Below are 57,671 nucleotides of genomic sequence, written 5' to 3' on the forward strand. Positions count from 1 at the left end.
AAACAAGACCGCTGCCTCTTTTAACTCAAATAATGCTAAAATAGGCGGCGACTCAAATTATTGCCGCTCGGAGGAACACGTATGGATTGCCATCATAAAGCAACTGAGGAGGATCTTTGAGCTTATGAGGCGCTTCTTTCGCTCGTTTTGGAACAGTCTGATGGGACGCCAGACAGCCCGAGGCGCGGCTCTCGTTTCTATAACTTTTACTGGCCTAGGGAAGGTCCTAGGGTACGGCAGAACGCTGCTCATCGCGTGGCTGTTTGGCGCGTCCGGCGGCGTCGATGCGTTTTATGTCGCGCTGGGTATCCTCTCGTTACTCGTGACGACTGCATCGACGGTTCTGACGTCGACATTGCTTCCTGTGATGGCCAACGCCTCACCTGAGGTCGGTCGGGCATTTTTTGTCCGAATTTGGCGGATCTTCATGGGGGGGACGATCGTCCTACTTCTGGGAATTTCCCTCTTTCCGGGATCGGTTGTCGAATTTTTTGCGCGCAATTTTGACCCTCAGCGGATGCACCAAGCGGCAATCATGCTCCTATGGATGATTCCTTGGACAGTCGGAATGATTCACCAGAGCTTTCTAACAGTCTGGAGCAACCTTCAGGGGAGGTATAGCGTCGTCAGTTCCATTCTGAACATTTGGAACGTTGTTGCCATTGCATTCATGTGGGGGGCTGGAAAATATTGGGGTGAAGTGGCGATTGCCCAAGCGTACAGCCTCTCAATCGTTTTGGTGACGATTTTAATGTGGTTTGTTTTGGCCGACATGCCGATGTCAGCTCAACAAGGCAGTATTCCAAAGGGACTTCGAAGGCAATTTTGGACTGAAGTTCTCATTTGTCTTGGGATTGTGGGCTCAAGCGGACTTTTTCAAGTGGTGGACAGGTATTTTGGGTCTGCGTTGCCTGAAGGCAATATTGCCGCGTTGGGGTATGCGTCAGTAGTCTACACGTTACCGATTCAAGTGCTGGGACCTATTTTTTATGTTTTTCTTGTTAAGTCCAGCAAAGCAAAAACGCTGACAGAGAGTCAAGGTCAGCTTCAGTCGGCTCTGTTGCTTATTTGGGGGTATTTGTTCCCTTGTGGCTGCGTTCTCGCTGTGGCGTCAAAGCCAGTAGTCAGCATATTGTTTGGGCATGGAGCCTTTGGAGCGGACGCAATTGCCCTCACTGCAAAATGTATATCCATGGCTTCCCCGATCATCCCGTTTGCAGCCTGGCAAGGCTTATTATTTCGATATGCACAAGCGCAACACCGTCTGATGTTGATTATGGTTATCAGCTACGTTGGAGTTGTTTTGAACGGCTTTCTCGACTGGCTGTTTCTCCCGTTTTGGGGGGCCCCGGGACTTTGCTTGGCGACATCTCTTGTATGGGGCGCTGTCAGTCTGTCGTATTTACTTATCTTATCGCGGGAGCTTCTAGTTCCAGTAATAAAGCAAGTTTCTTTTTCATCGTGCATTGTACTTGCCATTGCAACGGGATTTTCTCTGATTGGAACTCTTGCTAGCCCATTTCCCTATCTGCTTTTTGCGGGCACTGTAACAGTGGCATACTTTTTCCTTGGTGATTGTTTGGGAATGTTTCCATTTTTGCCAAGTCAGTGGCGTCCTCTTGCACTCATAAAATTTGGGCTTTTGCGTGGGAAGCAGTGATTTAGTTTTCGAGTGATGTATATTGTTTGTAGTATGTCTAAGGTATTTGACAAACTGTTGTGTTATTGCCTAGGAGGTCTAGGATGAAAAAGTTTCTACGGAGGTTTTTTTTTGCATTAGGAATATCGCTAGTACTGTCCATATGCTTGATGGGTAAATTTGTGGAACAATTCCCTAACTTTACAACTCACCTGATGAATGTAATTAGAACGGGAAATATAAAGAATTACAGCGGGTTTTGTTTTGACAAAAATGGTGTTCCGATGATGCTTTTTCGTCGAGGAAATAAAGGTGGAACTTACGTATACAACCCGGTATATATTACAATGCATGCCTTTCGATATTATGACATATGGAAAAATAAAGAAGATTATTCATATTTTTTAAAATATTATGACATCCCGTTGACAGAGGGAATATCACGGGGTGAAGCTGAAAAAAGGTTTATGAACGCCACAAAATGGCTTTTAGATAATATAGTTGAACGTCAAGGTCCTGATGGCAGAATATTTGGTGTTTGGTTGTATAACTTTGGTCTTGACGCTGATGACATTTCTGTGCCGTGGATATCAGCTATGGCTCAAGGAATAGGCATGGAAGCTCTTCTGTTACGCTGGCAGATAACAGGTGAGGAAAAATATTTTGCTGCGGCTCAAAAAATTCTGCGATCATTTCGCATAGCTCATGATGAAGGGGGAGCGACGTATAAAGAAAGTGACTCTTCTTGGTGGTATGCGGAGTATCCTAGAACTCCTTCAGAGCTTCCATCTAGGTACACGCTCAACGGGATGGAACATGTGTTAATTTCCCTCTTCAAATATAAGGAACTTACAGGGTCAAAAACCGCAGGATTTCTGATAAACAAAGGAATTGAGTCTCTTAAAAAACACATAAGCGAGTTTCATGCTCCTTGGGGTTCATATTATGACCTTGTAGGACATATAGCAAATTATAAGTATCAAAATATTAATGCTGAGTTGACTAATCGCTTGGCTACGTTGCTTTCTGATAAGGAACTATCAGGACACTACAGGATGTTTTTGTCAGAACAGTCTCCATATTTTATTCGTCAATTTATTCTGCAAAGACCGAGTTTTTATGACGTTGGAGTTTTACTTATTTTGGCTTTTAGTATGACGGCAATGATCGCAGGAATACTTTACGTTTGTGATTTTAGAAAAAAATATGGAAAGTTATTTTATGAAGTTTGCGGGCATGTTTTCTTTCTGGTGTTCTTTAACATTTTATTAAAAAGGGCCCTATCGGGAGAGCTAAAAGTATACGTGTTATCGCCGCGTACCCCAGGTGTAGCGATGCTCTTGTTCACTAATATAGCGGCTTTCTGTATGTTGCTATTTTCTCTGCCTAAGTATCTGAAGCGCCCGTCCGATGCTGTTAGAACAGGATTGGTTTACTTTTGTTTATTACCTTCAATGCTGCTGTGTCCATATGTCGTTTCTAAGGACGTAGCTACATACATGTTAGCGGTTTTCATAATAGCTGGATTTATATTAACTGGTGTGGCGGGACATGCCGACGATACCACTCACATGGAGAGTCGAGAGAGTCTGGATATGGAAGGGGAGAAGACTGTAATAGTTTATAAAATAATTTCTATAGCGTTGGGGCTTTATATTTTAATTTTCGCGCCAGACTATTTGTTTCGATATATCTCTTTTACGAAAATGTATTCTATACGGCATGAATTAAAAATATTGTCTTCGAGAGCGCCATTTTGGGGATATGCTGTATCTTGGTTAACAGTTTTTTCAATGGGACTTTTTGCATACGCATTGGCATATAGAAGACGAGTGTGGCTTTTTTTAGCTCTCGTTTTGGGGTACGCATCGTTTTCGGTCCAAGCTACAAAGAGCTCTCTTGCGGGGTTTTTATTAATTGCATTTATATTTTTTGTTTATTCAATGCGGTTAAAGGTAGCGGTTTTCTCGTGGAGTTTTGGTGCTCTTTTAGCTTTAGCTCAGTTTAAGTTGCAGGGGTTTGTGAAGTTATATTTTTTAGTATTACGCGTTTTTGCAACACCAGGAATTATTTCAAGCTATTATTTTGACTTTTCTATGCAAAGTCGACCGATCTTCTTCACTGGAAATCTTTTAAAGTTTTTGGGATGTTATCCCTACGAAAGAGAACTGTCTTTTGTACTGGCCAAAAAATATCTGTCCCGCCCGGATACGAATTTAGTTGGAAATTTTATTGCCAATGCGCAAGTGGACTTGCGGTTTCTCGGCATTCTCTGTATGCTCGGCGTAGTGTGCGCTATTTTGAAGCTATTTGATAGGATAGCTGCTGAAAGAGGAGAGAAGTGGAAGTTCTTTGTTCTTTTGTCAATTGCACCCAGCTCATATTTTATGTCAAATACAAGCTTGCCTACGGCTCTATTGACTTTTGGAGTAGGCGTGCAGTTGTTTTTACTCTATATGATGACAAAATACAGAGGGGGTTCTAATATTTTTAAGATGCTCTCAGGGGAAAAGCGTTAGTTTTTGCACCTTTTTGAAAAGAGTTTTCTTCCAGTGTTTTCTTGCCCCTGATGGAGAGAAAAGATAAATTGTACATACACATAACTGGGTAGAAGGAAAATGGTTTAAAAGATGTACATACGATGGATGGACCTGGGCCTTTCTAGCGGCTGGTAATAAATTAATAAATAGCACACGGGCATTCCTGATTGTAGGAATGCCCGTGTATTTTTTTAAGTGGATGAAAAGTTATTTAGGTTCTCTTTTCAAGAGTTGGCGGTAAAGCTCTATAAGCTTTCGTGACTCAATGTCCCAGTTGTATTTCATTTTCGCTGCTTGACAGCCATTATGCCCCATGCTTCTAGCTTCCTGCGGGTGATCCACTATCCAGTGCAGCGCTTTGGCTATAGCACGTGGGTCTGTGGGATCGACGAGAAGACCGCAGGAATTTTCATCAATAATAGCTCGGTAACACGGAAAATTGGAGGCAATAACGGGGATTCCACATGCCATATACTCAAAGAGCTTATTGGGGTTTGATCTTAAATGATTAGGTAATGGTAAAATTACTTGAAGTCCTGCCAGTGCGTGGGGCACAAGTCGAGCAATCTTTTCTTGGGGGACTTGTCCAATGTAGTTAACTTTCGTTTCCCATGTTGATGTTGAGGTTATTTCTTTTTTTAAAGATTCGTGTTCAAATGTGCCAGCCAGTAAAAATGAAGGGAATTTAGGCGGTGTCAGTTTAAATGCAGCAATAATCTCGCGAATAGCCCTGATCTCAGTTATGGCACCAGTATAAATGAAATAGGATCCTTTTTCTTTTACTGCGTCAAGAGAAGGGGCTGGCTTAAAGAGCTGTAGTATGGGGTAATTTTGTACTAAAGTACAGCGTTGTTCAGGAAAACGAAGCGTTTGGCTTGGTAAAACAATAACGTAACGGAAACCAAAGAAACGAGTGAGCCACTCAATAGCAGTTGCACACAACGATAACGGTCGTCTAAGCCAAACGGGAAGCCAATGTTTTGTCAATATTTGCTCGGGTACGTTTTCGTGGACATCGTATATGATTCTATATCCGAATAAGGCTAAAAGACAACCAAGAGGAATGAGCTCGGGGTCATGAAAGTGAACGATTACAGGATGAATTTTTCGTATGATCTTAAAAGCGGGGAAGAAAGTAACAAAAGGGTTAAGAAAACGTCGAACTCTTGGAAAATTTAAATCTCTAATGATAACGCCGTTTTTAGATTCGTCACCTTTCCCATCGTTGACGATTAACGTAACAGGAGCCATTTCGTTAGCTAAGGAAGAGCACTCTTTTGTGAATACTCTTACGTCGTACCGAGAATGAACAATGGTCAAGTGGACTATAGGTGTGTGTTGGTTATCCATTACGTACTCCGGTTAAAGTCTTAATGATGATTTGTGCGGCATTTCCTGTACCATAAATATCAGGCACATAAGAAACCGACTGGGAAAAAGCTTCCGCATATTGTTCTGAGCTTGAGGTCGAAAAATCAAGCAGAATATTCCATCCTATATCGGTCAATTCCTTCCAGCTTGTGTTTTCCATCATGACGCCGCAGCGTTTCCCTAAGTAATATGCTTCTTTCTGTAATCCGCCGCTGTCTGAAATTACGCAGAAGCAATTTTGAATAAGTCCCATCAATTCAAGGTACCCTAGCGGTTGAGTCAGTTGCCAATGATCAATAAGATCCTTTAAGTTGAATTCATCAATTCGCTTTAGTGTCCTAGGATGGATCGGCAAAACAGGAGTTATGGAAAGCCTAGCGCACAAAGAGTCAATTCCTTTCAGAATAGAACGAAGTTTATGGGGCGAATCAACGTTAAAATCCCGATGAAGGGTAATAACAGCATACCTGTTATCAGCAAGTCCAAGAGAATGCTGTTCTGTTGAACGGAAGCGCGGTTTCATTTTAACGAAAAGATCGTACATGATATCACCGGCTAGGACAACGCCGGAGGACTGCCCTTCATGAAGAAGATTCTCAACGCCAAGCTGGGAGCAGCAAAATAACCAAGAAGAGATTCTATCGCAGAGTTGTCGATTGATCTCTTCCGGCATTCCTGTAATATCTTGACGTAGACCTGCTTCAATATGTGCAATCGGTATTTTGAGTTTCGCTGCAACAAGAGCGCCGGCAAGTGTCGTATTTGTGTCCCCGTAAATTAGCACGATGTCAGGTTTTTCTTTGAGAACGACTTTTTCAAATGCGATCATTGCCGCAGCGGTCATTGCTGCATGACTGCCTGAGCCGACATGCAGGAAGTACTGTGGTTGAATAATACCTAACTCTTGAAAGAAAACATCCGACATGTCAGCGTCATAGTGCTGACCGGAGTGAACGACAATATGCTCCCATGGAGTTGCCTGCCGCACAGCGTTGCTGAGGGCTGCTTCTTTGATGAATTGGGGACGAGCGCCAATGAGCGATACAACTTTCATATTTTCACCACCGTGAGAGAAAATGCTCAGGGAATCTATAGAGACGTCAGTAATTGACACCTGAAGAAAAATCCCTGAGATGCAATGTAATTACTTCAACATAAACTGCGCGTATTGATGCACGCAGTAGAACGGAATTATAATGTTTTTTGTAAAATATCGATGAACCGTTGAGCTAAAATTGGATAGGCATGATGATTCAAAACATATGTTTTCCCGCGTTCTCCCATTATTTGTCGCATTTCTGGCGGAGTATCCCAGAGTTTTAATATTGCATTTGATATTGATTCAGGCTCCTCGTATTGAGCAGAATAGCCGCATCTGGAATTTTTTACGATGTTTGGAATATCTCCAAAAGCAAGGATAATTGGTTTGCTTGCCATCATATAATCAAATAATTTATTCAGAGCTAGTCCGGAAGAATATAAAGGAGCACACCTACGATCACCCCCAGCAAACAGAACATCCATTTGTTTTAAAAAGCAAGGAACGTTAAGCTTGGGGAGTGGCGGTAAAAAAGTAGTGTTGTTTAAATTAAAGTCTTTTGCCATATGCTGAAGATGTGCTTTTTCTGTTCCGTCTCCGAGGAGAATGAAATGAACGGCTTTGTTTTTTTGTTGTAAAATCTGTGCAGCTGCAAGAAGAGACTCAAGAGCATTGGACTTTGCATGTCCTCCTGCATAGCCCACGCAAAATTTATTGGCACTGTGTAGCGTATCTAAAACTTTTTGATATTCATTTGGTAATATGTTATCAGTATTAGCCCACTCTTCAGGCATAATTCCGTTGGGAACACAGAAGAACTTGGTCGGATCTAGGCCGTGTTGTTGAAGATGAGGTGACGCTTCGGACAGAAGTGAAATCACTTTGTCCGCATTGCGGCACCAGTAATTTTCAGCTCGCTGCATAATGCGGATAAACGGGTGAGTCGGTTTGTAATTTCCGAGAAGCATGGGACTCATGGGCCACAAGTCGTGAAGCTCGAAAACGAACTGCGCTCCCGTTTTTTTGGCAATCCAATGAGCAGGATAGGCGTCCAAGGGGTATGTCGATGAAGCAATAACAGCATTGAGATGACGTTCTTTTGCGATTCTCGGCAAAAAACGGTATAACTGCAAAATGAAAGACAGCATATTAGCGATTCGTCTCACCCCGTTGCCTGTATATGCAGGGGTTTTGAGCCAAACAATACGGATCCCTTCTTCTGTGGAAGTCGTACAGGCACGAGTAACTTTAGGTTGGCACATTCTTAGATGGGAAAATGATGCTGCTACAATGGTTACGCTGTGCCCTTGTTTTACCCATTCCTTTGCCAAGTACCACGGTCTATATTCCATGCCGAGTTGGGGCGAACCTGCGTAGTGGTTAATCAACAAAATATTCAACGGGATTCTCCTCGCTAATAGATATTTTGTTTTTTGTGGATGAGATAATAAAAAATTAAGAAAACACCCAGTATAACTCCGCTGAGGAACACAGTATAAGAAAGGACGGATGCAAATGCAAAAAGAAAGGAATCTGCAAGGCATGAACGTCATTATCGAAGACGGGGCTGTAATTGATCCTTCCGTCTATATTGGGTATAACGTTATTATCCACTCAGGCGTTGTTATTGGAGCTAATTGTAAAATACTTGATGGAGCGATCCTTGGAAAAGAGCCAGCAAAAGCGATAATGAGCGCGACAACTAGCAGTTCGGTAGAATTGCCGCCCTTGGTCGTTGGCCAAGGAGTAACAGTTGGTGCTTCCTGCGTATTATACCGTGGAGCAGACATAGGCGATAGTGTTTTTTTAGGCGATTTGGCGACAGTAAGGGAGAATGTAACTGTTGGTGAAGGAACCATTATCGGACGCGGCGCTACGATTGAGAACAAAGTGGCTATTGGGAGACGTTGCAAGATTGAAAGTAACGCCTATATTACGGCTTTTAGTGCTATCGAGGACTTCTGCTTTGTCGCGCCCTGCGTCATTTTCAGCAACGATAATTTCTTAGGAAGAACAGAGGAAAGGAAAAAACACTTTCGTGGGCCACGTCTTCGGCTGGGGGCAAGGGTAGGCGCAGGAGCTGTGTTGCTCCCCTGGGTCGAGCTTGGCGAAGATGCGCTGGTCGCTGCAGGGAGCGTGGTGACCCGTGATGTTCCTGCCCGTAAGATTGTTATGGGGTGCCCTGCGCGCGTGTGTCGTGATGTTCCGACCGAACAGCTAATTGAAAATCAGATTTTTTATGATCATGACGATTTAAACAAGAAAGGGTAGACTTTTTGCACCGTTCAGTACGTGTCAAAATGATCTTGCTTTAACGTTAATACAGCGGGATTCGATAGCCTGCTTTGGTTATAGGGCGATGTCTTGACCTGTCGCCGACTGGCTGTTAAAATATTCGCGCATTTTGTCATGTATCTAGCAGAGAATAAGAAAGGGGGAGAGCGGCGTCATGAGGCAAAATAGACGTTTTGGGATTATTATAGATGGCGTGTCTCGCTCTCTCTCGTGGTAGCTCTGACGACGAGCTGACGTTTCATGCCGTGAAAGAGAGCGGGAGAGTCCCGCTCTCTTTTTTGTTTCATGCTCTCGATAATCTCGTGAAGAAAGGTGACTTGGATGGCGCAGGATTATAAGTCAACGCTGCATTTGCCTCAGACGGACTTCCCGATGCGGGCCGGGCTGGCACAAAAGGAGCCCCAGATTCTGGAGTTTTGGAAGCGTAAAGGCGTGTACGACAAACTTCAGAAGAAGAACTTTAACGGGCCGAAGTTCTCTTTTCATGACGGTCCGCCGTACGCCAACGGCGAAATGCACTTGGGGCACGCGCTGAACAAGAGCCTGAAGGATTTTGTCGTCAAGTACCGTTCAATGAACGGGTACGCGTGTCCTTATGTGCCCGGCTGGGATACTCACGGTTTGCCGATTGAATTGAAGGTGTTGAAAGACGGCGGGCTGGACAAGGATTCCATCTCTCCGGTGGAGTTGCGCCAAAAATGCGCCGAGACGGCCCGATATTGGATTGGCCGTCAGAAAGAGGGGATGATTCGTCTCGGCTGTTTCGCCGACTGGGAACATCCCTACATGACCCTTCAGCCCGAGTACGAGGCCGCCGAGCTGGACGCACTGGCTGGGATGGTTGAAAAGGGGTACGTGTATCGAGGGCAGAAGCCGGTGTACTGGTGCATTGACTGCCAGACCGCTTTAGCCGCTGCAGAAATTGAGTACGGCGACGAGACGTCTCCTTCAATCTTTGTGGCCTATTCGATGGAAGATTTATCTTCCAAGTTCCCTGAACTCGCTGGTGAGCCGGTGAGCGTGGTCGTTTGGACGACGACGCCGTGGACTCTTCCGGCCAGTATGGCTGTCGCTGTGGGGCTCCAGTACGATTATGGCTTTTACCGAGTTGAGAAGCGACTGTACCTTTTGGCCTGCGGCATGGTTGACTCGGTGGCTCAGGCGACGGGGCTGACGTTTGGCGAGCCCGTCCTGACTGTTAAAGGTCAGGCTCTTGAAGGCTGCGTCGCGTTTCACCCGTTCTTGGACAGAAAGACGCCGATTGTTCTGGCAGATTATGTGACGCTCGACGCGGGGACCGGCTGCGTTCACACGGCGCCCGGGCACGGCGTGGAGGACTATGAGACGGGCTGCCGGTACGGGATTGAGATTTACAACCCGGTGGACGGCCACGGGCGCTTCACCCCTGACACCCCCTTGGTCGGTGGTATGGACATTGAGAAGGGCGCGCAGACTGTGATGCAGACGCTTCGCGACAGCGGGCGTCTTCTAGGCGTGAAGAAGATCGTTCACTCGTATCCGCATTGCTGGCGGTGCCATAAGCCGGTGGTTTTTCGTTCGACGGATCAGTGGTTTATCAACGTGGAGGCGTTCCGCGAAGAGGCTTTGAAGGCTATCGACGAGGACGTCAAGTGGATGCCCACTTGGGGGCACGACCGGATTTATAACATGGTGCGCGAGCGGTCCGACTGGTGCATTTCCAGACAGAGAATCTGGGGAGTTCCAATTCCTGCCTTCACCTGTAGCCAGTGCGGCGAGACGATCCTGACGGCCGATCGGATTCGGGTGGTGAGCGCGCAGGTCGCGCGATTTGGAAGCGACTATTGGTGGTCCAAGGACGCGGAGGAACTGCTCGGTCACGAGTTAGCTCGTTGTCCTCACTGCGGCGGAGCGCTGAGTAAGGGAACAGATATTTTGGACGTGTGGTTTGATTCCGGCGTGAGCCATTTTGCGGTGCTCAAAGGGCGTCCAGAACTTTCGTGGCCTGCCGACTTATACCTTGAAGGGGCCGACCAGCACAGGGGCTGGTTCCAGACGTCACTTTTGGCGTCCGTAGCGGTGACAGGAAAATCGCCGTATAAGGCCGTCCTGACGCACGGGTTCTTCATGGACGGCGAGGGCCGGAAAATGTCCAAGTCCTTGGGCAACGTCGTTTCGGCTCAGAAGATTGTCGAGAAGTACGGCGCTGACATTCTCCGCCTGTGGGTTGCCTCAACCGATTACCGTTCAGATATGAGAATTTCGTACAAGATCGTCGATTCCCTCGTCGAGTCGTACCGGCGGATTCGCAACACGGCTCGGTACTTGCTCGGCAACCTTCACGGCTTTAACCCGTCAACAGATCGGGTGCCGTACGAGAAGATGGGCGAGTTCGACCGTTGGGTTCTCGCGCTGCTGAATCGGACGATCCGTCGGGTGACTGAGAGCTATGAGAATTACGAGTTCCATATCCCGACGATGACGATTCATCAGCTGTGCGTCAACGAGCTCAGCTCGGTCTATTTGGACGTCAACAAGGACCGGCTCTACGCAGATCCTGAAAACGACACGGCTCGGCGGGCGACTCAGACGGTCATGTGGGAGCTTCTGACGACTTTGACGCGCATGTTGGCTCCGGTACTGAGCTTTACGTCCGAGGAGATCTGGCAGGCGGCGAAAGAGATTGATCCCTCCCTTGAAGAAAGCGTCTTCCTCGCCGAGTGGCCCAAGCCGAACGAGTCGCTGATCGACGAGGAACTGCTGGCCCGGTGGGATAAAATTCTGGCGGTCAGAGGAGCGGTCAGCAAGGCGCTGGAGGAGGCGCGGGCCAGCGGTCAGATCGGCCAGTCCCTCGAGGCAGCGGTGACGGCTTCGCTGCCGGAGGAGTACCGGTCCTTGCTAAGCGAAAGGGAATGGAACGACCTGTGCATCACTTCCAGCTTCAAGCTAGGAGAGCTGCCCGGGGTTCCTGCCGATGAAATGGGCGTGGCCCTGAGCGTCAGCCGCGTTGAAGGGCAGAAGTGCCCGCGCTGCTGGAAGTACGTGACGCACTGGGACGAAAACGGGCTGTGCGATCGCTGCCACAGCATTATTTAGCAGACGGGCTCGGAGTCTTCCGAGCCCGTTTTTCAGCGGTCTTTCAGGAGGCGTTTCATGGATTCCCGACGAATCGTCGTTGAGCCTTCGGACGCAGGCAACAGGCTGGACCTGTACCTGTCAGGCCAGCTTGAGCTGAGCCGCAGCGCGGTCGGCCGTCTCATTTCCGGCGGTCTCGTCTCTGGCGTCGGAAAGGTTAAAGCGTCCCGCGTTGTCGTTTCAGGAGACTGGTTTGACGTTTCTATGCCAGAGCCTTCGGAGGAGAGCGTGGTTCCGCAGGACGTGCCCTTTCGTACGGTCTACGCGGACGACTGGCTGGCTGTGGTTGAAAAGCTGGCTGGGATTGCGGTTCATCCCGGCGCGGGGCGAAAGGACGGCACGTTGGTCAACGGACTGGTAAAGACCTTCGGCCCCCTCCCTGGCGTGGGACTTCGTCCTGGGATTGTTCACCGGCTTGATATCGGCACGTCAGGTCTCATGGTCGTGGCTCGCACGCCGCAGGCTTATCTCTTCCTTCAGAGGGAGTTTTCCCAGCGCCGAGTGGAGAAGACGTACCTCGCTCTTGTCCACGGTTGGATTCCAGCCAGCCAGGGGACGTTGGACGGGCCGATCGGCCGGAGTAGGTACGACCGGCTGAAAATGGCCGTTCGGGCCGACGGCCGCCGAGCCGTGACGAGGTACAGAACTCTGTGGACGCGAGGAAGCCTCTCTTTGACGGCCTGTCGGATTGAAACAGGGCGAACGCACCAGATTCGGGTGCATATGGCTTCGATAGGGTGTTACCTTGACGGCGATCGGCTCTACGGGCCAAAGGACGTGAGCCGGCACTTCCTTGAGGGGCGGGTGTTCCTGCACGCGTGGCGCCTTTCGTTTCATCACCCGTCCGACGGCCGGACGATGAACTTTCGCTCTCCCTTGCCTGATGAGCTGATAGGCGTGCTGAAAAAAATTCGGTCAGAATAAAGGAGCCCTTCAGTTTGAATGGCTCCTTTTTGAATGGCTCTATTGATGTGTCTGATAATGTTTTTATGACACAAAAGAGAGAATTTCTTTCCACGCCAGCCGGTCGGCTCTGAGTGGGGTGCTGTCCCGGTAGGTGACCTGTGCGGGGCCGGCTCCCGCGATGTGGTGAACGTGCTTGCGGGCGGTTCGGTCAACGTTCCATGACGGCTCGCAGCAGGAGCTGTAAAAGAGGGCCAGCGACGCAGCGGCGGCACAGGCCCGATCGAACGCCTCCTGATCCGCCGGCGGCTGACGGAGAATGACGTGAGAGCCCGGGCGCTCGTGAACGTGAAACCACAAGTCGTCGCTTTTAGCCGCTTCAAAAGTAACGTACCGGTTCCCTCGTTCGTTCATCCCAACTAAAATGGTTGTTCCATCCAAGTTGAACCGAAGGTGCGGGGGAAGGGCGGCGTCCCTGTTCTTAGCCGGACTTTTCTCCTGACGGCCGTATTGGCGGGTAATTTGGGCTGCAAGCAGCTTGAGCGCCGATGGGTCGTCGACGCGCCGCAAGTTTTCCTCTAGGCCTGTCAGGTCGTCCAGCTCGTTTTGGAGCGTTTCGGTCTGCTGTGTGACCGCTTGGCTGTCCACGCTGAGCTTTCTGTACTTTTTAAAGTACCGTTCGGCGTTCGCCCGGGGTGAGCGGCTCAGGTCCAGTTGGACCTTGACGGTCTGCTGGCCTTCCTCGTCCCAGTAGGGGAGAGTCATTTCTGGCGCAGGCTTTAAGGCGAGCGCGGAAAGGTTTTGAATGATGGCCTCGCCCGCTCGGCGGTACCGGTCTCTGGATGCGGACGCTTTGAGCAGATTGGTCAGATCGTCCAGGTGTTTGCGCCGACGAGAGATGGCCCGCTCCAAAATTTTTGAAGCGTCTTTGGAAATATCTTTGAGAGCCCGTCGCTCTATTTCGCCGAAGACGGCGTTTGACGCTTCTTGAAGGGCATTCCAGGCCGCGGGCTTTGCGTCGGGCAGCAGAACGCCGCAGCGAGTGAGAAGTGAACCGGCCCACTGGAGAATCGGGGCGCCGAACAGGGCTTCCCGAAGCCATTGGGCCCCGCGTCGGGCGCTTTCGTCCCGAAGACGGCGAATGAGCGACGGTCCCATTCCCTGTGCGGACGGAAGAAGCTCCAGCAGCTGAGAATCGGTCAGCTCAGGCGAGAGTGGACAGGTTCGCAGTGGAGGCGGCGGGGCGTAGGAGAACCCGGGAAAGATCGGGCGGAGCTGATTCTGCTCCGGCGGCTCGTGCCGCCCGGCCTCGATGATTTTTTTGTCCTCGTCGGTCAAAACGGCGTTTGCCGGCTGACCGGCGAGCTCAAAGGCGAGAAAGTAGAACTCCTGGCTACCGGCTCCGACGAAGCGGCTGAATTTCAGCTCTAAAAGCCGGTCACCGTTTGGCTGGACAGCGCAGGCTAGCTTTGCGCCGGTAAGGTATTTTGTCAGGGCCGCGGCAAACGACGTGGGCTGTGAAAAAGACTTGAGAAGGCTTCGGGCCTTTTGCGGCGGCAGAACGCACAGTCCAGAGGAGTCGGGACGCCAGCAGAAAAACAGTGTGTCGGCGCCGCGCCACTCAAGGCTCAGCCAGCCGGGGCCGCCAAAGACGCGGGTGACTGGCCGTCCAACGTAGTCATTTTGAAGATCGCTGAGCCATGCGGCGACCAGTTCGCTTCCTACATTCACCGCGGATCCCTCCTGTCACCTTGTCATCGACGAGCCGGAGACTAGAGTAGCCTAGAAAAGAGAGCTTGACAAGTCTCGCTCACAACGCTAGAATACTCGTCGTCGAACTTGGGGCTGTGGCGCAGCTGGGAGCGCGATTCGTTCGCAACGAATAGGTCGCGGGTTCGAATCCCGTCAGCTCCACCATTTTTTCCTTTCGGGGCGTAGCGCAGTCTGGTTAGCGCACCTGCTTTGGGAGCAGGGGGTCGAAGGTTCGAATCCTTTCGCCCCGACCATGCTATGCGGCGCCCGATCAGAGGATGCGGAAATAGCTCAAGTGGTAGAGCACTAGCCTTCCAAGCTGGGGGTTGCGGGTTCGAGTCCCGTTTTCCGCTCCATTTACCTGCGCCGGTAGCTCAGCCGGATAGAGCAACGGCCTTCTAAGCCGTAGGTCACGGGTTCGAATCCTGTCCGGCGCGCCATCTTATTTTGTTTATGGTGGATGTAGTTCAGCTGGTTAGAACGCCGGATTGTGGATCCGGAGGTCGGGGGTTCGAATCCCCTCATCCACCCCACCTTTTCGCCTTCGCTGCGGCAAGAATGTGGATCGTTAGCTCAATTGGCAGAGCACCTGACTCTTAATCAGGGGGTTACAGGTTCGATTCCTGTACGATCCACCATCTATTTTTCGCGAGAGTGGCGGAATGGCAGACGCGCCAGACTTAGGATCTGGTGCCTTCGGGCGTAGGGGTTCAAGTCCCCTCTCTCGCACCAACAATTGTTGCGGATCGTTAGCTCAATTGGCAGAGCACCTGACTCTTAATCAGGGGGTTACAGGTTCGATTCCTGTACGATCCACCATCCTGTCGTTTCCTCCGGCCTGCTGGCCGGAGTTTTTTTATCTGTCATTTTATGCTGCAGACGGCATGTTCTTTGTCCTTGGGGTGTCGCCCGCTTCCGCGGCGTGTGATATACTCTTTGATTGTAATCGAATCTGCATTCACAGGCTTGAAAGGAGTGCTTCTCGTGAAGTCGGAACTTCTGTCACAGGAGAAGAATGTTGTTACAGTGAAAATCACGATCCCTGCCGAGGATTTTTCCGCTCAAGTTTCTCGGACAATCGCTTCGGTCGGACGCAAGGCAAACATCCCCGGATTTCGTAAGGGGAAGGCGCCGCGGCGCGTGGTGGAGATGCGGTTCGGCAAGGAGGCCCTGAGGGCTGAAGCGCTTGAGGAAATGCTCGCCAAGACCATGGAAGAGGTGTCTTCTGAGTACGATTTGGAGCCCATCGACGAGCCTAAAGTCGACGTCAAGGACATGGAAGAAGGTCACGACGTGGTTCTGGAAGCGACCTTCGAAGTGAAGCCGGAGGTTACTCTTCCTGAGTTCGGCGAGATAACCGCCGAAAAACCGTCGTTTGTCATCTCTGACCAGATGGTCGCTGACGGTGTTGAGAACGTCCGCCGGTCCCACGGCGAATGGAAGACGTCTGCCAATCCGAGCGCAAGCGGCGACCGGGTGAAGGCCGCCTACACGACGACTATCAAGGACGACGCCGGCTCGATTCTGTCATCCCATGAGCCGAAAGTGGAGACGTTCATGCTCGACTCCCTCTCGCTCAAGCAGGAAATTGTCGACGCGCTGCTTGGAGCAGTCGCCGGCGACAAGCGCCATGCGGAAGTCCGTATCGACGACTCCTATCAGGACAAGGCTCTGGCGGGCAAAATGGCCTGCTACGATTTTGACGTTCAGGAGATCTTGGAGCTGGAGCCCGCAGCTTTGACCCCGGAGCTCTTTAAAAAAGCTACTGGGAAGGACCTGAAGACTGAAGACGAGCTGAAAGCGCACCTGCGGAGCACCATGGAAGAGCGCCTTGAGTCTGACAGCCGCCGCGCGGCCGAAAGCGACGCGCTGAAAAAGATCTGCCAGCTGGCTTCTGTCGAACTGCCCGAGACGATGGTGCAGCGCCAGAAGGCTCATCTGCTTCGACGGGCTGAGGAGAACGTGAAAAACCGCACGGGCCTCACGCTGGAAGAGTATTACGCTCAGAGCGGGCAGGATTTTGAAGGGTTTAAGTCCCAGCTTGATACCGAGGCCCGCAACGACGTGAAAGAATACCTTGTGATGGACGCCTGCACCGAAAAGTTCGGCGTTAACGTTCAGCCCGAGGACTTGGACAAGGAAATCGAGACGATGGCGGCGAACTACCACGTAGCCCCCGAGAGCGTCAAGGCCATGCTCCAGAAGAAGCCGGATGATCTTCGCAGCCTGATCTCGTCGGCCAAGTACCGCAAGACGTTGGACGCGGTGATGGGCGCTGTCAAGACCGTCGAAGTGAACAAAAACGCCGTGCCTGAGGCTGGCAAGTAATTCGCCTGACGGAAAGGAGCGTACCTGTGGACTATTTCCCCATTCCGTACGTTATCGAGCAGACAGGGCGGGGCGAACGCAGCTACGATATATATTCCCGTCTGCTCAAGGATCGGATTATCTTTCTTGGAAGCGAGATCAACAGCCTCGTGGCGAACTCCATCGTGGCTCAGATCCTCTTTTTGGAAAGCGATCAGCCTGACCGCGATATCTGCCTATACATCAACTCGCCCGGCGGCGAGGTGACCTCCGGGTTGGCGATATACGACACGATGCGGTACGTCAAGTGCGACATCTCGACCATCGTCGTCGGGATGGCTGCCAGCATGGCGTCCATCCTTCTGGCTGCCGGAACGCCCGGCAAGCGAATCGCCCTCCCGAACTCTCAGGTGATGATCCACCAGCCGATGGGCGGGGCGTACGGGCAGGCCAGCGACGTGGAAATTCACGCCCGCGAGATCCTCAAAACGCGCCAGCGGTTGAATGAGATCTTGGCGCTTCATACCGGTCAGCCGCTTTCCCGAATCGAAGTTGACACTGACAGGGATCACTTCCTGTCGGCAGCCGAAGCGCAGTCATACGGCTTGGTCGACCGGGTTATCGAAAAAAGATAGTTTCCCCAACCGCGCAGGCAGGAGTTCCTGCCTGCGCGCGTACATTTGCGCCGAAGGCGCGTTGTTCAGGAGGAATGCCAGTGCCGCGCAAGGACGATGCGAACAAGAATATCACCTGTTCATTCTGCGGGCGCACCGCTGACGACGACGTTCACATTATTACCGGCCCGCAGGGCGTGAACATCTGCAGCGAATGCGTCGGCTTATGTAATAACTACTTGGCGACCCTGCCTGACAGCAAGCCCGGCGCGGACGCGGAAAGCGCCCAGTCGCTTCCTAAGCCGGCAGAAATGAAGGCCTTTCTGGACGAGTATGTCATCGGCCAGGATCAGGCAAAGAAGGCTCTGTCCGTCGCCGTTTACAATCACTACCGCCGTATCGGCTGGCTGGCGCTGGCTCAGGAGTCGGAGGACGTCGAGCTCCAGAAGAGCAATCTGCTTCTGTTGGGGCCGACCGGCAGCGGCAAGACGCTTCTGGCTCAGACTCTGGCGCGCAAGCTGAACGTTCCGTTTGCCATGTCCGACGCGACGACGTTAACCGAAGCCGGATACGTCGGCGAAGACGTGGAGAACATCCTCCTTCGTCTGATTCAAGCGGCAAACTTTGACGTCAGCGCGGCAGAGCACGGGATCATCTATCTGGACGAAATTGATAAGATCGCCAGAAAGTCCGAGTCGGTATCAATCACCCGAGACGTTTCCGGCGAAGGGGTCCAGCAGGCGCTGCTTAAAATCCTTGAAGGAACGGTGGCCAACGTGCCGCCTCAGGGAGGCAGAAAACACCCGCAGCAGGAGTTCATCGCCATTGATACCCGGAACATTCTCTTCATCTGTGCCGGAGCTTTTGACGGCCTTGAAGAGATCATCGCCCGCCGGCTGAACCGACACGTCATCGGCTTTGGCGGCGAGAATCAGGAGCGGAAGCGTGACGTTTCGTACGACCTGCTGTCTCAAGTGGAGCCGGAAGACCTGATTCACTACGGTTTTATTCCCGAGCTGACCGGCCGCCTTCCGCTGGCCGTGGCGCTTCGGACGCTGGACGAAGACGCGCTTGTCCGAGTCCTCACCGAGCCGAAAAACTCCCTTGTGCGGCAGTACCAGGCCATCTTCGCGCAGGAAGGGGCGGAGTTGGAGTTCACGCCGCAGGCTCTTCGGGCAATCGCTCAAAAAGCGGTTAACAAGAAGGCTGGCGCCCGCGGTCTCCGGTCCATCATGGAAAACCTCATGCTCGATTTGATGTACGAAGTTCCGTCGTCGTCGCGTCCGGTCAGCAGAGTAGTGATCGGTGAAGCGTGCGTTACCGGCGGCGAGGAACCAGAAATAATCTACGGAACGACCGGGGCCGGTCGGCAGGCGAAAAAAGCAAAGGAAAGGATTTCATGACGCCAGTTATTCCCCTTCGAGACACGGTCATGTTTCCCGGCGCAGTGACGCCGCTTTACATCGGTCGTCCGGAATCAATGGCAGCGGTGAACTTGGCTGGAAAGAGCGACGAGAAATTGGCCTTCGCCGTGGCTCAGCGCCAGTCGGACACCGATAATCCCGGACCGGAAGACCTTTTTGCGGTCGGGACGGTTTGCCGGCTTCTTCAGGTCATTCACATGCCCAACGGCGCCCTCAAGGTTCTCCTTGAGGGCTTGCGTCGTTTTCGCGCTCGGTCGTTTGTCCTGTCTGACGGGATGATGAGCGCCGATCTGGTGACCGATCGGTTTGAGACCTGCGAGCCTGCTCGGCTGGAAGCCCTGCGCCGTGCCGCTGAGGAGGAATACATTCGGTACGTGGACCTTCACCCGCGAATGCCGGAAGAGCTCAAGGCGTACCTGTCGTCTCAGTCTGACCCTGACAAGGCGGCGGACTTGATGGCGTTTCACAACGATCTTTCCCGAGAGGTCCGCCAGTCCCTGCTGGAGTGTTTTTCGCCGGAATCGCGGCTCAAACTGCTGCTTCGTCACCTGATGGAAGAAGTCGAGATGCTTCGGCTGAAAAAGGACGTTCAGGTCAAGACGGCGGCTCAGATCTCAGAAAAGCAGAAAGAATACTTCCTGCGGGAGCAGCTGCAGGTCATCAACAGCGAGTTGGGCGGCTCAGATGAGTCGGAATACAAGGAAAAGATCGACAGCGCGGACCTCCCGGACGGCGTGCGGAAAGTCCTTCAGAGGGAGAACGCCAGGTTGGGGACGATGGCGCCGCTGTCGCCGGAAAGCTCGGTCGTTCGCACGTACATGGACTGGCTTCTTGATCTGCCGTGGAACAAGACAGCGAAGGAAAACGATGACCTAGCCTCGGTTCGCTCGGTTTTGGAAAAGAACCACTACGGCCTTCAAAAGGTCAAAGACCGACTTGTTGAGTTCGTCGCTGTCCGAATATTGGCAAAATCATCGGCTCAGGCTCAGATTCTTTGCCTTGTCGGGCCTCCGGGAGTAGGGAAAACGTCCCTAGGCCAGTCGGTCGCCCAGGCGCTGGGCCGGCCGTTTGTCAGCTTCTCTTTGGGCGGCATGAGAGACGAAGCTGAAATTCGGGGCCATCGGCGGACCTACATCGGGGCTCTGCCGGGGCGTATTATTCAGAAAATCCGCGAGGCAGGCGCCAAAAACCCGGTGATGCTGTTGGACGAGGTTGACAAGCTGGGAAGCGATTTTCGCGGAGATCCGGCGTCGGCCCTGTTGGAAGTGCTGGACCCCGAGCAAAACGCCCATTTCACCGACCATTACTTAGAAGTCCCGTTTGACTTGAGCGACGTGCTGTTCATCACGACCGCAAACGTCACTCACACGATCCCGTCGCCGCTTTTGGACCGAATGGAACTGATCGAGCTTGCCAGCTACCTGCCGGAGGAAAAAGAGCAAATTGCCCGCCGACACCTGATTCCCAAGCTCTACAGCCAGACGGGAATGACAAAAGCCGAGCTGAAAATTACGCCTCAAGCCGTCAGAGAAATCATAAAAGGCTACACTCACGAAGCGGGCGTCCGCGAACTGAATCGCAAGCTGGCGACGATCTTCAGAAAGCGAGCCGTATCAGTATTGGAAGAGCAGGCCGACGGTTCAAAACGGTCAGTGACGGTTCGAAAGGCCGATCTCGGAGAGCTGTTGGGGGCTCCCCGGCTGAAAGACTCAAGGCTTCCCAAGACGCCAGAGGCAGGGTACGCCATCGGCCTCGCGTGGACGGCCGCAGGCGGCGACGTTCTCGTCATTGAAGCGGCTAACTCAAAGGGGAAGGACGTCCTCACCCTGACGGGCAACTTGGGCGCGGTGATGCAGGAATCCGCTCAAACCGCTCTCGGTTGTCTGAAAGCCCAGTGGAAGCACCTGACAAAGCGTCCTGTGCCTAACTGGTCGCAGGCTGCCCTTCACGTTCACGTCCCAGAAGGAGCTATTCCGAAGGACGGCCCGTCGGCTGGAGTTACCATCGCGACGGCTCTGTTTTCTGCCCTGACAGGAAGGCCGTTCCGGCCTGATCGGGCGATGACTGGGGAGATATCGCTGCGCGGGCAGGTGCTGCCTGTCGGCGGCCTGAGGGAAAAAATCCTCGCTGCCCGGCGCGCCGGGCTGAAGGCCGTCGCGCTTCCTCAGGCGAACGAGCCGGACATCTTGGACTTGGAGCCGTGGGTGACAGAGGGCGTCGAGCTGACGTTCATTGATACGCTGTCCCAGGCGCTTTCCTGGGCGATTGGAGACGAGTGATGCGCTGGCAGGCACAACTGAGAGTCACGGCGTTTACGCCTGAACAGATACCGCCTGCAGAGGGACCTGAAATCGCCTTTGTCGGCCGGTCAAACGTCGGCAAGTCGACTCTGCTCAACGGGCTCATGGGCCAGAAGCTGGCTCACGTCAGTTCTAAGCCCGGCAAGACGCGGAGCATCAACTTTTACTCTGTCGAGGCGGGGCGAAAGTTCACCCTCGTGGACTTGCCCGGTTTTGGGTATGCCGCTCTGAGCCGGTCAGAGCGGGAGTCGTGGAACCGTCTCATCGGAGATTTCCTGTCGACGCGAGGGGCACTTCGTCTGATCGTCCATCTGGTCGATATCCGCCACGGGCTTCTTGCGAAGGACGAGGACTTTCAGGAGTGGAGCCGAAACTTGGAGACGCCGGTGTTCGTCGTGTTTACTAAGGCGGACAAGATTTCTTCGGGCAAGCGGAGCGGCCTCGTCCGGCAGTATGTTTCAGCCGGTCTGCGGTCTTGGGATAAACCTCTGGTCTGCTCAAGTCAGGAGCCTAAGACCATAGAGGCGCTGAGAAGCTTTATAGAAGCCTTTCTTGACCGCTCGGACGGGGCAAGTGAAGAGGAGGGGAAATAACGTGCCGAAAAGAAACAGGGAGTTGGACAAGAATTACGACCCTCGGCCGCTGGAAGATAAGTGGTATCAGTGGTGGATCGATCAGGGGCTGTTTCACGCCGACGAAAATGACGATACCCGCGAGACGTTCACCATCGTGCTGCCTCCGCCGAACGTCACTGGCGCCCTTCACGTCGGGCACGCGTATGATCACACGCTGCAGGACGTGCTGTGTCGGTATAAGCGGGCCCGCGGGTACAACGTGCTTTGGCTGCCTGGGACCGACCATGCCGGGATCGCAACGCAGAACGTGGTGGAGCGCGCTCTGGCCAAGCAGGGGCTCAAGCGGCAGGATCTCGGTCGGGAAGCATTCATCGAGAAGGTATGGGAGTGGAAGAAGGAGTACGGCGGCCGTATCGTCTCGCAGATGAAGCGGCTCGGCGACTCGTGCGATTGGGACCGTGAACGGTTTACCATGGACGAAGGCCTGTCAAAGGCGGTTCGGGCGGTTTTCGTCCGGCTGTACGAGAAGGGCCTGATCTATCGGGGTAAATACATCGTCAACTGGTGCCCGCGGTGTCATACCGCCTTGTCTGATATCGAGGTTGAACACGCCGAGGAGCCGGGACACCTGTACTTCGTCCGTTATCCCTTTGCGGACGGCCAGGGGCATATCCTCGTAGCCACGACCCGGCCGGAGACGATTCCGGCTGACGTGGCTGTCGCGGTGTCGCCTGAGGATCCGGACAAAAAGGCTCTGGCCGGCAGAAAGGTCGTCGTTCCTCTGACCGGCGGACGGGTTGTCCCAATAGTGGCGGACAACATGGTTGACCCGGCATTTGGAACCGGCTTTGTGAAAATCACTCCGGCCCATGACCCGAACGACTTTTTAGCCGGACAGCGGCATGGCCTTCCGACGATTCAAATCATCGATGAAAACGGGATAATGACGGACGACGCCGGCGCTGAGCTGGCCGGCAAGACCGTAGTGGAGGCCCGGCCTCGGAGCGTTCAGCTCCTTCAGGAGGGAGGTTTCCTCGAAAAGATCGAGGACCTGCCGCACCAAGTGGGGCACTGCTATCGGTGCAATACGGTTGTGGAGCCGTACCTTTCCGAACAGTGGTTCGTCAAAGTGGCGCCGCTTGCCCAGAAGGGCGTTCAGGCCAGCAAAGAGGGCCGGATTCGTTGGATTCCGAACCAGTGGGATAAAACGTATTACCAGTGGATGGACGGCGTCCGCGACTGGTGCATTTCCCGCCAGCTCTGGTGGGGGCACCGAATTCCCGCGTGGACCTGCGGCGACTGCGGTCACTTGACCGTCTCTGAAACTGACCCAACCCTCTGCCCCAAGTGCGGTTCCCACCATCTGCACCAGGACGAAGACGTGCTGGACACGTGGTTCAGCAGCGCTCTGTGGCCTTTCTCAACCCTTGGCTGGCCTGAGGATACGAAAGAGCTGAAACGGTACTATCCCACGTCCGTGCTGGTGACGGCGTTCGACATCATCTTCTTCTGGGTGTCCCGAATGATCATGATGGGACTTGAGTTCATGGACGGTCGTGAGCCGTTTAAGGACGTGTACATTCACGCGCTGGTCCGCGACGAGCACGGTCAGAAGATGAGCAAGTCGAAGGGCAACGGCATTGATCCGCTCGACATGATCGAGAAATTCGGCGCCGACGCGTTACGGTTCACCGTGGCCTATCTGACAGTACAGGGTCGGGATATCCTGCTGGGCGAGTCCCGAATCGAGACGTGCAAACGGTTCATCAACAAGCTGTGGAACGCGTCGCGGTTCGCTCTGATGAACTTGGGCGACGAGGACTGCGAAGGGCTCCCGGAGCCCTCAGAAATGCGCCTGCACGATCGGTGGCTCCTGTCCCGACTGGCTGGGGTGGAAAAGTCTGTTTCGGCGCTGATGGACGAGTACGACGTCGGCGAGGCGGCCCGGGTGATCTATGACTTCGTGTGGGCCGACCTGTGCGACTGGTACATTGAAATGGCTAAGCCCGCTCTGTACGGCGACGAGGGAGACGGACGGGCGAAAGCGTCGCGTCAAGTGCTGAATCGGGCATTCAAAGACGTGCTTCGGCTGCTGCACCCGTTCACGCCTTTTGTGACCGAAGAGCTCTGGCACGCGTTTGCCTTCGGCGAGCGTCCGATGGAGCTTGAGTCGTGGCCTGACGGGAGTGACCTTCCGACGTCAGAAGACTCGTTGGCTGAAATGAGTTCTCTGCAGGAACTCGTTCGGGCTCTGCGTAACCTCCGCAGCGAAGCGGGGCTTCCGCCCAGCCAGTCGATAGACCGCGCAGTCCTGCGCTTCCGCGAGGCAACCGGCGAGGCGTTCGTCAAGGCACACGAGGACATGATTCGACTGCTCGCTAAAGTCGGGCGGATCGAAGCGCTTGGAAAAGACGACGCCAGACCGCGAAGCTCTTTGACGTCGATCGTCGGGCTCGGACAGGTCTTCCTTCCGGTGGGCGACCTGCTGGACGTGAAGGCGGAAGTCGAGCGTCTGACAGGCGAGCTCAAGAAGGTACAGGCTAACCTTCAGCGCAGCGAGGCAAAACTGTCCAAACCGTCGTTTGTGGAGAACGCCCCAGCTGACGTGGTTGAAAAAGAACGGGAGCGCCTAGAGGACTCGAAACGTCGGATAGCGCGCCTGAGCGAAAATATCGAGAGCCTGTCGCAGGCGTAGTGAGAGAAATGCGCCCATCGGATATAGCCCTTTACGAGAAAGTTGAAAAGGCGCTTTCTGACGTCTCAAGCGACGGATGGCACCCCGGGCTTGAGAGAGTATCGGTGTTGCTCGAAGCTCTTGGAACCCCTCAAGCGTTTCCGGCAATTCATCTGGCTGGGACGAACGGCAAGGGATCCACGGCGGCATTTTTGGAGTCAATCTACCGGGCGGCGGGGTATAAGACCGCGCTGTACACCAGCCCTCACCTGATTCATTTAGGGGAGCGCCTGTTGGTGAACGGGTATCCGCTGCCGCCCGAGCTTTGGGCTGAGGCGAGTCAAAAGGTGGCTCAGACGATTCTGGGGCACCCGTGGTTGTCCCAGCACCGGCCGACCTACTTTGAAACTCTGACGGCGGCCGCCTATCTTCTCGTTCGGGACGCCAAGCCTGACGTCGCCATTATTGAGACCGGAATGGGCGGTCGGCTGGACGCTACGAACATCCTGCCGGACTGCCGTTTGGCTGTGATCACGCCAATCGATTGGGATCACATGGCCTTTTTGGGGAACACCCTTTCGGCCATCGCTTCGGAAAAATTCGGCATCATTGTGCCTGGCCGGCCGGCAATCTTTTCTGACAACCATCCGGAGCTGGCGCCGGAGTTCCGAGCCTGCTGTGCCGCGAAAAATTCTCCGGCCTACACGATGGACGAGTGTCGGATCTTTGACGCTGAAACATCTCTCGACGGCTGTGAGTTCAGTCTCACCACGCCTTGCGGCACGAATCGGTGGTTTTCTAGGCTTCTTGGCACATACCAGCCGGAAAACGCCTCGTTGGCCCTGCGGGCGACTGAAATTCTCCAAAAAGATTTCCCTGTCACCGAAGAGGCGCGGCGGGAGGGGCTGCGGACGGTTCGCTGGCCCGGACGTCTGGAAGTCGTCTCAAGAGACCCTGACGTCATTCTTGACGGAGCGCACAACCCGCACGGAATGAAGGCGCTGACGGATTCTCTTCTCGCTCTGTACGGAAAAGACAGGCTCTTGACCGTCGTTTTTACGGCCATGGCTGACAAGGATTACGCCGGAGAGTTCAGCTACATGTCCAGCCGCTTGAAGATCCGGCTGATCTGCACTCGCGTGCCCCACAACACTCGGTGCGAGTCCGCTCAAGTGCTCGCTCAAAAGGCAACTGGCTATCCGTTCATTGACGTCCCCTTGGCGGTCGAAGACCCAGTCGCCGCTCTGGAGAAAGCCAGGGGCTTTTCAGACCCTGTGATTCTCTGCGGCAGCCTGTACTTTATCGGCTCAATGAGATCTCGGCTGGTCAGCAGCGATGAATGGCGCTGAGCACTCCGACAGCGGCAGCCTTATCTATCCGGTAAGCTCACCGTTTCGTGCGGCGCTGACGCTGCGGAATTGGCAGGGGAAACTGCCCGCTCCATCGTTGGTTCAGGTTCACGGCACGACGGTTATCGACGGGGACGAAGTCTTGGCCGCTTCCGGCCCGCTTCCCGGCGACGGCCTTTTGATCTGCGCGGCTGGTCCTCGCGGCGAATGGGCGCTGCGTTTTGCCGACTGCTTCCCTGTTGTAGTTCAGCCGGAAGGACCATCGCCTTCGTGGCTGCTGGTCATTCACTCCGGCTTTGCAGGGACAGTCAAAAGGATTGCCGCCTGCGGCGTCCAAATGGCGGCGCGCTGCTATCCTGAAACAGACCTTCGGAAAGTCCGAGCATGGATTGGCCCGGGAATTTGTTTCTCCTGCTATGAGCGCGACGAGGACGAGCTGGCCTTGTCAGCTGCCAGCGAGTGGAACTCGGAAAACTGGCGGCGCGAGGGCGGAAAAATCCACTTTGACATCGCCGGAGAAATAGCCGATCAGTTGGCGGAGGTCGGCCTGTTGCCCAGCAAAATTGAACGAATCCCGTACTGCACACGATGCCGCCGGGATTTGTTCTTTTCGTACAGGGGCGGCGACCGAAGCGAGCGAATGTACCTGACGGTTCAGCGAATTGGCTGTTAAAACTCACAAAAAACGGCCGGTCCGTGATAAGATGAATCCAACTGAGCTGTTGTTCGAGGTGACAATATGGATTCGTTAAAAGTCGGCGTCGTCGGTGTAGGCCATTTGGGTCAGCACCACGCCCGTATTTACGCGGAGCTGATGAATACAGAATTGGTCGGCGTTGTCGACAGCAGTCTGGACCGGGTTGAAGAAATTGCGGGCCGGTTCGACGCGCCAGCTTACGACGACTTGGATCGTTTTCTTGACCAGCAGCGGCCCGACGCTGTGAGCGTCGTTGTGCCGACTGTGAGCCACTTTGCGGTAGCGCGCCGTCTGTTGGAACGAGGAATCAACGTCCTCGTGGAAAAGCCTGTGACGACGACCGTCGAACAGGCCGAGTCGTTGCTTCAGCTCGCTCACAAAAAGCACGCCGTTCTGCAGGTTGGGCATATCGAACGATTTAACGGCGCCGTGCGGTATTTGACCAGCGAGCTTTCTGATCCCCTGTTCATCCGTTCAATCCGTCAGGGGCCGTTCGCGTCCCGAATCGCTGACGTTGGCGTCGTTTTGGACCTGATGATTCACGACATCGATATCATCCTTTCGTTGGTCAAGTCGGACGTTCGGTCGATTGTGGCGTCCGGCCGTTCGGTGTGCAGCGATCACGAAGATTTGGCCGTCGCCCACATCGTTTTTGAAAATGGGACGATTGCAGACATTGCCAGCAGCCGCGTTTCTCCTCACAGGACGAGGACGATGGAAGTTACCACCACTGACAGAAGTTACGTCGTGGACTTTGAGAGCCAAGATATTTCCGTTATCCGTGCCGGTCACGCCGTCCAAGGGGCCACGTCTGTCGAGGTAACTGAGCGGCCGCTATTCCCCCGAATGGAGCCGCTCAAGCTGGAGCTTGAGCATTTTCTCTCCTGCGTCAGAGAGGGGAAAGAGCCTCTTGTCGGCATTTCAGACGGCAAGCGGGCGTTAGCTGTGGCTATTGAGATCCTCAAACAGATTCAATTTCGGCAATAGAGAAAAGCGAGGCGAAGCCTCGCTTTTTTTCGTGCACTGTAAAAATTTGACGCTAAGGGAGAGCCGCGATGTTTCATAATCTTCCCCCTCTAAACGTTCAGGCGCTGCTGGGAGTGGCGTCTGGCGTTGTCACGTTTCTGCTGGTCAAGGTCATTAATGCCTGTTTGTCCGGCCGGACGCCTTCCAGTCCGTGGGGACTGATATGGCTGAGGGTTCTTCTTGGTTTTTTCGCCGCCGCGGCCCTCTGGCTCGTGGGCGCCGCGCTTTTAGGGCGCGTCGTCATTTAGCATCGTTCTGCGGACTGCTATTTCGTTCAGTTTCTGGTATCATGATACGAGTTTATAGGCCTTTTTGCGCCGTTATTCACGGGGGATTCGCGCTGCCTTTCTGCGGCGCACCAGCGTGTCGGTGTACCTATTATTCGGGGAGGGAAAAGGATGGCAGTGAAAACGATTGAAGAGCTGTGCGGCGGAGTTTTGGAGCGCCGCGCCGAAGCGGCAGCCGGTGGTGGAGAGAAAGCTGTTGCCAAGCACAAGGCGAAAGGGCGTCTCACCGCTCGCGAGCGAATTGCTCAGCTCATGGACGAGGGCAGCTTTGTGGAGCTGGACGAGTTTATTGAGCACCGCTGCACCAACTTTGGAATGGAGAAGAAAAAGTACCTGGGCGATGGCGTGGTGACCGGTTACGGGACTGTTAACGGTCGGATCGTCTACGTCTTCAGCCAAGACTTTACCGTTCTGGGTGGTTCTCTTGGAGAGATGCACGCCCAGAAGATTTGCAAAGTCATGGATCTTGCGCTGCGGAACGGCTGCCCAATTGTGGGCATCAACGACTCCGGCGGGGCGAGGATTCAGGAAGCTGTTGACGCGCTCAACGGGTACGGAGAGATCTTCTACCGCAACACCCTTTCGAGCGGCGTCATCCCCCAGATGTCCGTCATCCTTGGCCCGACGGCTGGCGGCGCGGTTTACAGCCCTGCACTGACCGACTATATCTTCATGGTCGATAAGATCAGCGTCATGCACATCACCGGCCCGGCAGTCATCAAGGCGGTGACTGGCGAGGACGTGACCAGCGAGGAGCTGGGCGGAGCGACCGCGCACAACACCAAGTCGGGGAACGCCCATTTCTTTGCCAAAACCGAGCAGGAGTGCTTCGAACAGGTTCGTTCTGTCCTGAGCTACCTGCCCAGCAACAACATGGACGATCCGGTCTTCGTCGAGACGTCCGATCCGATTGACCGGGCTGACGTCAGCCTGAGAGAAATTGTCCCGACAAATCCCAACAGGGGATATGACGTTCATAAGGTCATTCAGGCGATCGTTGACGACGGCAAGTTCCTCGAAGTGCAGTCGATGTGGGCGAAAAACATCATCATCGGGTATGCCCGCTTTGGCGGTCAGAGCGTCGGTATCGTCGCGAACCAAGCGGGAGTTATGGCTGGTTGCCTTGATATTGACTGCTCAGACAAGGCAAGCCGCTTCATTCGCCACTGCGACGCGTTTAACATTCCCATCGTCACGCTGGTTGACGTTCCTGGATATCTGCCCGGCAAGACTCAGGAGTGGAACGGAATCATCCGCCACGGGGCAAAGCTGCTTTACGCCTACAGCGAGGCGACTGTGCCGCTGATCACCGTCGTCCTTCGCAAAGCTTACGGCGGCGCGTACCTTGGCATGTGCTCCAAGTCGCTCGGTGCCGACTGCGTATTAGCTTGGCCTCAGGCTCAGATCGCCGTGATGGGAGCCGAGGGCGCGGCCAATATCATTTTCCGCAAGGAAATTGAGGCTGCCGAAGACCAGCAGGCGATGCGGGCGCAGAAGATCAGCGAGTACGAAGACGCCTTTGCCACTCCGTATCAGGCGGCGTCCCACGGCATGGTGGATAAAGTGATCCTTCCCGAAGAAACGCGCTGTGAGGTCATCAAGGCGCTTGCCGCCCACAAGACCAAACGTCAGGCTCTGCCTCGGAAGAAACACGGCGTCATTCCTCATTAAGAAAGGGGCACCGACCATGGCATTAAACGGAGAGCTTGGCGCTATCGAGCTGACTCTGATTGCGTTCAGCGTGGTGTTCCTCGTCCTAGCACTTTTAACGCTGGTTATTTTCGCGATGAAAACCTTTTCATCTAAAGAAGGAACGCCTCAGGCGGCAAAGGCGGCGTCCGCTGCTGCTCCGGCCACCGTGCCTGTCCCTGCGGTGAACAAGGTCGCGGCCCAGGAGCCGGGGGCTACAGACGATGAGGAGCTTGTAGCAGTTATTACCGCCGCTTTGGCCTGTGAGCTGGGAGAGGACGTCTCAGTTCGGTCAGTTGTCCCGGCGGGGACACAGGGGGGAACGGCTCCGGCGTTTTCAGGATGGATCAGCGCCGGACGGAGCGAGGGGCTGCAAGGTTGGCCGATTCGGGATTGGAACTAATCCCAGTCGTTTACATATTCGACGAGGAGGAATTGGAATCATGCAGTATAGAGTGACAGTGAACGGGAAAACGTACGACGTCGTCGTTGAAAAGTCTTCTTCCGGAACCAGCGCTGCTCCGGCAGCTCAGGCTCCTGTCGTTGCTCCTGCGCCGGCTGCTGCTCCGGCCCCGGCCGCTGCGGCTCCTGCTCCAGCGCCGGCTGTGCAGGAAGCTCCGGCGGCTGGCTCGACTGTCGTTGAGTCGCCCATGCCCGGGAAAATTCTGAAAGTGCTTGTTGGAAAAGGCGACGCGGTCAAGTATGGCCAAGTCATGATGATTCTTGAAGCGATGAAAATGGAAAACGAAATTCCAGCGCCGGCAGACGGGACGGTGGCCGATATCCGGGTTTCCGAAGGAGCTGCAGTCAACAGCGGCGACGTTCTGGCCGTTCTGAACTAACGGGGCCGAACGATGTCGACACTGGCCCAATCTCTTCTGAAGATTGCCAGCGGATCAGGCATTGGCGCCCTGAGCTGGGGCAACATTGTCATGCTCTGCGTGGCGTTCTTCTTCCTGTATTTGGCCATAGCCCGCGGGTTTGAGCCGCTTCTTCTCGTCCCCATAGCGTTTGGGTGTCTGCTGGTGAACCTGCCGTTATCGGGGATTATGGATCCGGGCGGCTTTCTGAACTACATCTTCTTTGGGACTGAAAAGGAGATTTACCCGGTAATCATCTTCATGGGGATAGGAGCGCTGACGGATTTTGCGCCTCTTCTGGCCAATCCGATAACGTTCCTTCTCGGCGCCGCCGCTCAGCTTGGCGTTTTTACGGCTCTGATGGCTGCCGTTGCGATGGGGTTTAACCTTCGCGAGGCGGCGTCTATCGCCATTATCGGCGGCGCTGACGGACCGACGAGCATTTACCTGACCATGAAGCTGGCGCCTCAGATTCTCGGCGCCGTTGCCGTCGCAGCGTACAGCTACATGTCCCTTGTCCCGCTGATTCAGCCGCCGGTCATCAAGTTGCTGTCCACGAAAGAAGATCGGCGGATCCGCATGGATCAGCTGCGCAAGGTCTCAAAGCGGGAGAAGATTCTCTTTCCGATCATCTGCACCGTCGTGACGGGTCTGCTGCTTCCCATGTCGGTGCCTCTGATCGGCATTCTGATGTTCGGCAACCTCCTTCGGGAGTGCGGGGTGACTGAACGGCTGAGCCAAGCGGCGCAGAACGAGATTTTGAACATGACGACGATCTTCTTGGGAATTTCCGTCGGCGCGACGATGGGGGCTGAACAGTTCCTGACGGTCGGGACGATCAAGATCGTCGCCTTGGGCTTGTTCGCTTTCATCTGCAGTACCGCGGGCGGCGTGATTCTTGGCCAGCTGATGAAGGTGTTGAGCAAGGGGAAAATCAATCCGATTATCGGCGCAGCCGGGGTTTCGGCCGTGCCGATGGCGGCGCGGGTCGTTCAAGTGGTGGCACAAAAAGACGACCCGACGAACTTCCTGCTCATGCACGCTATGGGGCCGAACGTGGCCGGGGTCATTGGCACTGCTGTTGCTGCTTCAGTGATGCTCACGCTTTTGCAGTAGTTTGCAGCGCAGATTTTCAGAAAAGAGGGGAAGCATCATGATCGTTGCGATTGGATCGGATCACGCCGGTTTTGCTCTGAAGCAGGAATTGATTGCGGAGCTTTCAAAACATCACGAGATAAAGGACTTCGGGACAGACACAGCCGAAGTGTCCTGCGATTATCCTGACCCGGCTCTGCACGTCGCCCGAAGCGTGGCGCGTCACGAGGCGGAGCGGGGGATTTTGGTCTGCGGGACGGGCATCGGAATGGCCATTGCGGCCAATAAGGTGCCTGGAGCCTATGCAGCCGACTGCTGGAGTGACGAGACTGCCAAGATGAGCCGGCAGCACAATAACGCCAACATCCTGTGTTTAGGCGCTAGAGTGCTGGAGGCCGGGAAGGCCGTCTCGATGGCGAAAGCATGGCTCGAAACGCCGTTTGAAGGCGGGCGGCACGAGCGCCGGACTGAAAAGATTCGGGCGTTCGAGAGGAGCGCCTCCTTTGCCTCAGTGCAGGGGCAAGGGCAAGTTGTGGTGTTCGATCACCCGCTGATCCAGCATAAGCTGAGCGTCATTCGGGACGTGGACACGCCGGTGAAGACCTTCAGGGAACTGGTGAGCGAGTTGGCCTCGCTGATGGTCTATGAGGTGACGAGAGATCTTCCAGTCGAGATGGTGGAAGTTCAAACGCCCATCAGCCGGACAAAAGCCTACGCCTTGGCAGGAAAGAAGCTGGCTATTGTCCCGATCCTGAGAGCTGGGCTCGGTATGACCGAAGGGGTGCTGAACCTGATCCCCAATGCAAAAGTAGGGCATATCGGGTTGTACCGGGATCCTGAGACCCTGAAGCCGGTGGAGTACTACTGTAAGCTGCCCCGGGATATCGGAGAGCGTGACGTGCTGATTTTGGATCCTATGCTCGCGACCGGCGGCTCGTCCGCGGCGGCAGTCGACTTGATCAAACGGCATGGTGGGAAGAAGATCTCTCTGGTCTGTATCATCGCGGCGCCGGAGGGGATCGAAGTTGTTCACTCGGCGCATCCGGACGTGAACATCTACTGCGCTGCGTTGGACACGTGCCTGAACGAACACGGATACATCGTGCCGGGACTGGGAGACGCCGGCGACCGCATCTTCGGAACGAAATAACATGCTTCGCTTGGCGCTGGTGCCTGAGGGCGTCTCTTTTCTCTGGGGCTTGCTGTTGACCCCGCTGTCAATTATGCTGGCAGGTCGATTTGGTCTGATCGACCTGCCAGGCCTTCGGAAAATTCACACGACCCCGATCCCCCGCGGTGCCGGCATCACGCTTTGGACGGGATTCCTTTTCTGGTGCCTCGTGTTTGGCCCGCAAAGTCAAGCCGTGCGGCTGGCGGCCACAGGGGCGACCATGGTGTTTTTTGCCGGCTATTTGGACGACATGTTGTCTCTGTCCCCGTTTTCAAGGCTGTTCATCCAGTTTGCGGCGGCAGTCGTCGCGCTGTCTGCCTTGCCTAGCGTTGCGGTGCCGGACTACCTGCTGTATTTGATCTGGATCGCAGGCACGACAAACGCGTACAATTTCATCGACGGCCTGAACGGACTGGCCCTCGGGATTTCTTCTCTTTCCTTTTTTGTGCTGGCGTTACTGGGCGCCGGCCTTTGGAGTGGTCCTCTCGCTGCTCTTGCGTTGGGACTTCTGCCGTGGAACTTTCCCAGAGCTAAAACCTTTGTGGGAGACGGAGGAGTTTACCTGCTCGGTTTCCTGTTCTCTGTCCTAGTTGTCTTTTTTATCGAGTCCATGCACCTGACGTTCTTTAGCAAGGCCGTGCTGTTAGCTTTGGTAGGGGGCGTGCCGGTTATCGATACGTTGGTTGCGGTGGTCAGGCGCACCTTAGCGGGAAAGTCCCCGTTTTATCCGGACCGGAAGCACCTTCACCACAGGCTGCTTGACAGAGGCCTTCCGTCTTGGCTTGTGGTGGCCGTGCTGTGTCTGTTTCAGGGATTTTTCGGCCTGCTCGCGCGGCTGTGGCTTATCAAGCTGCGTTCCTGACTGTTGTATAATGACCCTGTCGTGTTGATTCCATTCCCAATCCTGCACGACGGCAAGGAGTGGAGTATTTTGGCGCCAAAAAGAGTTTTGAAAGTTACCGGCGGGGTTCCGCTGAACGGGACTGTTGCCGTTCAGGGTGCGAAAAACGCGGCCCTTCCTGTGTTGGCCTCGGCTATTCTTTTGGGTGGGGGCCAGACTCTGACCGTGCACAACGTGCCCCGGTTAATGGATACAGAAACGCTCGTCACTTTGCTCCAAAGCATGGGGCTGTCAGTGACTTTTTCTGATGGAACTGTTGTGGCAAAGCGCTGCGGCGATCTTGGGCAGGAGTTGCCGGTGACGCTTGTCCAAAAGATGAGGGCGTCGTCTTTGGTCCTCGGCCCGCTGCTTGCCCGGGAAGGCCGAGCGGTTATGCCGCTTCCCGGCGGCTGCGCCATTGGAACCCGCCCGATGGATTTGCATCTCAAAGGGCTCGCCAAGATGGGCGCGTCGGTGGAACTCCGTCACGGTGCCGTTCACGCCGAGAGCAAATGCCTTCGCGGCGGGCGGATATATCTCGACTTCCCCTCGGTCGGAGCCACTGAAAACCTCCTGATGGCGGCTACTCTGGCGCAGGGCGAGACGATTATCGAAAACGCGGCGCGGGAGCCTGAAATCGTCAACTTGGCGGCGTCTCTCCAAGCGATGGGGGCTAAGATTACCGGCGTCGGGACCGGCATTATTCATATTCACGGCTGTTCGGAGCTTCACTCCGGCGAAGTAACTATCATCCCGGACCGCATCGCCGCTGGAACGTATCTTCTGGCCGGCGTCATCACGGATGGCCATGTGACGGTTGATAACGTCGTTCCCCAGCATTTTGACTCCCTCTTGGCGAAACTCGAAGAAGCTCATGTGTCCTACGAGAGGGCGGAGACGAAGGTAACAGTCTTTCCGTCTCGGAAGAGCTTCAGGTCTGTCTCTGTCTCCACGTTGCCTTATCCGGGCTTCCCAACGGACATTCAGCCTCAGATGGTTGCTGCCCTGTCATTGGCATCCGGGACGAGTATCGTCAAGGAGAGCATTTTCGAGTCCCGGTTCCTTCACGTTCCCGAGCTCAAACGCATGGGAGCGGACATTGAGGTTCAGGGTAATTCGGCGATCATCAGCGGGGTTGCCTGTCTGAACGGCTCAGCTGTGAAGGCGACTGACCTTCGCGCCGGAGCCGCCCTGACGTTGGCCGGACTTGCTGCCGACGGGACGACGTCGATTCACGGGCTCTGCCATATTCTGCGCGGCTATGAGGACTTTGAACGCCATCTGGCCGGGCTCGGAGCTCGCGTGGCCGTTGAGGAGGTCCAAGACACAGAAGGGGTGTAGGCCCTAAATGGCAAAACCGCGGTTTGAACCCCTTAAAGGGCGTTTTGAAGTCATCGCTTTTTATGGTCCCGCTGGGACGGGGAAAAGCATGAGAGTTCAGACGCTTGCCCAGGACAAGGCCGTCGATCTCATTGTGGACGACGGCCTTGTGATTTCCCGTGGGCGCATACTCGCTGGGCGGAGCGCGAAAACCGAGGAGAACATGGTTCGGGCCATCCGGCGGGCGATGTTTCATTTTCCCGAACACCGTCGGGAGGTTCGGGCATGCCTCGCGATGCACGCGCCGTGTCGGGTCATGGTTCTTGCCACGTCGACCGGCATGGCTTCGGACATCTGTACTGTGCTGGGGCTGCCTCAGCCGGCTGAGTCGATTTCTATTGATCAGGTGGCGACGCCTGACGAGATCAAGCAGGCCCTTTTCGAGCGCAAGCAGAACAAACGCCACGTCATTCCAGCGGCGACGACTCAGATCCGAAAGAACTTCACCGGCCGGCTTGTCGGTCACCTGCGCAGCCTGTTTGGCGGCGAAGAGACCGACGAGAAGACGATTGTCCGCCCGCCGTTCAGCTTCTTTGGCACGCTGCGGATTGCGCCGGCGGTGCACCGTCAGATCGTCAGTCACGTGATCGCCGGGACAAAGCAGGTCGTCTCCTGCGAGGACCTGAAAATTAAAGGCGACGAGAACTTGGCGATCTCCCTTTCAGTGAAAGTGTCAGTCGGCGATCGGTCAATTCGGGAAGTAGTCTCTGACCTGACGCTGCGTATCCGCGTGGCGGTTGAACAATTGACCGGCACGTCGGTTTCAAAGGTCAACGTGGCAGTTAAGGAGGTGGTGACTGATGGCGACTCCGGAACAGGCAGGTAGTGTGTTGTCTCTGGAGCGGCGCATGGACCTCCTGCGGCAGCTGAATCAGGAAGTGGGAGGCTGTTCTCGCTGCGGTCTGTGCGAAACCCGTCACTCGACCGTCCCCGGTGAAGGCAGTGGGGAAAATGGCTTGATGATCGTCGGCGAAGGTCCTGGCGCTGACGAGGACGAGCAGGGCCGTCCGTTTGTCGGCCGGGCCGGACAGCTGTTGAGCCAGATTCTTCAAGCCGCCGGCATAGACCGTTCCCGTTCATGGATTACTAATGTGGTGAAGTGCCGTCCTCCCAAGAACAGAACGCCCCAAATAGAAGAGGTTTTGGCCTGTCAGGACTGGCTGGAAGCCCAGTTGATCCTGCTTCAGCCGAAGGTCATCGTGTCGATGGGGAACACGCCGACCAAGTGGTTTCTGCACAGCAGCATGGGAATTACCAAGCTGCGGGGGCAGTGGTTTAGCTGGCGAGGCGTTGATCTCATGCCGATGTTTCACCCCAGCTACCTGCTGAGGGAGGACAGCCGAAGCGTTGGCAGCCCCAAATATTTGACGTGGCAGGACATTCAAAACGTGAAAAAACGGCTTGACGAAGTTGGGGGTGGCTCATGATTGGTTCCCGTAAGCCGGCTCACGTGGCCGTCATCATGGACGGCAACGGGCGCTGGGCAAAACGGCGGCATCTTCCGCGGCTTCTCGGACACAGGGCCGGAGTCGGGGCTCTGGAGAGGCTCGTCCGGTCGATGAAAGGGTCGGGTATCCGATACCTATCGGTTTACGCTTTTTCAACTGAAAACTGGAATCGTCCCCAACAGGAAGTCAACGGACTGATGAAGCTTTTCGCGTTTTACGCGAAGCGGAAGATCCGTGCGATGGCGGCCGAAGGGCTGCGGGTTCGTTTTGCAGGCCGGCGTGATAACCTTTCTTCGGATCTGCAGAGCCTGATCAGTTGGTGTGAGGCCGAGACGGCAGGCGGCGCTGAAATGGATTTGATCGTCTGCTTCAACTACGGCGGCCGTCAGGAAATAATCGACGCTGTCCAAGCGGCCCAAAAGGCCGGTTGTGAGATACGGACGGAAGAGGACATGAAAAGGTTCCTCTACCTTCCGGACGTGCCGGATCCCGATCTCGTCATTCGGACGTCCGGCGAAATGAGGCTGAGCAACTTCCTGCTGTGGCAGTGCAGTTACAGCGAGTTCTACTTTACCGACGTCCTGTGGCCTGACTTTACGCCGCAGGAGTTTCAGAAAGCGCTGAGCGCCTTTGCTGAGAGGGATCGACGATATGGGACAGTCGTTTAGCACAAACTTGATTTACCGCGCCTGCACAGGGGCTATCCTTGTGGGCGTTTTGCTGGGGGGGCTATTCCTTGGCGGCCCGTGGTGGCAGCTGCTCTGTATGCTCATAGCTCTGGCGTCACTTTGGGAGTTTTACTCGCTGATGCGGAATCAGCATACGTTCCCTGTGATTGTCGGCATCGCGGCGGCCTGCTATATCCTGCTGACCGCGTACCGTCCGAACTGGGGAATGGTTGTCTTTGCCCTTGTCCTGTCAGTATTTGTCACGTTTCTCATCGAGCTGATCAAGCGCGAGTTCACCGGTGAGAGTTCTGGAGCCGACAGCTGCGGCGTCATTCTTATGGGCCTTGTCTACGTGGTTATCCCATGGAGCCTGATGATCGGCCTGCGGGCGACGCCATACGGACACATTGCCACCTTGACGCTTTTTTTGTGCACGTGGAGCTGCGACGTGTTCGCCTACCTGATCGGCAGCCGATGGGGCGCGCATCACCCGGTTTGTTCAGTCAGCCCTCACAAGTCGACCGAAGGCTTCATCGGCGGCGCCCTGGCCAGCGTGCTGTGCAGCGCGCTGTGCGCGTTCTTCCTTAAAGTTCAGCCGCTGCCATTTGTCATCATTGGAGTGGTCTGCGGGACGCTAGGGCAGTTTGGCGACCTAGTAGAATCGCTGATCAAGCGCGAGATGGGCGTCAAAGACAGCGGAGATCTTCTGCCGGGACACGGCGGGTTCCTTGACCGGTTTGACAGTATTCTGCTGAGCGGCGCGGTCACGACGCTTATCTGGGGCTATCTTCTGTGACCGTCCAAAAGGTTGGTGTCATCGGCTGTACGGGAAGCGTCGGCACGGCTGTGGTGGACGTATGCCGGGCCTATCCGGAACGCTTCCGCTTGACAGTCTTGGGAGCCGGCCACGGCGGAGAGAAGCTGGCCGCTCTTGGAAAAGAGTTCCGTTTTGCCGCCCTGGCTGCTGCTAACGGAGACGGCGCGGATCCGTCACTGAAGCTGAGCGCGGTCGGCCGCGAAATGGAAGATCTCTTCGTGAGCAACGCGGTTGATCATCTGGTGATAGCGTCCAGCGGGGTCAGCGCGGTTCGCCTGCTTGACCGGGCGTTGAAGCTGGGAAAGACTGTCTCGCTGGCCAACAAAGAATCTGCCGTCCTCTTGGGGCCGTCGATCTCCGGGCCGTGCTTGGCCTGCCAGCTGAGGCCGCTGGACAGCGAGCACAACGCGGTCTGGCAGTGCCTGAAAGGCGAAAAAAGTTCAGATGTCAAAAAAATTTGGCTGACTGCCTCCGGCGGCCCGTTTCTGCGGCGGGATTTGAGCTCTTTTGGTTCCATCACGCCCCAAGAGGCAGTCAGTCATCCCGTATGGTCGATGGGTGCCAAGATCAGCGTCGACAGCGCGACGATGATTAACAAGGGCATTGAAGTGATCGAGGCTTCATACCTGTTCGGTTTGCCGTCGGAACGCGTTTCGCCGGTCATCCTGCCCGGCTCGTTTGTCCACGGCGGCGTGCAGTTCGCCGACGGGGTCCTCAAACTGCTTGCCGGAACGCCGAATATGCGCCAGTCGGCGATGAACTGTTTGATGTATCCCGACCGGCCGAAAAACCGAATTCCCGATCTGGCGCCAATAGGCCTTGGCGGGCAGTCCCTTACGTTCAGCCTGCCGGAGCCGGAACGCTATCCGGGACTGTTTCTTTGTCTTGACGCAGCCCGTCGCGGCGGCGTTTGGCCCCTGATCGTCTTGGCGGGCGATCAGACGGCCGTCGACGCATTTTTGGCAGGACAAATTGGGTTTAACCGGATCGCTCAGGTGTTGGGGGAGACTTTGGCGTCTTACGACGGCCCGGCGAGTCTCGAGTCCCTTGACGATCGGCTGGCGCTGTATGCCAGCGCCGGGGCGGCTGCCCAGAAGGCGGCCGCAGGAAATTTGAAGAGGTGGAGCTATTGACGGTTTTCTGGTTTCTGGTCGTGCTGTTCGTCTGCGTCGTCTTGCACGAATTAGGACATTACGGGGCGGCTCGGGCAGTCGGCATCAAGGTTCACGAGTTCGCTTTCGGCATGGGACCGGTGGTCTGTCAGAGACAAAGGTGGCATGCGGTCTGGTCGTGGCGTCTTTTGCCGCTTGGCGGGTTTGTCCGAATGGCCGGCATGGGCGACGAGGAAGACGAGGACGTGCCCCAAACGGCTCGCTTTGACGGGAAAAAACCGTATCAAAAACTTTTCGTCGTCTTGGCAGGTCCGGCGGCCAATCTCCTGTTGGCCGCGGTCGTCGCGGCTTCTGTGATGTACTTCGGCGGCGTGTACGACCTGTCTCGATCGGCGGTTGGAGCCGTTATGTCCGGCTATCCGGCCGAGAAAGCGGGGCTGCTTCCGGGAGATGAAGTCCTTTCGGTGAACGGTCAGAACACAACGGACTGGGAGTCTCTTGTCAGTGCCATTCGACGGGAAGGTTCATCTAGGCCAATTACCTTTGCCGTTCGGCGAAACGGCGGGACCTTTAACGTCAGGATGACCGCTCAGGCGGCGAAGAATCCTTCCGATCCCCCGCTTGTGGGGATTCAGCCGGCCAAGCGTCGGCCGGGCATCGGGGAGTCTTTTGTCGACGGTTTTGCCTTCACGTTTCGCCTGTCGTTTCTCATGATTAAAGAGCTGGGAGGTATGATTGCCCACCCTTCTACCGCCCAAGTTGCCGGCCCAGTTGGGATTGCCGTGATGGCTGGCGACGCGGCCCGGTCGGGGGCTCTGGCCCTTTTGTCGTTTCTTGCCGTCATCAGCCTTAACTTGGGAATAGTCAATTTGCTCCCGTTTCCCGCTCTCGACGGCGGCAGAGCGTTTTTCGCGGTGATCGAAATGATTCAAGGACGCCCGGTGTCCGAGCAGATAGAGCGGCGGGTTCACTTTGCCGGCTTTGTCGTCCTGATGATTTTTATTTTGGCCGTGACTTGGCACGACGTCGTCGGCTTGATCTCAGGGGCAAAACGATGAGCCGGAGAACTGTGACGATTGAAGGATTGACCATAGGAGGCTCATCTCCTGTGCGGGTGGAGTCCATGCTGTCCAAACCGCTGTCAGACCTTTCGGGGTGTTTGGAGCAGCTCAAGTCTTTGGCGTCGCATGGGTGTGAACTCGTTCGGGTGGCTTTTCCAAACCGACAAAGCCTTCCTTTGCTTGAACAGCTGAACCAACTTTCCCCGCTGCCTCTGATGGCCGATATCCACTTTGCCCCGGTGCTGGCGGAGTCCGCCGTCCAGGCCGGTCTGCCAGCGGTGCGCATTAACCCGGGGAATATGGGCAGCCCGGCTCATCTTGCCCGGTTCGTGTGCATGGCTAAAGAGCGCGGAACGGTGATCCGTATCGGCGCCAACGGCGGTTCATTGAACGCCAAACAGCTGGCCGACGCGGGAGGTGACCGCGCGGCGGCGCTGGCAGCGGCTGTCGGGGAGCAGGTTGAAATGCTGCTCTCGTGCGGTTTTGAAGACTTGATTATCTCCGCGAAGTCGTCGAACCTTCAAGAGGCCGTCCGAGCAAACGCCCTTTTGTTTAACCGATATGGCGAGTGGCCGTTTCATGTCGGCATTACTGAGGCAGGATGGGGAATTGACGGCACGGTTAAGAGCGCCTGCGGCATCGGCGCCATCCTTCTGTCCGGCATCGGCGACACGATACGCGTCTCGTTGTCCCAAGCTCCAGAGGACGAAGCCGACGTCGCTTGGTCCATCCTTCGAGGTTTAGGGCTGCGCCAGCGGGGCGGGCGTCTTGTGTCCTGCCCGACCTGCGGGAGAAAACAACTCGACACAGCGGGCATTGTCCCGCAGCTGGAAGAGTTCGTGAAGTCACTGCCCGACGGGTTCACGCTGGCTGTCATGGGCTGCGAGGTCAACGGACCACGGGAGGCGAGCTGCGCTGACTTGGGCGTGGCCGGCTCCGCTGCTGGGATGATCGTATTTCGAGGCGGGCAAGTCGTCGCCCGCTGTCGGGTCGAGAACCTGATCGAAACGCTAAAAAGTTTAGTGCCTGACAGACATTCTCATTGAGCTCCCGCGCGCCTGCGGGAGCTTTTCAATGGTGGGACTGAAACGTCAAGGATGGAAGGTCCGGAAACCGTATCAAGAGTGCTGTTATGGTAAAATACAAAGTTGTCGGAGAGGAGGCGAACGGGAATGCCTGACCTGCATGATACTGGACAGATGATTCGTCTGATTTCAGATTGGATTTGCTCTCAAATCAATAGCGCCGGCGCCTCAGGAGCCGTCCTCGGCCTTTCTGGTGGCCTAGACTCGGCCACGTCCGCCGGGCTGCTCGTTCGCGCCCTTGGAGCCGACCGGGTCTTGGCCGTGGCAATGCCGTGCGGTTCTCAGCCTGCCGATGAGCGGGACGCTCGGCTGGTAGCCCAGGCATTCGGTCTGCGGCTGGCAGTCATCGACCTGACGGAAGCGGAGGAATCGCTGCACCGCGCGCTTTGCGCCGCCTGCGGCGTGGACGGCCTAGCACGGAGCAACATCAAACCGCGCCTTCGGATGACGTCTCTGTACGCTCTGGCGCAGTCGCGGGGGTATCTTGTGTGCGGCAACAGCAACGCCGCGGAGCTGGTGACCGGGTACTTCACCAAGTTCGGGGACAGCGGCTGCGATTTCATGCCGCTGGCAGGCTTTTCTAAACGGGAAGTGCGCCTTTTGGCCCGTTCGCTCGGCGTGCCGACGCCGGTGGTCGAAAAGCCGCCCAGCGCGGGGCTGTGGGCCGGTCAGACCGACGAGAGCGAGATGGGGCTGACGTACAGCCAGATCGACGCGTTTCTCGAAGGTCGGGAGCTGGACGAAACGACCTATCGGAGCATTGAGCGAAAGCGGAACGGCTCAGAACACAAGCGCCGCTTGCCGGCCGCGTTTGTGCCGCCTTTTAGACTGTAGAACCGGACTGCCGATAAGGAGCTCTTCTCGGCTGTAAGGGCATATATTTTATGGGGTGATTAGAATGTCGGGACATTCAAAGTGGGCTAATATCAAGCACCGTAAAGCTGCTCAGGACGCAAAGCGCGGGAACCTGTTCCAGAAGCTCGTCAAAGCGATTATCATCGCGGCCAAGGACGGCGGCGGAGACCCGGCGATGAACGTTCGGCTGAAGGCCGCCATCGACCGGGCGAAGGCTGCCAGCGTACCGGCCAGCAACATCGACCGGGCGATTCAGCGCGGTACCGGCGAAATTGAAGGGGCGATGTACGAAGAGCTGACCTACGAGGGCTACGGCGTCGAGGGCGTCGCCCTTGTCGTGAGCGTTCTGACCGATAACCGGAACAGAACGACCCCGGAAATCCGTGCCATGTTGGAACACAACGGCGGCACGATGGGAACGTCCGGCAGTGTGATGTGGATGTTCGACAGAAAAGGCCAGATCACCATTGAGGGCAAAGTGGACGAGGACGAGCTGCTGAACGCCGCCCTTGAGGCCGGGGCTGATGACGTTGAGGTCGAGGAGGACAGCGCGCTCGTCACTACTGATCCTGCTTCACTATCCGACGTGGCCGAGTCGCTGAAAAAAGCCGGCTACAACGTCACTGAAGCCGAGCAGCCGCTGGTACCGAAGACCACCGTCACCATCTCAGAGGTCAACAAAGCCCGCAAGCTGATGAAGCTGATCGACCTGCTTGAGGGCCACGACGACGTGCAGGACGTGTACGCCAACTACGAATTCCCCGACGACGTTCAAGAAGCGCTTGATGCGGAGGAGTGATCCGCTCTGCTGTTTGGGCGTTGATCCGGGAATTGGCCGGATGGGGTATGGAGCAGTTGTTCAGCGCGGGGGCGAACTCCGCGCTGAAAGCTGTGGCTGCATAGAAACAAAGCCGGACAGAACTCTGCCCGAGCGCTTGAAGATCCTATATGACCAGCTGAGGGAGCAGATTGAACGCTGCTCCCCTCATTTTATGGCCGTCGAACGGCTTTATTTTGGGCACAACAGGACCACCGCTGAGGCTGTATGGCAGGCTCGTGGCGTTGTCTTGCTATTGGCCGCCCAGTTCGGTCTTGACGTGGTGGAGCCTAAACCGTCTGAAGCAAAGCTGACTGTTTGCGGCGACGGCAACGCCGAAAAACGGCAGGTTCAGGAAATGGTGCGGATTCTTCTGGGATTGAAAGAAATTCCCCGGCCTGATGACGCCGCGGACGCCCTGGCAATTTCCATGGCGGGACTGGCGCTGTACGGGCGAAAGCTGATGAGCGAAAGGGGCTGAGAGCTGTGCTGGCCAGCTTGAGAGGAACGGTCATTCTTTTGGAAGGATCATCCGCCGTCGTGGAGTGCGGCGGGCTGGGATTTCAGGTCCAGCTGACCCGCAAGGCGTTTGGTCTTTGCCGCGTCGGGGAGAGCGTGTTCCTTCAAACGTATCTTCAAGTTTCCGACGCGGGCATGAGCTTGTTCGGCTTCGCCGACGCGGCGGAACGGCAGGCGTTTGAACTACTCACAACGGTTAAAGGCGTCGGCGGAAAGCTGGCTATGACCGTCCTGCAAAGCCTTTCAGCTCAGGAAACGATCGCCGCGGTAGCTGCAGGCGACTCCAAAACTCTAACCGCCGTGCCGGGAATCGGGAAGAAAACCGCCGAACGAATTTGTTTTGAGCTGTCGGAGAAAATCGCCGGATCGTCCGAGTGGTCATCAGCGGACTTGACAGCCAAACTGCAGCACAGCGACGAGGTGATCGAAGCGCTTGAAAGCCTTGGGTTTGACCACGCGTCGTCCGTGCGGGCGTATCAGCAGCTCTGTCAGGAACGCGGCGAACCGGCCAGCACTGAAGAGGCGATCTTCAACTGCTTGCGGCTTCTCAAGCCTATTGAGACGAGGTGAAGCAAATGGCCGATCCTGCTGAATTTGAGACTGGGCTGCCAGCCGGCGACGAAGAGGGCGGGCTGCGGCCGTTAACGCTCGCCGAGTTTAACGGCCAGAGCGAGATCAAAGAAAAGCTCTCCATTTACATGCAGGCGGCCCGGCTTCGCGGTGAGCCGCTGGATCACACGCTCTTCTACGGCCCTCCCGGGCTGGGCAAGACGACGCTTTCCGGGATTATCGCCCACGAAATGGGCGGTTCGCTGCGGGTGACCACCGGGCCAGCCTTGGAAAAACCCGGCGACTTGGCCGCCATCCTGACAAGCCTTCAGGACGGCGACGTTCTGTTTATCGACGAGATTCACCGCATGTCCATCAGCACCGAAGAGGTTCTTTACTCGGCGATGGAGGACTTCAGCATTCACTTGATCGTCGGCAAGGGGCCTCTGGCCCGCAACGTCACCGTTCCTATGCCGAAGTTCACCTTAGTTGGGGCGACGACTCGGCTGGGGCTGCTCAGCTCGCCGCTGCGCGCCCGGTTCGGCATTGTCGAGCAGCTTCGGCTGTACGACGAGTTGGAACTGTGCCAAATTCTTCAACGAGGCGCTGGGCTCTTAAACGTGTCCGCGTCCTCAGAGGGCCTTCGGGCCATAGCCAGACGGAGCCGAGGCACGCCCCGGGTCGCACTGCGGCTTCTTCGCCGCGTCCGCGATGTGGCTGACGTGACCGGGCAAGCGCAGATCGACGAGGCGCTGGTCTCCCAAGCGATGGATATGCTGGGCTTGGACGACCGGGGCTTTAACGCGGGAGATCGGCGAATTATAACGACGGTCGTCGAACTGTTCTCCGGCGGGCCGGTAGGGCTTTCGACGATTGCGGCGGCTTTGAACGAGGAACCGCAGACGATTGAGGACATCTACGAGCCGTATTTGATACAGCAGGGAATGATAGAGCGGACCCCCAGAGGTCGAAAGGCGACTGAAAAAGCGTATGAATATCTTGGACTTCCCGTTCCGCAGCCGGAAAACGATGAAGCGCAGCGTCTTCTTGACTTGGAGTAGCGTTGTAGCAGTTTTCCTGCTGGTTTGCAGTTCTCTTGCGGCGTTCGCGTCGCCGATTCGCGTCGGCCTAGCGGTCCGGCAAAGTCAGGCAGTCGTTGGCGGCTCGTCCTTAACCGCCTCCGACGCCAAAGGGCACACGGTCTCTTTAGGCAGCTCGGCCACCGCGGTCTTTCGCTCCGGCAAGCTGACGGTAAACGGCAAAAAAATGATGCCGCCGGTGACGGTAAAGTCGGCCTCCCCGTTGTCCTACAAAGGCCGGCGGTACCTTGGAACGATGCAGTTCGTGGCCGCCGGCGGCGGACTGTCGGTCGTCAACGTGCTGGACGTGGAGCAGTACCTGCGCGGCGTCCTGAAAATGGAGGTTAATCCCGACTGGTCCAAAGAGGCCCTGCGCGCCCAAGCGATCATTTCCCGAACGTTTGCTCTGCGCAGTCAAGGACGGTTTGCCTCTCTCGGCTTTGACCTGTGCGACACGCCAACCAGCCAGGTTTACGGCGGTCTGAGCGCTGCCGATCCGAGGGTCAATCAGGTCGTCGCCTCGACGAAAGGAGAAGTCCTGACCTATGGCGGCGAGCTGGCTCAGACGTATTTTCACTCCGACAGCGGCGGAGCGACTGCCAGCTCTCAGGACGTCTGGGGCGGGTACGTTCCGTACCTTCAGACGGTCGTTGACCCATTCCCGACCGAGTCACGCCACGCGTCTTGGACGGTTCGGCTCACGTCGGCGCAGATTGCTGCCGCCTGCGCCCAACAGGGTATGAAAATCGGGCCGGTGAAGCGCCTGTCGATCATCGCCAGGGACAAGGCCGGCCGGCCGACGCTTCTGCGGCTTGACGGGACGCTAGGAAGCGTAACAATATCGTCGAACAAGTTCAGGAATATCATTGGCCCGACAGTCCTTCGGAGCACGTTCTTCTCGCCGGACGGCAACCTGCCGAAGGTTCTTGCCTCCGGAAGCGCCGCCAAGCCCCAAACCGAGACAGCCTTATCTCGGCCCAGCTCAGGCGAGGAGGATGTGGACCAGCAGATTCAGAACATCATCAGACAGAAGCTGCCCGACCAAGGGGCTTCAAGCTCTGAGAGTTCTGAGAACCGTCCTCTGACAGGCGACGAGCGAAGCCAGTGGAAGACGCTGCTGGATCAGGGGGCGTTTACCACCGATGAGCTGATCGACGTCCTGCTTCATCCGGAGCGCAAATCGTTTTACCTGAAAAAAGCCCTTGGGCAGACGCCTGTGACGCCTGCCGACCAGCCGCTGCCGACGGCGGCGGAAACGTTTACGGCCCACGACGGCGGGTTCGTCTTCGCCGGGCGGGGCAACGGGCACGGCGTTGGCTTATCCCAGTGGGAAGCGAAGGCCATGGCCGATCGGGGCTGGAATGCGGAGCGGATTTTGGCCTTTTTCTTCCCCGGAACGAAGGTGGAACGCCGATGAGCGCTGAAAAAGCGGGATTGGAATGCCGGCCTGCGGAAGAGACGCCCCACGAGCCGGACTTTTTCAGCGTTCAGACGTATCAGTACGATCTGCCTCAGGAGCAGATAGCCCAAGTACCCGTCAGTCCTCGGGACAGCTGCCGTCTGATGACGCTTGACCGCCGGACCGGACGAGTAGGGCATAAAGTTTTTCGCGACTTGCTTGACCTCCTGCGGCCGGATGACCTTCTCGTCCGCAACGACACGAGAGTGCTTGCGGGACGTCTGACCGGACGAAAGATTTCCGGCACGGCGGAGGTAGAAGTCCTGCTGCTCAGGCAGGAAAAAGAGAACACGTGGCAGGCGCTCGTTCGCCCCGGTCGCCGACTGCCGCCCGGAACGGAAGTTGACCTGCAGGGCGCCATCGCCGTGGTCGGCCCGTCGATCTCCGACGACGGGGTGAGGCTCGTTACGTTTTCTGAAGGATTGGACGTGAAAGCTTGGTGCGATCTTCACGGCCAAATGCCCCTGCCGCCGTACATTACCAGCCGGGAGTCGAAAAACGACGACTACCAGACCGTCTATGCCAAGGACGCAAACTCAGCCGCCGCTCCGACGGCGGGGCTTCATTTCACCGAGGGTCTGTTGGCCGCTATCAGAGAGAAAGGCGTTCAAATCCTCGACGTGACGCTGGAAGTGGGGCTGGGGACGTTTCGGCCGGTGAGTGAGCCGGACATCCGCCGGCACGTGATGCACTCCGAGCGCTGTCGGGTGCCTGCAGCAACGCTTGAAGCGATCCGCGCCGCCAAGTCTACCGGCCGACGAGTGATCGCCGTGGGCACGACGGTCGTTCGTACTCTCGAAGGGCTCTGGAGCACCGGGAAGGTCGATGACCGATGGTTTGAGACCCAGCTGTTCATCTATCCTGGATTTCACTATCAGGTGGTCGACGGGCTGATTACAAACTTTCACCTTCCCGGCAGCACGCTGATGATGCTCGTTTCGGCGTTCGGCGGGTACGAGCCGGTGATGGCGGCGTACCGCGAAGCGGTAGCGAAAGGGTATCGGTTTTTCTCTTTTGGAGACGCGATGTTCATCGTCTGAGGAGGCAACATGAAATATCCAGTTCTCGCGGCAGTTCTCCTTCTCGTCTCTGTCGTATTGCTCCTGTTTAAGAAGTCCCGCGCCGCAGGATTCGTTTGTCTTGCGGCTGGGGTTGGCTTGGGCGCGTTGAAGGTCCGGCTCAGCCAGTGGGAAGACTTTTTGGTCCGTCCGTTCAGTTCCTCGGCGGAGCCGGTGACGGTAACGTTCGAGGTCGGAGGGTCCGTTAAAGACTTTGCCTCTTTTCTCGCAACGAGGAATGTGGTGGCTGACGCCGGAAATCTGTGCTACTTTCTCAGCCTGTTCGGCGCTGACAGGCGCTTGGCCGCTGGCGGCTATTCGCTGCCCCCTGGGGCTTCATGGCAGGTTGCCAGACAGCTGGCAGACGCTCAGGCCGTTTTTCAACAGGCGACGATCGTTCCTGGGGCTTTCCCAGCTACCCCCTTGGGCGACGAGTGGAGCGCCGAGGATCAAGCGAATGCCCTGAAAGACGATTCTCTGTACCCAGAGGGACTGCGGGCTTTTTTGCCCACCGAACCGACGGCCCGGGCCGCATTCCTGCTGCCTGAAACGTACAGCCTGAGCGCGCGGGATCCCCGAGAGCTGGTAAAGGCCGCTTCGGCTGCGTGGTGGAGTCGGTTCGGCCAATTTGTTACGAGCGCGGATCAGGCGAAGAGGACGGCTATTATCGCCTCACTTCTGCAGCGGGAAGCTCAGGTTGACGCCGAATATCCGAAAGTCGCCGGCGTTGTCGAAAACCGGCTGAAAAAGAACATGTTCCTGCGGATTGACGCTTCTGTGGTGTACGCGTGGGCCCTGAAGGGGCAGAAGTTGACGCGGGTGCTGTACCGGCATCTTGACGTGGACTCTCCCTACAACACCTACAAGCATAAGGGGCTTCCGCCCGGCCCAATCTGTGTGCCATCCAGTGCTGCGTGGGCCGGAGCGTTTGAGCCGGAAAAGAACGACTTCCTGTACTACGTCGCTGACGGCAGGGGAACTCACACGTTCAGCAAGACAGAAAAAGAACATTTTGAGGCTGTTCAGCGCTATCGGGCGCTGCAGAAATGAGGTATGACATGGACGAACGACGCTGTCCCGGATGCGGCGCGCTTTTTCAAAGCGACCGAAGCGACCTGCCGGGTTTTATTCCGTCCGGTCTCGCGGTAACGGACAAGACGGTTTGTCGGCGGTGCTTTCGGCTTCGTCACTATGGCGAAGGGAACAAGGCGCCGGTCAACGATCTGCTTCTGGAACCCCAGATTCGTGCGGCTGCCGCTTCGGCTGCCGCTGTTTTTCTCGTTTGCGACGCGCTGAGCGCCGACAGGGCTCTGGACGGCTTCGAGTGGCTGGACGGCGTTTCCTGCCCGGTAACGCTCTTGGTGACGAAGGCCGATTTGGTCGAGCCGTACCTTGACAGGTCGGCGCTCGGCCTTTGGGTCAGCGAGGCGACCGGCGTGCCGTTCGAGCAGATTCAAGTTCTGTCAGGGCTCAAAAATTCCGATCTGAGAAACTTTCGTCTGCGCCTGCAGGACGTTTTCTCGTCCGGCGATCGGCTGCTGTTCTTGGGGAAAACGAACGCCGGCAAAAGTACCATTTTGTCGTCCATGCTCCGAGGCGGAAGCGGCCCGACCGTTTCTGCCATGCCTGGAACGACGGTCGGACTGTGCGAGTATCAGCTGGAAGGCGGGATCGTGCTTCTCGACGCTCCGGGCTTGAAATCGCACGACTCGCTGCTTCCGGCACTGTGCCCCCAGTGCCTGATGGCCCTGACGCCCAAACGGCGGCTGGTCTGTCAAGAGCTGACCCTCAAAGAGGGAAGCGCCCTCTGCTTCGGTGGACTGGGGCGGGCTGCGGTTGTCGACGGCGGCGAGCGCGGCTGGCTGCGTGCTGTGGCGGTCGCGCCGGAAGGCGTCACGATTCATCAGACGTCGGCTGAGAAGGCTGAGGAGCTTGTTGCTGCGGCCCGGACCGATTTGTTGTCGCCACCGTGCCGAACGTGTTACGATACATTAAGTCGGCTGCCGGTCAGGCGGGACGAGTTTGCCCTGTACCCCGGGTTGGATCTTGTCGTGGGGGGCGTTGGCTGGCTGGCTGTGACAAGCGGGCACGGAAGGATTCGCCTTTCCGGGCCGGATCCCCTGCACGGATTCCTGCGGAAACAGCTGATTCACTTCAGCGCAAGGCGATGACGAGTTGTTGAAACTGATTGGCGAGGAGGCCTTGGCCGGATGAACCTTTTTTCAAGCAAAAAACCGTACGCGGTGCGGCGGCCCAAACGGCGCCGTCCCAAGGACTTCGATCCTAAAAGTCTTCTTCGTCTGGGGCAGTTTATATTGGCCGCGCTGGCAATTTACACTCTGGCGTCCCTTTTTGCTCTTGGGACTGGACCGCTTGGGGAAAACATTTCAAGCAAACTGGTTGGCGTCTTCGGTGTGGGGATCGTCCTGCCGCTGGTTCACCTGCTGTACCAGCTGATCTGCGCGGCTGCCGGCCGAAAAGTTGACAGAAGCCTGCGCCAGTGGCTTGGAACGATTTTTGCGTATTTAGCCATCACGCTGCTGCTGACGCTGCTGTATCGGGAGGGCATTGGCCAGCAGGTCGGTCTCCTTTCGCCCGGAGCAGTTGGCAAGGCGATGGTCTCCCTTTTTCGCAGCACAATCGGCGCGTTGGGCGCGACGCTTGCCGGTCTCCTGTTGGTCGTCGCCGCGTTTTGTCAGTACGGCCATCTCTCGACGGACCGGGTGAACCGTTTCCGAACGGCGCTTGGCAGTCTGTCGCTGCGCCGGCTTAAAAGCCTCGTAGAGGACGAGGCTGCCGAGGACGATAGCTCACAGCTGAGTGTCCCGTCTGTGACAGTTTCTGACCCAGTCGTCCAAGACGAGCCGGCAGAAGACGAGGTCGATTTTCCTAGGAGCATTGATGAGGAACACGAGCCGTCTCTGCCGGACGTTTCAGAGACGGAAGCGGAAGGGCCTGACGAGATTCCTCAGGTCCCGCTGCCTTCGCGGCGCGGCTTTTTTGCGGCGCTGTTTCACCGTCGGGCCAAGGTGGACGTGGAAGCGGTCAAGCGGGCGATGAACCCGTCTCATGACAGGCCAATCGACATGTCCGACGTCGGCCTCGAGGAAAACGAGCCGCCTGCGGAGCCTGATGTGTCTGAACCGGTTTCTTTTCCGAACGTTTTCCCGAACGTTGAAGAAGAGCCGCTGAATGTGGAGAGCGAAGAGCCCCAGCCTGAGAAAACGGCCTCAGAGGTCAGGCGGGACGAGCCTTTCGGCTTTGCCCACTCAGGCGCCGGAGCAAACGGCGGTCGGGCGCTGGAGGTTGGCCGGGACGTCATGGCCGTTTCGGGCAAGTCATGGAAGCGGGACGGAGCGTCTGGCGACGCGCTGCACGAAACCCCTCCGACGCCTCAGGTGGTGCTCGACGCCGACGCGCCGATTATCGGAACTGGCGCTCTGAAAACATCTCAGCCGGCAGGCGACGAAGAGGCAGCTTCTGCCGGGGCTTTCCCGCCGCCGCTGGACCTGCTGGGGCCGTCGTCGCCGGGCGTCTCTGCCAGCGAGAACAGCGCGGCGCTTGACCAAGGGAGCGACGTTATCGAGGCGCTTTCCAATTTCGGGGTCGAAGCGACGCTGGCTCACACGATCGTCGGGCCAACGGTCATTCAGTACCAAATCCAGCTGGCGCCGGGCATAAAAGTGAGCAAGGTGTCGGCTTTGGAAGCCGACATTGCCGTGGCGCTTGCCGTGCCGGCAATTCGCGTTGAAGCGCCTGTCCCCGGGACGACCTACGTGGGCATTGAACTGCCCAACCCGCGCCGCCGGACCGTTCCTCTGAGGACGGTCCTGGAAAGCGAGGCGTTTCAGAAGACAAAACTGTCGTTGCCTTTGCCGCTGGGACAGACCGTCGACGGGCGCATTCTGATCACAGGACTGGAAGAGCTGCCTCACCTGCTCGTCGCTGGGACAACCGGCTCAGGCAAAAGCATTTTTATCAACAACTGTATTACCGCCCTGTGCTATCACAACAAGCCAAGCGACCTGCGGTTCATCATGGTGGACCCCAAACGGGTTGAGATGGCGTTCTACGAGCATTTGCCCCACATTCTGAGCAAGCCGATCGTCACGCCCCAGTCGGCGGTTGACGCGCTCGGTTGGGCTGTCCGCGAGATGGAGAATCGGTACGAGACGTTCTCAGCGGCTCGGGCCCGGCACCTGGAGTCGTACAACTCCAAAGTGCTCCCAAAGGACAGACTGCCTCACATCGTCATCATCGTGGACGAGTTGGCTGACCTGATGATGACGGCCCAGAAGGAAGTGGAAGAGTACATCGCCCGGTTGGCCCAGATGGCTCGCGCGACGGGAATTCACCTGATTTTGGCGACACAGAGACCGTCGGTGAACGTCATCACCGGCACCATCAAGGCGAATATCCCCGCGCGGGTCGCCTTCTCTCTGCCGTCAGTGGCAGACAGCCGAACCATTCTCGACGTGTCTGGGGCTCAGCACCTGCTTGGAAAGGGCGACATGCTGTTCATCAGCAGTCGCCACCCCCGTCCGCTTCGGATTCAATCGCCGTTTATGGACGAGGCCACGAACATTCGGGTCGTCGACTACCTGCGGAACGCGTTCGGCGAGCCGGAGTACGTCGAGTTGGGCGAGCAGGGCGGCAGCAGCTCGGGTCCGTCCGAGAACGGGGCCTTCCTCGACGAGCCGCGCCTTGCCGAGGCGGTCGCTATTGTTTTGGGAACCGGCATAGCCTCTTCCAGCCGGCTACAGCGTCAAATGCGGGTCGGCTTTACCCGCGCGGCCAGAATGATTGACAGCATGGAACTGTTGGGAATCGTCGGGCCGGCTGACGGATCCAAGCCGAGGGAAATTCTTGTGGACGAAGTCGAAGCCGACGAGATCCTGAACCGTCATGGAATCCGGTAGCCTGAATCTGGGCTGGGTTTCTTTCGCGTCCCTGCCCAGTCGGTGGAATTTGGCCGTGTTGGGAGGCCGAAGACCTGATCCCTCGTGGCTGAAACTCGCCGCGTCGGGGGCCGAAAAAGTCTGGGCGGCCGACGCCGGGGTTGCTTACGCGCTGGCCGCTGGGATAGAGCCTCATCGGGCGATCGGCGATTTTGACAGCCTGAAGGATCCTCAGTCTATTGAATGGCTTGCGGGCCACCCGGAACGGGCGGCCCGGTTCCCGGTAGAGAAGGACCTGACGGATTTTCAGATCGTCCTAGAAGAAATTCCGCCGGACCTGCCGCTGGTCGTGACCGGCTTTTGGGGCGGCCGATTTGATCACCTGTACTGCAACGTCTTCAGCCTGATGGGCTGGCAAGGGTCTGAGGCTGTTCGGGTTGCCTGCGACGAGAGGGAATGCATGGCGTTTTTAGGCCCCCGCGGGAGCCTGACAGTTTCGTTTGACGGTGAACCCGCCGCCGTCTCGTTGCTCGCGCTGACAGAGCAGGTGAGCGGTGTGAGAACGGACGGTCTGTACTGGACGCCTCAGCCCGAACTCAAGATGACGTTTCCCTACACGGTAAGCAATAAAACAACAGGGAGACCCTTTCGGGTCTCCCTGGAGAGCGGATGGCTTGGCGTGTATCTCTGTAGCAGAGAAAACGCGTTAGTCTCCGATCGTTAACGTTTTAGGCTGGTTAGGCACTGACAGTAGCGGCACGCTTAACCTTGCCCGAGCGAAGGCAGTGAGCGCAGATTTTCATCTTCCTCGTTTCGCCTGCGCCAAGGTCGACGCGCACGTTCTGCAGGTTGATCTGCCAGCGGCGGCGTGTTCTACGGTGGGAATGGCTGATCTGGTTGCCCGTTGCGGGGCCACGGCCACAGCAATCACAAACCTTGGACATGAAGACACCCTCCTTTGCTCGAGTGATCAGTACGACTGAAGAATTGTACCATAACAGACCGCAGATGAGCAAACTTTTTCGTAAGTAGGTGAAGACGATGACGTACACCCAAAAAACAGAGCGGCTTGAAGAGATCCTTCGGAGCCTTCAGAAAGGATCAATATCCCTTGAGGAGTCCCTGAGCCTGTACGAGGAAGCTCAAAAACTTCTGGAAGAGTGCCGCGCGTTCCTGCGTGAAACTGAGGGGAAAATCACGTATCTGCCTGAAGATCAGGGAGCTGGAACCAAGGAGGCCGACTAAAGTGGCTCAAAAATTTGAAGATCTGTTGGCTGTCAGATCCGAGTGGTTCACCAATCGGATGAAGTCGTTCCTAAACGCCCGGCCGGACAACGTGCCGCCGCGGCTTTGGGAGGCCATGTGCTACTCGCTGGAGGCTGGCGGCAAGCGGATTCGTCCTGTGCTGTGCCAAGAAGGGGCCCGATTGGCCGGCGTCAAGGCAGAAGACACGTTCCCCATGGCGCTGGCGCTGGAAATGGTTCACACGGCGTCGCTCATTCACGACGATCTGCCGTGCATGGACAACGACAGCCTGCGCCGCGGGAAGCCGACCAATCACTCGGTTTTCGGTGAAAGCCTAGCTTTGTTGGCCGGCGACGCCCTGCTGTGCTTCGGATTCCAAACCGCACTTGAGGGGCTGAAAGCCCGTAAAATCGAGACGAAACGGGTCGTCCGCGCGATGGAACTTTTCGCGTCCGCCCTGGGGCCTCAGGGGATGTGTGGCGGACAAACGCTTGACACAGACCTCCAGAGCAGGGCGTCATGCGACCTGCCGTTTGTTCAGTCAATGGCGTCGGGTAAGACGATGGCGCTTATTCGCTGCTCGGTGCTGTGCGGACTCTGCCTTGGCGAGCGGGGAGACGCGCTGACGGAGCGGCTGGACGAGTACGGCCGCCGTCTCGGCTTGGCCTTCCAGATTGCCGACGACCTGCTGGACGCGACGGCGACGACTGAAGAGGCGGGGAAAACGACAGGCAAGGACGAAGAGCAGGACAAAGCCACGTTTGTCTGCGTTTTGGGAGTGGACGGCGCGAAAGCGCGGCTGAAAGAGGAGACCGATGCGGCAGTCGCTGCGGTAAAAGACCTGCCGTCGCCGGACTTCCTTATCGGTTTGGCAAAATACTTGGAGAGCCGCTCAAAGTAGCATGACGGTTCTCGATTCTATCCGCGGCCCTGCGGACGTCCGCGCTCTTCCGCCGGGGAGCCTAGCCGATCTGTGCGGTGATCTGCGCGCGAAAATAATCACGACGGTACGAAAAAACGGCGGGCATCTGGCGTCGTCTCTCGGCGCCGTGGAGCTCATCGTGGCACTTTTGCGCCAGTACGATCCCGAAGAGGACCGGGTTATTTTTGACGTTGGGCACCAGACCTACGCGTGGAAGCTTTTGACGGGGCGCCGCGAACAGTTTGACACTCTCCGGACTGAAGGCGGGCTGAGCGGCTTCCCAAAGCGGTCAGAAAGCCGGTTCGATCACTTTGACACCGGCCACAGCAGCACGGCGCTGTCTGCCGCGCTGGGGTACGCGGCCGCCCGGGATTTACTGGGGCAAAATCACCAAGTCGTAGCGGTCGTCGGCGACGGCGCGATGATTAACGGCATGTCGTTGGAAGCTCTCAATCACGCCGGAGCCCTGCAGACGCGAATTACCTGCGTGCTCAACGACAACGGCATCTCAATTAGCCCGCGAGTCGGCGGGCTGGCTCTGCACTTGGCCGCCCTGAGCGCCTCGCCGTTTTATCGCCGGGCCAAACGAACTGTCAAAGGACTGTGCGGCTCGCTTCCGCTGGGGCGCCGGATTGAATCGGGGCTAGAGCGGTTCCGAAACCGGGTGAAAGAACTTCTGTCCAGACCAAACCTGTTCGATGATATGGGGTGGACCTACTGGGGGCCGTTTGACGGTCACGACATCGAGCGGATGGAAGAAGTCTTTCGGTTGGCGCACTTGTACGAGAAGCCGCTGTTGATCCATCTTGTGACGAAAAAGGGGAAAGGAGATCCGGACTGTGAGTCGGCTCCGGTGAAAAATCACGGTGTCGGCCCGGCCAGACCCGTAGGGGTTCCCAAGCGCGAAAGCTGGAGCAGCGCGGTGGCCGCTGAGGTGACGCGGCGGGCTGCTTTAGACAAGCGGATTGTGGCGATTACTCCGGCGATGGGAGAGGGCTCCTGTCTGGGCGAATTTGCCGCCCGGTTCCCGTCCCGCTTCTTCGACGTGGGCATTGCGGAAGAACACGCCATGACCTTGGCGGCCGGCATGGCCGCCGGAGGCCTTCGGCCGTTCGTGTTCATTTACTCGACGTTCCTTCAAAGGGCCGCAGACCAGTTGGTCCACGACGTGGCCCTTCAAAAGCTGCCGGTCGTGCTGGCGATCGACCGGGCTGGCTTCGTCGGCGAGGACGGGGAAACTCATCAGGGATTCTTCGACCTGTCGTGGTGTTCGTCGATTCCTGGCCTGCAGATGTGGGCTCCAGCTGACCGTCGTTCCATGGAATGGGTCGTCGGAAAATCTTTGGCGGCCGACGCTCCTTTTGCATTTCGATTCCCCCGCGGCGCGGTGGAGGATGACCTTCTTGGCGACAGCCGGCGAACCGAAGACGGGCTGTCCGTCCTGAGCAAGGGAAGTCAGTGGGCCGTCTTGGCGGTAGGCAGTGACGTCTCGTTGGCCCTTGAGGCTCGAGGCTTGGCCATTCAGAAAGGCGTTCCTGCTCCTGACGTGGCCTGTCTGGAACGGATTTCGCCACTTCCTGAAAAAGCGCTGACGGATTTTTGCTCGGCCTACCAACGGGTCGTGACAATAGAAAGCGGCTATGTCAGAGGTGGGGTTGGCCAGCAAGTCGCCTGCTGCGTTGCCCGAGCTGGCTCGTCACCTCAGTTCGTCCAGTTAGGGGTTCCGGAGGTTTTCGTGCGCCACGCGCCTCAAGCGCGGCAACGCGAGTCAGTCGGTCTGTGCCCCGAACGCATTTTGGACTCTCATGTCTAAAGCCGATCGTCCCGTCCGGCTTGACCGTCGGCTCGTGAGGGAGCACTTCGCGTCCACTGACGAGGAGGCTCGGCTGCTCATCTCTTCTGGGCTCGTCCTCGTCGAAGGGCGGGCGGTTGACTCTCCGGATTGTCAGGTGAAGCCAACCGCGTCTGTCAAGGTGATCGGCCAGTCGTCTCAGTGGGTCAGCCGGGGAGCTTATAAGCTGCTGACGGCGCTTGACGCCTTCAATATTGATCTGACCGGTGCCGTCTGTCTTGACGTGGGCGCTTCGACCGGCGGCTTCACTCACGTCATGCTGACCCGTGGGGCCAGTCGGGTATACGCCCTCGACGTCGGCTACGGCCAGCTGGCCTAGTCGCTCCGGCAGGATCAGCGCGTGACGGTTATGGACCGGCGCAACGCCCGTGAAATGGTTCCTGAGTGGTTTGAGGCGCCCCCGTCGTTCGCGGCGACCGACGCGTCGTTTATCTCCCTGACGGCCCTGTTGGAACCGATGTGCGGCGTTCTGCCGGACGGCGGACGTGCTGTCGTCCTCGTCAAACCGCAGTTCGAGCTGCCGCCAGCTCTGGTAGATTCTGGCGGAGTGGTGACCGAACCGGAACTGCACTTGGCCGCGCTGGAAAAAGTTCACCGCTTTGCGGCGGAGCACACTGACTTCGGCTTAGTCGGAGCGGTTCCTTCCAGAATTTTGGGGACGAAGGGGAACCGGGAGTTTCTCTTTTACCTGATTCGCGGCGCAAAGAACGCGGAAATTGATATGCCGGCGCTCGTGACAGCGAACGGCACTTCTGCCCAATGATCGGAGGCGGCACAATGGTCCCGGGAATGATGGTGAACTTGGCAAAACCGAAAGCGATGGAGCTGGCCCGCCGCCTTCTGGACTGGGGAGAGGAACTGGGCGTCCAAATCAGGCTGCCTCAGCGGGAAGCTCATGCTCTGGGCTGTCAGGGCGACGACCTTCAAACGTGGTGCCGAACGGTTGACGCGGCAATAGTCATCGGCGGCGATGGGACGTTCCTGCGGGCGGCCCGGCGGATCCTCGACCAAGGGAAAGATATCCCGCTGTTCGGCATCAACGTGGGCCACTTGGGCTTCCTCGCCACCGGCACGGTAGAGGGCGCGCAAAGCGAGCTGACTCAAATTCTCGAGGGCCGCTATACTGTCCAGAAACGGCACACCTTAGAATGTCGTTATATCCGCGGGGAGGAACAAAAGCAGTACTACGCCCTGAACGATTTTGTCCTGTACAAGGGGACCCAGGCTAAGCTCATCTCCGTGGCTG

General features: G+C 56.6%; 49 protein-coding genes, 8 tRNA genes and 1 pseudogene (1 of these 58 running past the window's edge). 53 read left to right on the top strand and 5 right to left on the bottom strand.

Going from position 1 to position 57,671, the window contains the following annotated elements; all coding sequences use genetic code 11:
* Positions 1 to 1,660, top strand: a 1,660-nt coding sequence (gene murJ / locus HMPREF1249_RS05260; protein WP_039873324.1) for a murein biosynthesis integral membrane protein MurJ, incomplete at its 5' end; no start/stop codon positions are given.
* Between the two features lie 83 nt (positions 1,661 to 1,743).
* On the top strand, positions 1,744 to 4,158 hold the full coding sequence (locus HMPREF1249_RS07845; RefSeq protein ID WP_008522769.1) for a D-glucuronyl C5-epimerase: 2,415 nt from the start codon (positions 1,744 to 1,746) through the stop codon (positions 4,156 to 4,158).
* A 228-nt stretch (positions 4,159 to 4,386) separates the two neighbouring features.
* On the opposite strand, the gene HMPREF1249_RS07850 is transcribed toward HMPREF1249_RS07845, so the two are convergent.
* The 3 genes from HMPREF1249_RS07850 to HMPREF1249_RS07855 form a co-directional block, all read right to left on the bottom strand.
* Positions 4,387 to 5,529 (bottom strand): glycosyltransferase, encoded by a 1,143-nt coding sequence (locus tag HMPREF1249_RS07850; protein WP_008522770.1) that lies wholly within the window; start codon positions 5,527 to 5,529, stop codon positions 4,387 to 4,389.
* Positions 5,522 to 6,604 carry a non-hydrolyzing UDP-N-acetylglucosamine 2-epimerase gene (gene wecB, locus HMPREF1249_RS05270; protein WP_008522771.1) on the bottom strand — a complete coding sequence of 361 codons (1,083 nt, stop codon included), beginning with the start codon at positions 6,602 to 6,604 and terminating at the stop codon, positions 5,522 to 5,524. The genes HMPREF1249_RS07850 and wecB overlap by 8 nt, the downstream gene beginning before the upstream one ends.
* Before the next feature lie 137 nt (positions 6,605 to 6,741).
* Positions 6,742 to 7,989 carry a glycosyltransferase family 4 protein gene (locus HMPREF1249_RS07855; RefSeq protein WP_008522773.1) on the bottom strand — a complete coding sequence of 416 codons (1,248 nt, stop codon included), beginning with the start codon at positions 7,987 to 7,989 and terminating at the stop codon, positions 6,742 to 6,744.
* A 115-nt stretch (positions 7,990 to 8,104) separates the two neighbouring features.
* Here HMPREF1249_RS07855 and HMPREF1249_RS05275 point away from each other — a divergent pair, with 115 nt between their 5' ends.
* From HMPREF1249_RS05275 to HMPREF1249_RS05285, 3 genes are all read left to right on the top strand, one after another.
* Positions 8,105 to 8,860, top strand: a complete 756-nt coding sequence (locus tag HMPREF1249_RS05275) for an N-acetyltransferase (protein ID WP_008522775.1) — start codon at positions 8,105 to 8,107, stop codon at positions 8,858 to 8,860.
* Between the two features lie 345 nt (positions 8,861 to 9,205).
* Positions 9,206 to 11,959 (top strand): isoleucine--tRNA ligase, encoded by a 2,754-nt coding sequence (gene ileS, locus HMPREF1249_RS05280; protein WP_021775959.1) that lies wholly within the window; start codon positions 9,206 to 9,208, stop codon positions 11,957 to 11,959.
* Positions 11,960 to 12,016: 57 nt separating this feature from the next.
* Positions 12,017 to 12,922: an RluA family pseudouridine synthase gene (locus HMPREF1249_RS05285; protein ID WP_021775955.1), complete on the top strand. Its 906-nt coding sequence runs from the start codon at positions 12,017 to 12,019 to the stop codon at positions 12,920 to 12,922.
* A gap of 63 nt (positions 12,923 to 12,985) precedes the next feature.
* Here the strand turns inward: HMPREF1249_RS05285 and HMPREF1249_RS05290 are convergent, their stop codons facing one another.
* Positions 12,986 to 14,632 carry an NFACT family protein gene (locus HMPREF1249_RS05290; RefSeq protein ID WP_021775954.1) on the bottom strand — a complete coding sequence of 549 codons (1,647 nt, stop codon included), beginning with the start codon at positions 14,630 to 14,632 and terminating at the stop codon, positions 12,986 to 12,988.
* Positions 14,633 to 14,742: 110 nt separating this feature from the next.
* Here HMPREF1249_RS05290 and HMPREF1249_RS05295 point away from each other — a divergent pair.
* From HMPREF1249_RS05295 to HMPREF1249_RS05505, 43 genes are all read left to right on the top strand, one after another.
* A tRNA-Ala gene (locus tag HMPREF1249_RS05295) sits at positions 14,743 to 14,818 on the top strand.
* 11 nt (positions 14,819 to 14,829) lie between these two features.
* A tRNA-Pro gene (locus HMPREF1249_RS05300) sits at positions 14,830 to 14,907 on the top strand.
* Between the two features lie 26 nt (positions 14,908 to 14,933).
* Positions 14,934 to 15,009: transfer RNA gene (locus tag HMPREF1249_RS05305), tRNA-Gly, on the top strand.
* 7 nt (positions 15,010 to 15,016) lie between these two features.
* Positions 15,017 to 15,093, top strand: a tRNA-Arg gene (locus tag HMPREF1249_RS05310).
* Positions 15,094 to 15,109: 16 nt separating this feature from the next.
* Positions 15,110 to 15,186 (top strand) — tRNA-His (locus HMPREF1249_RS05315).
* Positions 15,187 to 15,215: 29 nt separating this feature from the next.
* Positions 15,216 to 15,291 (top strand) — tRNA-Lys (locus HMPREF1249_RS05320).
* A gap of 10 nt (positions 15,292 to 15,301) precedes the next feature.
* Positions 15,302 to 15,385: transfer RNA gene (locus tag HMPREF1249_RS05325), tRNA-Leu, on the top strand.
* 11 nt (positions 15,386 to 15,396) lie between these two features.
* Positions 15,397 to 15,472 (top strand) — tRNA-Lys (locus HMPREF1249_RS05330).
* 165 nt (positions 15,473 to 15,637) lie between these two features.
* Positions 15,638 to 16,981 (top strand): trigger factor, encoded by a 1,344-nt coding sequence (tig, locus tag HMPREF1249_RS05335; protein ID WP_008522779.1) that lies wholly within the window; start codon positions 15,638 to 15,640, stop codon positions 16,979 to 16,981.
* A gap of 26 nt (positions 16,982 to 17,007) precedes the next feature.
* Entirely contained in the window at positions 17,008 to 17,595 is a 588-nt protein-coding gene (locus tag HMPREF1249_RS05340) for an ATP-dependent Clp protease proteolytic subunit (protein ID WP_008520951.1), read from the top strand.
* Between the two features lie 74 nt (positions 17,596 to 17,669).
* Positions 17,670 to 18,977, top strand: coding sequence for an ATP-dependent Clp protease ATP-binding subunit ClpX (clpX, locus tag HMPREF1249_RS05345; protein WP_008520952.1), 1,308 nt, complete (start codon positions 17,670 to 17,672; stop codon positions 18,975 to 18,977).
* A complete protein-coding gene (gene lon, locus HMPREF1249_RS05350) occupies positions 18,974 to 21,277 on the top strand; it encodes an endopeptidase La (protein ID WP_008520953.1) in 2,304 nt (767 codons plus the stop codon). Before clpX ends, lon begins: the two co-directional genes overlap by 4 nt.
* Positions 21,277 to 21,891, top strand: a complete 615-nt coding sequence (gene yihA, locus HMPREF1249_RS05355; RefSeq protein WP_008522782.1) for a ribosome biogenesis GTP-binding protein YihA/YsxC — start codon at positions 21,277 to 21,279, stop codon at positions 21,889 to 21,891. The genes lon and yihA overlap by 1 nt, the downstream gene beginning before the upstream one ends.
* Before the next feature lies 1 nt (position 21,892).
* Positions 21,893 to 24,568 carry a valine--tRNA ligase gene (locus HMPREF1249_RS05360; protein ID WP_008522783.1) on the top strand — a complete coding sequence of 892 codons (2,676 nt, stop codon included), beginning with the start codon at positions 21,893 to 21,895 and terminating at the stop codon, positions 24,566 to 24,568.
* An 8-nt stretch (positions 24,569 to 24,576) separates the two neighbouring features.
* A complete protein-coding gene (locus HMPREF1249_RS05365) occupies positions 24,577 to 25,896 on the top strand; it encodes a bifunctional folylpolyglutamate synthase/dihydrofolate synthase (RefSeq protein ID WP_008520956.1) in 1,320 nt (439 codons plus the stop codon).
* Positions 25,883 to 26,569 carry a polyphenol oxidase family protein gene (locus HMPREF1249_RS05370; RefSeq protein ID WP_008520957.1) on the top strand — a complete coding sequence of 229 codons (687 nt, stop codon included), beginning with the start codon at positions 25,883 to 25,885 and terminating at the stop codon, positions 26,567 to 26,569. The genes HMPREF1249_RS05365 and HMPREF1249_RS05370 overlap by 14 nt, the downstream gene beginning before the upstream one ends.
* Before the next feature lie 66 nt (positions 26,570 to 26,635).
* Entirely contained in the window at positions 26,636 to 27,580 is a 945-nt protein-coding gene (locus HMPREF1249_RS05375; RefSeq protein ID WP_008520958.1) for a Gfo/Idh/MocA family protein, read from the top strand.
* Positions 27,581 to 27,648: 68 nt separating this feature from the next.
* Positions 27,649 to 27,867 carry a hypothetical protein gene (locus HMPREF1249_RS05380; RefSeq protein ID WP_008522786.1) on the top strand — a complete coding sequence of 73 codons (219 nt, stop codon included), beginning with the start codon at positions 27,649 to 27,651 and terminating at the stop codon, positions 27,865 to 27,867.
* A gap of 150 nt (positions 27,868 to 28,017) precedes the next feature.
* Entirely contained in the window at positions 28,018 to 29,577 is a 1,560-nt protein-coding gene (locus HMPREF1249_RS05385; protein ID WP_008520960.1) for an acyl-CoA carboxylase subunit beta, read from the top strand.
* A 16-nt stretch (positions 29,578 to 29,593) separates the two neighbouring features.
* A complete protein-coding gene (locus HMPREF1249_RS05390) occupies positions 29,594 to 29,998 on the top strand; it encodes an OadG family protein (protein ID WP_008520961.1) in 405 nt (134 codons plus the stop codon).
* A gap of 40 nt (positions 29,999 to 30,038) precedes the next feature.
* Positions 30,039 to 30,437: a biotin/lipoyl-containing protein gene (locus HMPREF1249_RS05395; protein WP_008520962.1), complete on the top strand. Its 399-nt coding sequence runs from the start codon at positions 30,039 to 30,041 to the stop codon at positions 30,435 to 30,437.
* A gap of 12 nt (positions 30,438 to 30,449) precedes the next feature.
* Positions 30,450 to 31,571 (top strand): sodium ion-translocating decarboxylase subunit beta, encoded by a 1,122-nt coding sequence (locus HMPREF1249_RS05400; protein ID WP_008520963.1) that lies wholly within the window; start codon positions 30,450 to 30,452, stop codon positions 31,569 to 31,571.
* A gap of 37 nt (positions 31,572 to 31,608) precedes the next feature.
* On the top strand, positions 31,609 to 32,700 hold the full coding sequence (gene upp, locus HMPREF1249_RS05405) for a uracil phosphoribosyltransferase (protein WP_008520964.1): 1,092 nt from the start codon (positions 31,609 to 31,611) through the stop codon (positions 32,698 to 32,700).
* Position 32,701: 1 nt separating this feature from the next.
* Positions 32,702 to 33,583, top strand: coding sequence for a glycosyltransferase family 4 protein (locus HMPREF1249_RS05410; RefSeq protein WP_008520966.1), 882 nt, complete (start codon positions 32,702 to 32,704; stop codon positions 33,581 to 33,583).
* Positions 33,584 to 33,652: 69 nt separating this feature from the next.
* A complete protein-coding gene (murA, locus tag HMPREF1249_RS05415; RefSeq protein WP_008522787.1) occupies positions 33,653 to 34,942 on the top strand; it encodes a UDP-N-acetylglucosamine 1-carboxyvinyltransferase in 1,290 nt (429 codons plus the stop codon).
* 88 nt (positions 34,943 to 35,030) lie between these two features.
* Positions 35,031 to 35,807, top strand: a complete 777-nt coding sequence (locus HMPREF1249_RS05420) for a hypothetical protein (RefSeq protein ID WP_231286729.1) — start codon at positions 35,031 to 35,033, stop codon at positions 35,805 to 35,807.
* Positions 35,782 to 36,408: a uracil-DNA glycosylase gene (locus HMPREF1249_RS05425; RefSeq protein WP_008520971.1), complete on the top strand. Its 627-nt coding sequence runs from the start codon at positions 35,782 to 35,784 to the stop codon at positions 36,406 to 36,408. Before HMPREF1249_RS05420 ends, HMPREF1249_RS05425 begins: the two co-directional genes overlap by 26 nt.
* On the top strand, positions 36,405 to 37,097 hold the full coding sequence (gene uppS / locus HMPREF1249_RS05430) for a polyprenyl diphosphate synthase (protein ID WP_008520974.1): 693 nt from the start codon (positions 36,405 to 36,407) through the stop codon (positions 37,095 to 37,097). Before HMPREF1249_RS05425 ends, uppS begins: the two co-directional genes overlap by 4 nt.
* Complete coding sequence (locus HMPREF1249_RS05435) at positions 37,081 to 37,893, top strand: phosphatidate cytidylyltransferase (protein ID WP_039873340.1); 813 nt, start codon at positions 37,081 to 37,083, stop codon at positions 37,891 to 37,893. The genes uppS and HMPREF1249_RS05435 overlap by 17 nt, the downstream gene beginning before the upstream one ends.
* On the top strand, positions 37,890 to 39,047 hold the full coding sequence (locus HMPREF1249_RS05440) for a 1-deoxy-D-xylulose-5-phosphate reductoisomerase (protein ID WP_008520977.1): 1,158 nt from the start codon (positions 37,890 to 37,892) through the stop codon (positions 39,045 to 39,047). Before HMPREF1249_RS05435 ends, HMPREF1249_RS05440 begins: the two co-directional genes overlap by 4 nt.
* On the top strand, positions 39,035 to 40,084 hold the full coding sequence (gene rseP / locus HMPREF1249_RS05445) for an RIP metalloprotease RseP (RefSeq protein WP_051258599.1): 1,050 nt from the start codon (positions 39,035 to 39,037) through the stop codon (positions 40,082 to 40,084). The genes HMPREF1249_RS05440 and rseP overlap by 13 nt, the downstream gene beginning before the upstream one ends.
* On the top strand, positions 40,081 to 41,133 hold the full coding sequence (gene ispG, locus HMPREF1249_RS05450; RefSeq protein WP_008522789.1) for a (E)-4-hydroxy-3-methylbut-2-enyl-diphosphate synthase: 1,053 nt from the start codon (positions 40,081 to 40,083) through the stop codon (positions 41,131 to 41,133). The genes rseP and ispG overlap by 4 nt, the downstream gene beginning before the upstream one ends.
* Before the next feature lie 126 nt (positions 41,134 to 41,259).
* Positions 41,260 to 42,006 (top strand): NAD(+) synthase, encoded by a 747-nt coding sequence (gene nadE, locus HMPREF1249_RS05455; RefSeq protein WP_021775958.1) that lies wholly within the window; start codon positions 41,260 to 41,262, stop codon positions 42,004 to 42,006.
* 64 nt (positions 42,007 to 42,070) lie between these two features.
* On the top strand, positions 42,071 to 42,826 hold the full coding sequence (locus HMPREF1249_RS05460) for a YebC/PmpR family DNA-binding transcriptional regulator (RefSeq protein WP_008520985.1): 756 nt from the start codon (positions 42,071 to 42,073) through the stop codon (positions 42,824 to 42,826).
* Positions 42,813 to 43,325, top strand: coding sequence for a crossover junction endodeoxyribonuclease RuvC (gene ruvC, locus HMPREF1249_RS05465; RefSeq protein WP_008522791.1), 513 nt, complete (start codon positions 42,813 to 42,815; stop codon positions 43,323 to 43,325). The genes HMPREF1249_RS05460 and ruvC overlap by 14 nt, the downstream gene beginning before the upstream one ends.
* A gap of 5 nt (positions 43,326 to 43,330) precedes the next feature.
* On the top strand, positions 43,331 to 43,933 hold the full coding sequence (ruvA, locus tag HMPREF1249_RS05470; RefSeq protein WP_008522793.1) for a Holliday junction branch migration protein RuvA: 603 nt from the start codon (positions 43,331 to 43,333) through the stop codon (positions 43,931 to 43,933).
* A 5-nt stretch (positions 43,934 to 43,938) separates the two neighbouring features.
* The gene (gene ruvB / locus HMPREF1249_RS05475) at positions 43,939 to 44,973 is read left to right on the top strand and encodes a Holliday junction branch migration DNA helicase RuvB (RefSeq protein WP_008522795.1); all 1,035 of its coding nucleotides are present in this window, start codon (positions 43,939 to 43,941) and stop codon (positions 44,971 to 44,973) included.
* Positions 44,903 to 46,408 (top strand): SpoIID/LytB domain-containing protein, encoded by a 1,506-nt coding sequence (locus HMPREF1249_RS05480; RefSeq protein ID WP_231366880.1) that lies wholly within the window; start codon positions 44,903 to 44,905, stop codon positions 46,406 to 46,408. Before ruvB ends, HMPREF1249_RS05480 begins: the two co-directional genes overlap by 71 nt.
* Positions 46,405 to 47,490 (top strand): tRNA preQ1(34) S-adenosylmethionine ribosyltransferase-isomerase QueA, encoded by a 1,086-nt coding sequence (queA, locus tag HMPREF1249_RS05485; RefSeq protein ID WP_008522798.1) that lies wholly within the window; start codon positions 46,405 to 46,407, stop codon positions 47,488 to 47,490. Before HMPREF1249_RS05480 ends, queA begins: the two co-directional genes overlap by 4 nt.
* 9 nt (positions 47,491 to 47,499) lie before the next feature.
* A complete protein-coding gene (gene mltG / locus HMPREF1249_RS05490; RefSeq protein ID WP_021775956.1) occupies positions 47,500 to 48,558 on the top strand; it encodes an endolytic transglycosylase MltG in 1,059 nt (352 codons plus the stop codon).
* Positions 48,559 to 48,566: 8 nt separating this feature from the next.
* Complete coding sequence (locus HMPREF1249_RS05495) at positions 48,567 to 49,679, top strand: GTPase (protein ID WP_021775953.1); 1,113 nt, start codon at positions 48,567 to 48,569, stop codon at positions 49,677 to 49,679.
* A 39-nt stretch (positions 49,680 to 49,718) separates the two neighbouring features.
* Complete coding sequence (locus tag HMPREF1249_RS05500) at positions 49,719 to 52,427, top strand: DNA translocase FtsK (protein ID WP_008521001.1); 2,709 nt, start codon at positions 49,719 to 49,721, stop codon at positions 52,425 to 52,427.
* Positions 52,414 to 53,130, top strand: a complete 717-nt coding sequence (locus HMPREF1249_RS05505; RefSeq protein ID WP_008521002.1) for a thiamine diphosphokinase — start codon at positions 52,414 to 52,416, stop codon at positions 53,128 to 53,130. The genes HMPREF1249_RS05500 and HMPREF1249_RS05505 overlap by 14 nt, the downstream gene beginning before the upstream one ends.
* A gap of 13 nt (positions 53,131 to 53,143) precedes the next feature.
* Here HMPREF1249_RS05505 and rpmB read toward each other — a convergent pair whose 3' ends face one another.
* Entirely contained in the window at positions 53,144 to 53,350 is a 207-nt protein-coding gene (gene rpmB / locus HMPREF1249_RS05510) for a 50S ribosomal protein L28 (RefSeq protein WP_008521004.1), read from the bottom strand.
* Between the two features lie 97 nt (positions 53,351 to 53,447).
* On the opposite strand from rpmB, the gene xseB reads away from it, so the two are divergent.
* From xseB to HMPREF1249_RS05535, 5 genes and pseudogenes are all read left to right on the top strand, one after another.
* Positions 53,448 to 53,651 carry an exodeoxyribonuclease VII small subunit gene (xseB, locus tag HMPREF1249_RS05515; RefSeq protein WP_008521006.1) on the top strand — a complete coding sequence of 68 codons (204 nt, stop codon included), beginning with the start codon at positions 53,448 to 53,450 and terminating at the stop codon, positions 53,649 to 53,651.
* A gap of 1 nt (position 53,652) precedes the next feature.
* Positions 53,653 to 54,552: a polyprenyl synthetase family protein gene (locus tag HMPREF1249_RS05520; protein ID WP_008522804.1), complete on the top strand. Its 900-nt coding sequence runs from the start codon at positions 53,653 to 53,655 to the stop codon at positions 54,550 to 54,552.
* Position 54,553: 1 nt separating this feature from the next.
* Positions 54,554 to 56,386 carry a 1-deoxy-D-xylulose-5-phosphate synthase gene (gene dxs, locus HMPREF1249_RS05525; RefSeq protein ID WP_008521009.1) on the top strand — a complete coding sequence of 611 codons (1,833 nt, stop codon included), beginning with the start codon at positions 54,554 to 54,556 and terminating at the stop codon, positions 56,384 to 56,386.
* Positions 56,379 to 57,188 (top strand): annotated as a pseudogene (locus HMPREF1249_RS08205) (TlyA family RNA methyltransferase). Before dxs ends, HMPREF1249_RS08205 begins: the two are co-directional and overlap by 8 nt.
* 14 nt (positions 57,189 to 57,202) lie before the next feature.
* On the top strand, positions 57,203 to 57,671 hold the 5' portion of the coding sequence (locus HMPREF1249_RS05535; protein WP_008522808.1) for an NAD(+)/NADH kinase. Its footprint extends 410 nt past the window's final position; only the first 469 of its 879 coding nucleotides appear in the window; it begins with the start codon at positions 57,203 to 57,205; its stop codon lies beyond the right edge, outside the window.

Source organism: Jonquetella sp. BV3C21, from assembly GCF_000468895.1.
In the GTDB taxonomy this organism is placed as follows: Bacteria; Synergistota; Synergistia; order Synergistales; family Dethiosulfovibrionaceae; genus Jonquetella; species Jonquetella anthropi.

Coding starts and splice junctions, on each gene's coding strand:
- HMPREF1249_RS07845 (WP_008522769.1), top strand. CDS start 1,744: ATGAAAAAGTTTCTACGGAGGTTTTTTTTTGCATTAGGAATATCGCTA.
- HMPREF1249_RS07850 (WP_008522770.1), bottom strand. CDS start 5,529: ATGGATAACCAACACACACCTATAGTCCACTTGACCATTGTTCATTCT.
- wecB (WP_008522771.1), bottom strand. CDS start 6,604: ATGAAAGTTGTATCGCTCATTGGCGCTCGTCCCCAATTCATCAAAGAA.
- HMPREF1249_RS05275 (WP_008522775.1), top strand. CDS start 8,105: ATGCAAAAAGAAAGGAATCTGCAAGGCATGAACGTCATTATCGAAGAC.
- ileS (WP_021775959.1), top strand. CDS start 9,206: ATGGCGCAGGATTATAAGTCAACGCTGCATTTGCCTCAGACGGACTTC.
- HMPREF1249_RS05285 (WP_021775955.1), top strand. CDS start 12,017: ATGGATTCCCGACGAATCGTCGTTGAGCCTTCGGACGCAGGCAACAGG.
- clpX (WP_008520952.1), top strand. CDS start 17,670: ATGCCAGTGCCGCGCAAGGACGATGCGAACAAGAATATCACCTGTTCA.
- lon (WP_008520953.1), top strand. CDS start 18,974: ATGACGCCAGTTATTCCCCTTCGAGACACGGTCATGTTTCCCGGCGCA.
- yihA (WP_008522782.1), top strand. CDS start 21,277: ATGCGCTGGCAGGCACAACTGAGAGTCACGGCGTTTACGCCTGAACAG.
- HMPREF1249_RS05365 (WP_008520956.1), top strand. CDS start 24,577: ATGCGCCCATCGGATATAGCCCTTTACGAGAAAGTTGAAAAGGCGCTT.
- HMPREF1249_RS05370 (WP_008520957.1), top strand. CDS start 25,883: ATGAATGGCGCTGAGCACTCCGACAGCGGCAGCCTTATCTATCCGGTA.
- HMPREF1249_RS05375 (WP_008520958.1), top strand. CDS start 26,636: ATGGATTCGTTAAAAGTCGGCGTCGTCGGTGTAGGCCATTTGGGTCAG.
- HMPREF1249_RS05380 (WP_008522786.1), top strand. CDS start 27,649: ATGTTTCATAATCTTCCCCCTCTAAACGTTCAGGCGCTGCTGGGAGTG.
- HMPREF1249_RS05385 (WP_008520960.1), top strand. CDS start 28,018: ATGGCAGTGAAAACGATTGAAGAGCTGTGCGGCGGAGTTTTGGAGCGC.
- HMPREF1249_RS05390 (WP_008520961.1), top strand. CDS start 29,594: ATGGCATTAAACGGAGAGCTTGGCGCTATCGAGCTGACTCTGATTGCG.
- HMPREF1249_RS05395 (WP_008520962.1), top strand. CDS start 30,039: ATGCAGTATAGAGTGACAGTGAACGGGAAAACGTACGACGTCGTCGTT.
- HMPREF1249_RS05400 (WP_008520963.1), top strand. CDS start 30,450: ATGTCGACACTGGCCCAATCTCTTCTGAAGATTGCCAGCGGATCAGGC.
- upp (WP_008520964.1), top strand. CDS start 31,609: ATGATCGTTGCGATTGGATCGGATCACGCCGGTTTTGCTCTGAAGCAG.
- HMPREF1249_RS05410 (WP_008520966.1), top strand. CDS start 32,702: ATGCTTCGCTTGGCGCTGGTGCCTGAGGGCGTCTCTTTTCTCTGGGGC.
- HMPREF1249_RS05420 (WP_231286729.1), top strand. CDS start 35,031: ATGAGAGTTCAGACGCTTGCCCAGGACAAGGCCGTCGATCTCATTGTG.
- HMPREF1249_RS05425 (WP_008520971.1), top strand. CDS start 35,782: ATGGCGACTCCGGAACAGGCAGGTAGTGTGTTGTCTCTGGAGCGGCGC.
- uppS (WP_008520974.1), top strand. CDS start 36,405: ATGATTGGTTCCCGTAAGCCGGCTCACGTGGCCGTCATCATGGACGGC.
- HMPREF1249_RS05435 (WP_039873340.1), top strand. CDS start 37,081: ATGGGACAGTCGTTTAGCACAAACTTGATTTACCGCGCCTGCACAGGG.
- ispG (WP_008522789.1), top strand. CDS start 40,081: ATGAGCCGGAGAACTGTGACGATTGAAGGATTGACCATAGGAGGCTCA.
- nadE (WP_021775958.1), top strand. CDS start 41,260: ATGCCTGACCTGCATGATACTGGACAGATGATTCGTCTGATTTCAGAT.
- HMPREF1249_RS05460 (WP_008520985.1), top strand. CDS start 42,071: ATGTCGGGACATTCAAAGTGGGCTAATATCAAGCACCGTAAAGCTGCT.
- ruvC (WP_008522791.1), top strand. CDS start 42,813: ATGCGGAGGAGTGATCCGCTCTGCTGTTTGGGCGTTGATCCGGGAATT.
- ruvB (WP_008522795.1), top strand. CDS start 43,939: ATGGCCGATCCTGCTGAATTTGAGACTGGGCTGCCAGCCGGCGACGAA.
- HMPREF1249_RS05480 (WP_231366880.1), top strand. CDS start 44,903: ATGAATATCTTGGACTTCCCGTTCCGCAGCCGGAAAACGATGAAGCGC.
- queA (WP_008522798.1), top strand. CDS start 46,405: ATGAGCGCTGAAAAAGCGGGATTGGAATGCCGGCCTGCGGAAGAGACG.
- mltG (WP_021775956.1), top strand. CDS start 47,500: ATGAAATATCCAGTTCTCGCGGCAGTTCTCCTTCTCGTCTCTGTCGTA.
- HMPREF1249_RS05495 (WP_021775953.1), top strand. CDS start 48,567: ATGGACGAACGACGCTGTCCCGGATGCGGCGCGCTTTTTCAAAGCGAC.
- HMPREF1249_RS05500 (WP_008521001.1), top strand. CDS start 49,719: ATGAACCTTTTTTCAAGCAAAAAACCGTACGCGGTGCGGCGGCCCAAA.
- HMPREF1249_RS05505 (WP_008521002.1), top strand. CDS start 52,414: ATGGAATCCGGTAGCCTGAATCTGGGCTGGGTTTCTTTCGCGTCCCTG.
- rpmB (WP_008521004.1), bottom strand. CDS start 53,350: ATGTCCAAGGTTTGTGATTGCTGTGGCCGTGGCCCCGCAACGGGCAAC.
- xseB (WP_008521006.1), top strand. CDS start 53,448: ATGACGTACACCCAAAAAACAGAGCGGCTTGAAGAGATCCTTCGGAGC.
- dxs (WP_008521009.1), top strand. CDS start 54,554: ATGACGGTTCTCGATTCTATCCGCGGCCCTGCGGACGTCCGCGCTCTT.